General features: G+C 58.3%; 51 protein-coding genes and 1 tRNA gene (1 of these 52 cut by a window edge). 32 read left to right on the top strand and 20 right to left on the bottom strand.

Going from position 1 to position 55,471, the window contains the following annotated elements:
* The 3 genes in view from SynBMKMC1_RS06995 to SynBMKMC1_RS07005 are tightly spaced (at most 21 nt apart) and all read right to left on the bottom strand, a layout consistent with a single transcriptional unit that may run on beyond the window.
* A protein-coding gene (locus SynBMKMC1_RS06995; protein ID WP_186473204.1) for an ATP phosphoribosyltransferase regulatory subunit crosses the window boundary here: on the bottom strand, nucleotides 1-814 show its 5' portion. 365 nt of this gene lie to the left of the window's left edge; the window shows 814 of its 1,179 coding nt (coding positions 1-814); the start codon lies at nucleotides 812-814; its stop codon lies off the left edge, out of view.
* A 21-nt stretch (nucleotides 815-835) separates the two neighbouring features.
* On the bottom strand, nucleotides 836-1,720 hold the full coding sequence (locus SynBMKMC1_RS07000) for an inositol monophosphatase family protein (protein WP_186473205.1): 885 nt from the start codon (nucleotides 1,718-1,720) through the stop codon (nucleotides 836-838).
* Nucleotides 1,720-2,088: a 2Fe-2S iron-sulfur cluster-binding protein gene (locus tag SynBMKMC1_RS07005; protein ID WP_186473206.1), complete on the bottom strand. Its 369-nt coding sequence runs from the start codon at nucleotides 2,086-2,088 to the stop codon at nucleotides 1,720-1,722. The genes SynBMKMC1_RS07000 and SynBMKMC1_RS07005 overlap by 1 nt, the downstream gene beginning before the upstream one ends.
* Nucleotides 2,089-2,141: 53 nt before the next feature.
* On the opposite strand from SynBMKMC1_RS07005, the gene SynBMKMC1_RS07010 reads away from it, so the two are divergent.
* Nucleotides 2,142-2,228, top strand: a tRNA-Ser gene (locus SynBMKMC1_RS07010).
* Nucleotides 2,229-2,314: 86 nt separating this feature from the next.
* Here SynBMKMC1_RS07010 and pstB read toward each other — a convergent pair.
* From pstB to pstC, 3 genes are read right to left on the bottom strand one after another with little or no spacing between them, the layout of a single operon-like run.
* Complete coding sequence (pstB, locus tag SynBMKMC1_RS07015) at nucleotides 2,315-3,130, bottom strand: phosphate ABC transporter ATP-binding protein PstB (protein ID WP_186473207.1); 816 nt, start codon at nucleotides 3,128-3,130, stop codon at nucleotides 2,315-2,317.
* Between the two features lie 38 nt (nucleotides 3,131-3,168).
* Complete coding sequence (gene pstA / locus SynBMKMC1_RS07020; protein ID WP_186473208.1) at nucleotides 3,169-4,080, bottom strand: phosphate ABC transporter permease PstA; 912 nt, start codon at nucleotides 4,078-4,080, stop codon at nucleotides 3,169-3,171.
* A 2-nt stretch (nucleotides 4,081-4,082) separates the two neighbouring features.
* Nucleotides 4,083-5,030 (bottom strand): phosphate ABC transporter permease subunit PstC, encoded by a 948-nt coding sequence (gene pstC, locus SynBMKMC1_RS07025; protein ID WP_186473209.1) that lies wholly within the window; start codon nucleotides 5,028-5,030, stop codon nucleotides 4,083-4,085.
* A gap of 145 nt (nucleotides 5,031-5,175) precedes the next feature.
* On the opposite strand from pstC, the gene dnaK reads away from it, so the two are divergent.
* The 4 genes from dnaK to murQ are packed head-to-tail and all read left to right on the top strand — an operon-like array spanning nucleotide 5,176 to nucleotide 9,469.
* On the top strand, nucleotides 5,176-7,176 hold the full coding sequence (gene dnaK / locus SynBMKMC1_RS07030) for a molecular chaperone DnaK (RefSeq protein ID WP_186473210.1): 2,001 nt from the start codon (nucleotides 5,176-5,178) through the stop codon (nucleotides 7,174-7,176).
* Nucleotides 7,160-8,080: a DnaJ C-terminal domain-containing protein gene (locus SynBMKMC1_RS07035; protein WP_186473211.1), complete on the top strand. Its 921-nt coding sequence runs from the start codon at nucleotides 7,160-7,162 to the stop codon at nucleotides 8,078-8,080. The genes dnaK and SynBMKMC1_RS07035 overlap by 17 nt, the downstream gene beginning before the upstream one ends.
* Nucleotides 8,081-8,120: 40 nt before the next feature.
* Nucleotides 8,121-8,522, top strand: coding sequence for a DUF3110 domain-containing protein (locus tag SynBMKMC1_RS07040; protein ID WP_186473212.1), 402 nt, complete (start codon nucleotides 8,121-8,123; stop codon nucleotides 8,520-8,522).
* Nucleotides 8,519-9,469, top strand: coding sequence for an N-acetylmuramic acid 6-phosphate etherase (gene murQ, locus SynBMKMC1_RS07045; RefSeq protein WP_186473213.1), 951 nt, complete (start codon nucleotides 8,519-8,521; stop codon nucleotides 9,467-9,469). The genes SynBMKMC1_RS07040 and murQ overlap by 4 nt, the downstream gene beginning before the upstream one ends.
* Here the strand turns inward: murQ and mtnP are convergent.
* The gene (gene mtnP / locus SynBMKMC1_RS07050) at nucleotides 9,442-10,359 is read right to left on the bottom strand and encodes an S-methyl-5'-thioadenosine phosphorylase (protein ID WP_186473214.1); all 918 of its coding nucleotides are present in this window, start codon (nucleotides 10,357-10,359) and stop codon (nucleotides 9,442-9,444) included. The two genes, murQ and mtnP, sit on opposite strands and share 28 nt — an antisense overlap.
* A gap of 75 nt (nucleotides 10,360-10,434) precedes the next feature.
* On the opposite strand from mtnP, the gene SynBMKMC1_RS07055 reads away from it, so the two are divergent.
* On the top strand, nucleotides 10,435-10,863 hold the full coding sequence (locus SynBMKMC1_RS07055) for a peptidylprolyl isomerase (protein WP_011933157.1): 429 nt from the start codon (nucleotides 10,435-10,437) through the stop codon (nucleotides 10,861-10,863).
* Here SynBMKMC1_RS07055 and ribBA read toward each other — a convergent pair.
* Nucleotides 10,851-12,533: a bifunctional 3,4-dihydroxy-2-butanone-4-phosphate synthase/GTP cyclohydrolase II gene (ribBA, locus tag SynBMKMC1_RS07060; protein ID WP_255486353.1), complete on the bottom strand. Its 1,683-nt coding sequence runs from the start codon at nucleotides 12,531-12,533 to the stop codon at nucleotides 10,851-10,853. The genes SynBMKMC1_RS07055 and ribBA overlap by 13 nt on opposite strands.
* Before the next feature lie 40 nt (nucleotides 12,534-12,573).
* On the opposite strand from ribBA, the gene argC reads away from it, so the two are divergent.
* Complete coding sequence (gene argC, locus SynBMKMC1_RS07065; protein WP_186473215.1) at nucleotides 12,574-13,638, top strand: N-acetyl-gamma-glutamyl-phosphate reductase; 1,065 nt, start codon at nucleotides 12,574-12,576, stop codon at nucleotides 13,636-13,638.
* Here the strand turns inward: argC and purN are convergent.
* Nucleotides 13,629-14,321 carry a phosphoribosylglycinamide formyltransferase gene (gene purN / locus SynBMKMC1_RS07070; RefSeq protein WP_186473216.1) on the bottom strand — a complete coding sequence of 231 codons (693 nt, stop codon included), beginning with the start codon at nucleotides 14,319-14,321 and terminating at the stop codon, nucleotides 13,629-13,631. The two genes, argC and purN, sit on opposite strands and share 10 nt — an antisense overlap.
* 9 nt (nucleotides 14,322-14,330) lie before the next feature.
* On the opposite strand from purN, the gene SynBMKMC1_RS07075 reads away from it, so the two are divergent.
* From SynBMKMC1_RS07075 to SynBMKMC1_RS07085, 3 genes are read left to right on the top strand one after another with little or no spacing between them, the layout of a single operon-like run.
* Entirely contained in the window at nucleotides 14,331-14,705 is a 375-nt protein-coding gene (locus SynBMKMC1_RS07075) for a DUF1257 domain-containing protein (RefSeq protein ID WP_186473217.1), read from the top strand.
* Nucleotides 14,705-16,411 carry a M61 family metallopeptidase gene (locus SynBMKMC1_RS07080; RefSeq protein WP_186473218.1) on the top strand — a complete coding sequence of 569 codons (1,707 nt, stop codon included), beginning with the start codon at nucleotides 14,705-14,707 and terminating at the stop codon, nucleotides 16,409-16,411. Before SynBMKMC1_RS07075 ends, SynBMKMC1_RS07080 begins: the two co-directional genes overlap by 1 nt.
* Nucleotides 16,393-17,301 (top strand): N-acetylmuramoyl-L-alanine amidase, encoded by a 909-nt coding sequence (locus tag SynBMKMC1_RS07085; RefSeq protein ID WP_186473219.1) that lies wholly within the window; start codon nucleotides 16,393-16,395, stop codon nucleotides 17,299-17,301. The genes SynBMKMC1_RS07080 and SynBMKMC1_RS07085 overlap by 19 nt, the downstream gene beginning before the upstream one ends.
* 24 nt (nucleotides 17,302-17,325) lie before the next feature.
* Here the strand turns inward: SynBMKMC1_RS07085 and SynBMKMC1_RS07090 are convergent, their stop codons facing one another.
* On the bottom strand, nucleotides 17,326-18,150 hold the full coding sequence (locus SynBMKMC1_RS07090; RefSeq protein WP_255486355.1) for a helicase DnaB: 825 nt from the start codon (nucleotides 18,148-18,150) through the stop codon (nucleotides 17,326-17,328).
* 82 nt (nucleotides 18,151-18,232) lie between these two features.
* Here SynBMKMC1_RS07090 and SynBMKMC1_RS07095 point away from each other — a divergent pair, with 82 nt between their 5' ends.
* The gene (locus SynBMKMC1_RS07095) at nucleotides 18,233-19,831 is read left to right on the top strand and encodes a glucose-6-phosphate isomerase (RefSeq protein WP_186473220.1); all 1,599 of its coding nucleotides are present in this window, start codon (nucleotides 18,233-18,235) and stop codon (nucleotides 19,829-19,831) included.
* A 6-nt stretch (nucleotides 19,832-19,837) separates the two neighbouring features.
* On the opposite strand, the gene leuS is transcribed toward SynBMKMC1_RS07095, so the two are convergent.
* Both leuS and SynBMKMC1_RS07105 read right to left on the bottom strand, forming a co-directional pair.
* Nucleotides 19,838-22,474 (bottom strand): leucine--tRNA ligase, encoded by a 2,637-nt coding sequence (gene leuS / locus SynBMKMC1_RS07100; RefSeq protein ID WP_186473221.1) that lies wholly within the window; start codon nucleotides 22,472-22,474, stop codon nucleotides 19,838-19,840.
* Nucleotides 22,475-22,528: 54 nt separating this feature from the next.
* On the bottom strand, nucleotides 22,529-22,750 hold the full coding sequence (locus tag SynBMKMC1_RS07105; protein ID WP_186473222.1) for a hypothetical protein: 222 nt from the start codon (nucleotides 22,748-22,750) through the stop codon (nucleotides 22,529-22,531).
* Nucleotides 22,751-22,776: 26 nt separating this feature from the next.
* Between SynBMKMC1_RS07105 and dapF the strand changes: the two genes are divergently transcribed.
* The 5 genes from dapF to SynBMKMC1_RS07130 are packed head-to-tail and all read left to right on the top strand — an operon-like array spanning nucleotide 22,777 to nucleotide 27,659.
* Nucleotides 22,777-23,883: a diaminopimelate epimerase gene (dapF, locus tag SynBMKMC1_RS07110; protein WP_186473223.1), complete on the top strand. Its 1,107-nt coding sequence runs from the start codon at nucleotides 22,777-22,779 to the stop codon at nucleotides 23,881-23,883.
* Nucleotides 23,870-25,051, top strand: a complete 1,182-nt coding sequence (locus tag SynBMKMC1_RS07115) for a cysteine desulfurase family protein (protein ID WP_186473224.1) — start codon at nucleotides 23,870-23,872, stop codon at nucleotides 25,049-25,051. Before dapF ends, SynBMKMC1_RS07115 begins: the two co-directional genes overlap by 14 nt.
* A 44-nt stretch (nucleotides 25,052-25,095) precedes the next feature.
* Complete coding sequence (locus tag SynBMKMC1_RS07120; protein ID WP_186473225.1) at nucleotides 25,096-25,791, top strand: DUF1995 family protein; 696 nt, start codon at nucleotides 25,096-25,098, stop codon at nucleotides 25,789-25,791.
* A 45-nt stretch (nucleotides 25,792-25,836) separates the two neighbouring features.
* Complete coding sequence (locus SynBMKMC1_RS07125) at nucleotides 25,837-26,352, top strand: DUF4330 domain-containing protein (RefSeq protein WP_186473226.1); 516 nt, start codon at nucleotides 25,837-25,839, stop codon at nucleotides 26,350-26,352.
* Nucleotides 26,349-27,659: a D-alanyl-D-alanine carboxypeptidase/D-alanyl-D-alanine-endopeptidase gene (locus tag SynBMKMC1_RS07130; protein ID WP_186473227.1), complete on the top strand. Its 1,311-nt coding sequence runs from the start codon at nucleotides 26,349-26,351 to the stop codon at nucleotides 27,657-27,659. The genes SynBMKMC1_RS07125 and SynBMKMC1_RS07130 overlap by 4 nt, the downstream gene beginning before the upstream one ends.
* Here SynBMKMC1_RS07130 and SynBMKMC1_RS07135 read toward each other — a convergent pair.
* Together SynBMKMC1_RS07135 and coaD are read right to left on the bottom strand one after the other, a co-directional pair.
* A complete protein-coding gene (locus SynBMKMC1_RS07135; RefSeq protein WP_186473228.1) occupies nucleotides 27,604-28,533 on the bottom strand; it encodes a hypothetical protein in 930 nt (309 codons plus the stop codon). The genes SynBMKMC1_RS07130 and SynBMKMC1_RS07135 overlap by 56 nt on opposite strands.
* On the bottom strand, nucleotides 28,530-29,027 hold the full coding sequence (gene coaD, locus SynBMKMC1_RS07140; protein ID WP_186473229.1) for a pantetheine-phosphate adenylyltransferase: 498 nt from the start codon (nucleotides 29,025-29,027) through the stop codon (nucleotides 28,530-28,532). Before coaD ends, SynBMKMC1_RS07135 begins: the two co-directional genes overlap by 4 nt.
* Before the next feature lie 58 nt (nucleotides 29,028-29,085).
* Between coaD and uvrC the strand changes: the two genes are divergently transcribed.
* From uvrC to SynBMKMC1_RS07170, 6 genes are read left to right on the top strand one after another with little or no spacing between them, the layout of a single operon-like run.
* Nucleotides 29,086-31,044, top strand: a complete 1,959-nt coding sequence (uvrC, locus tag SynBMKMC1_RS07145) for an excinuclease ABC subunit UvrC (protein WP_186473230.1) — start codon at nucleotides 29,086-29,088, stop codon at nucleotides 31,042-31,044.
* Between the two features lie 35 nt (nucleotides 31,045-31,079).
* Nucleotides 31,080-31,343: a hypothetical protein gene (locus SynBMKMC1_RS07150; protein ID WP_370593952.1), complete on the top strand. Its 264-nt coding sequence runs from the start codon at nucleotides 31,080-31,082 to the stop codon at nucleotides 31,341-31,343.
* Nucleotides 31,344-31,345: 2 nt separating this feature from the next.
* Nucleotides 31,346-32,833 (top strand): cryptochrome/photolyase family protein, encoded by a 1,488-nt coding sequence (locus SynBMKMC1_RS07155; RefSeq protein ID WP_186473231.1) that lies wholly within the window; start codon nucleotides 31,346-31,348, stop codon nucleotides 32,831-32,833.
* Nucleotides 32,834-32,869: 36 nt separating this feature from the next.
* On the top strand, nucleotides 32,870-33,457 hold the full coding sequence (hemJ, locus tag SynBMKMC1_RS07160; RefSeq protein WP_186473232.1) for a protoporphyrinogen oxidase HemJ: 588 nt from the start codon (nucleotides 32,870-32,872) through the stop codon (nucleotides 33,455-33,457).
* Complete coding sequence (locus tag SynBMKMC1_RS07165) at nucleotides 33,447-34,103, top strand: PHP domain-containing protein (RefSeq protein WP_186473233.1); 657 nt, start codon at nucleotides 33,447-33,449, stop codon at nucleotides 34,101-34,103. Before hemJ ends, SynBMKMC1_RS07165 begins: the two co-directional genes overlap by 11 nt.
* Before the next feature lie 27 nt (nucleotides 34,104-34,130).
* Nucleotides 34,131-34,703: a hypothetical protein gene (locus tag SynBMKMC1_RS07170; RefSeq protein ID WP_186473234.1), complete on the top strand. Its 573-nt coding sequence runs from the start codon at nucleotides 34,131-34,133 to the stop codon at nucleotides 34,701-34,703.
* A gap of 8 nt (nucleotides 34,704-34,711) precedes the next feature.
* On the opposite strand, the gene cobN is transcribed toward SynBMKMC1_RS07170, so the two are convergent.
* The gene (gene cobN, locus SynBMKMC1_RS07175; RefSeq protein ID WP_186473235.1) at nucleotides 34,712-38,488 is read right to left on the bottom strand and encodes a cobaltochelatase subunit CobN; all 3,777 of its coding nucleotides are present in this window, start codon (nucleotides 38,486-38,488) and stop codon (nucleotides 34,712-34,714) included.
* A gap of 72 nt (nucleotides 38,489-38,560) precedes the next feature.
* Between cobN and SynBMKMC1_RS07180 the strand changes: the two genes are divergently transcribed.
* The 3 genes from SynBMKMC1_RS07180 (at nucleotide 38,561) to SynBMKMC1_RS07190 (ending at nucleotide 43,496) form a co-directional block, all read left to right on the top strand.
* Nucleotides 38,561-39,478 carry a branched-chain amino acid transaminase gene (locus SynBMKMC1_RS07180; RefSeq protein WP_186473236.1) on the top strand — a complete coding sequence of 306 codons (918 nt, stop codon included), beginning with the start codon at nucleotides 38,561-38,563 and terminating at the stop codon, nucleotides 39,476-39,478.
* Nucleotides 39,479-39,560: 82 nt separating this feature from the next.
* A complete protein-coding gene (gene metH / locus SynBMKMC1_RS07185; protein WP_186473237.1) occupies nucleotides 39,561-43,178 on the top strand; it encodes a methionine synthase in 3,618 nt (1,205 codons plus the stop codon).
* A gap of 45 nt (nucleotides 43,179-43,223) precedes the next feature.
* Nucleotides 43,224-43,496, top strand: coding sequence for a DUF4090 family protein (locus tag SynBMKMC1_RS07190; RefSeq protein ID WP_186473238.1), 273 nt, complete (start codon nucleotides 43,224-43,226; stop codon nucleotides 43,494-43,496).
* 27 nt (nucleotides 43,497-43,523) lie between these two features.
* Here the strand turns inward: SynBMKMC1_RS07190 and SynBMKMC1_RS07195 are convergent, their stop codons facing one another.
* Nucleotides 43,524-43,754, bottom strand: coding sequence for a hypothetical protein (locus tag SynBMKMC1_RS07195; RefSeq protein ID WP_011933185.1), 231 nt, complete (start codon nucleotides 43,752-43,754; stop codon nucleotides 43,524-43,526).
* A gap of 111 nt (nucleotides 43,755-43,865) precedes the next feature.
* Between SynBMKMC1_RS07195 and SynBMKMC1_RS07200 the strand changes: the two genes are divergently transcribed.
* A complete protein-coding gene (locus SynBMKMC1_RS07200) occupies nucleotides 43,866-44,273 on the top strand; it encodes a DUF2237 family protein (RefSeq protein ID WP_186473239.1) in 408 nt (135 codons plus the stop codon).
* Here the strand turns inward: SynBMKMC1_RS07200 and SynBMKMC1_RS07205 are convergent.
* Nucleotides 44,255-44,983 (bottom strand): SDR family NAD(P)-dependent oxidoreductase, encoded by a 729-nt coding sequence (locus SynBMKMC1_RS07205; protein WP_186473240.1) that lies wholly within the window; start codon nucleotides 44,981-44,983, stop codon nucleotides 44,255-44,257. The genes SynBMKMC1_RS07200 and SynBMKMC1_RS07205 overlap by 19 nt on opposite strands.
* Before the next feature lie 24 nt (nucleotides 44,984-45,007).
* On the opposite strand from SynBMKMC1_RS07205, the gene SynBMKMC1_RS07210 reads away from it, so the two are divergent.
* The 3 genes from SynBMKMC1_RS07210 to SynBMKMC1_RS07220 are packed head-to-tail and all read left to right on the top strand — an operon-like array spanning nucleotide 45,008 to nucleotide 47,484.
* Entirely contained in the window at nucleotides 45,008-45,949 is a 942-nt protein-coding gene (locus SynBMKMC1_RS07210) for a SpoIID/LytB domain-containing protein (RefSeq protein WP_186473241.1), read from the top strand.
* Entirely contained in the window at nucleotides 45,939-46,850 is a 912-nt protein-coding gene (locus SynBMKMC1_RS07215) for a DUF4922 domain-containing protein (RefSeq protein WP_186473242.1), read from the top strand. Before SynBMKMC1_RS07210 ends, SynBMKMC1_RS07215 begins: the two co-directional genes overlap by 11 nt.
* A 40-nt stretch (nucleotides 46,851-46,890) precedes the next feature.
* On the top strand, nucleotides 46,891-47,484 hold the full coding sequence (locus SynBMKMC1_RS07220; protein WP_041428497.1) for a sigma-70 family RNA polymerase sigma factor: 594 nt from the start codon (nucleotides 46,891-46,893) through the stop codon (nucleotides 47,482-47,484).
* On the opposite strand, the gene SynBMKMC1_RS07225 is transcribed toward SynBMKMC1_RS07220, so the two are convergent.
* Nucleotides 47,466-47,648: a hypothetical protein gene (locus SynBMKMC1_RS07225; RefSeq protein ID WP_186473512.1), complete on the bottom strand. Its 183-nt coding sequence runs from the start codon at nucleotides 47,646-47,648 to the stop codon at nucleotides 47,466-47,468. The two genes, SynBMKMC1_RS07220 and SynBMKMC1_RS07225, sit on opposite strands and share 19 nt — an antisense overlap.
* A gap of 106 nt (nucleotides 47,649-47,754) precedes the next feature.
* Here SynBMKMC1_RS07225 and SynBMKMC1_RS07230 point away from each other — a divergent pair, with 106 nt between their 5' ends.
* Both SynBMKMC1_RS07230 and SynBMKMC1_RS07235 read left to right on the top strand, forming a co-directional pair.
* Nucleotides 47,755-49,410: a DUF3370 domain-containing protein gene (locus SynBMKMC1_RS07230; protein ID WP_186473367.1), complete on the top strand. Its 1,656-nt coding sequence runs from the start codon at nucleotides 47,755-47,757 to the stop codon at nucleotides 49,408-49,410.
* 35 nt (nucleotides 49,411-49,445) lie between these two features.
* A complete protein-coding gene (locus SynBMKMC1_RS07235) occupies nucleotides 49,446-50,471 on the top strand; it encodes a ribbon-helix-helix protein, CopG family (protein WP_186473243.1) in 1,026 nt (341 codons plus the stop codon).
* Nucleotides 50,472-50,972: 501 nt separating this feature from the next.
* On the opposite strand, the gene SynBMKMC1_RS07240 is transcribed toward SynBMKMC1_RS07235, so the two are convergent.
* Nucleotides 50,973-51,467: an allophycocyanin subunit alpha-B gene (locus SynBMKMC1_RS07240; protein WP_011933194.1), complete on the bottom strand. Its 495-nt coding sequence runs from the start codon at nucleotides 51,465-51,467 to the stop codon at nucleotides 50,973-50,975.
* 80 nt (nucleotides 51,468-51,547) lie between these two features.
* Between SynBMKMC1_RS07240 and rlmD the strand changes: the two genes are divergently transcribed.
* Nucleotides 51,548-52,948, top strand: a complete 1,401-nt coding sequence (rlmD, locus tag SynBMKMC1_RS07245; protein WP_186473244.1) for a 23S rRNA (uracil(1939)-C(5))-methyltransferase RlmD — start codon at nucleotides 51,548-51,550, stop codon at nucleotides 52,946-52,948.
* Here rlmD and pheT read toward each other — a convergent pair.
* Nucleotides 52,917-55,373 (bottom strand): phenylalanine--tRNA ligase subunit beta, encoded by a 2,457-nt coding sequence (pheT, locus tag SynBMKMC1_RS07250; protein WP_186473245.1) that lies wholly within the window; start codon nucleotides 55,371-55,373, stop codon nucleotides 52,917-52,919. The genes rlmD and pheT overlap by 32 nt on opposite strands.
* Between the last annotated feature and the right edge of the window lie 98 nt (nucleotides 55,374-55,471).

Genomic DNA, 55,471 nt, shown 5'->3' on the forward strand with positions numbered 1-55,471 from the left:
CGATGCCGTCATACAAGGCATACATCGGTTGAAACGTTGGATCGAGCTGCAGGCTGATACCTGTCGTTTCGGCCAGTGGGCTGAGATGGTTGATCAGCCTTGTGAGTTGCTGGAGTACGGGTGCGTCTGGGAATGCGCCTTTGAGCTGGCTGATCACAGCGTCCGGAGCCCCCCGACGATCCAGCCACTGCTGCAGGTGAGCATGTTGGGGTTGGGTGTTGATCAGTTCGCGTAGTGCGAGACGATCCAGTTGGGTCAGGCAGTTCCTGTAGGCCGGATGGTCTTGCTCGTCAACGTTCTTCAGAAGCAATTGCATCAAGCCTGTGTGGCCGATCAGCAGTTGCGGCGGCTCACTTAGCGGGAGTGCCAGGGCTTTGAACGATGCCATCAACAGTGACAGCAGTTCCAGCTCTGCTTCTACCCCACGGGCTCCGAACAGCTCCACCCCGCAATGCAGTTTTTCCTCAATGCAGAGTCCGCCCTCGTCAGCCTGACGCCCCTCAAACACGGTGCCATGGCTCCAGAGTCTCAACGGCCGTCGACGATCCTGGAATCGTGTGCAGGCCGCCCGAGCAATGGATGCTGTCATCTCAGGGCGCAAGCCCAAGGGTTCGTCCGCGACGAGTCGAACAATGTCGCGACTGTCGATGGCCCCCCCTGCTTTGAGCGTGTCCATGCGCTCAATCCTTGGGGGAGCGACTTCTTCATAGCCCCAGAGCCTGTAGACCGCTGCCAGTGCTTCCCTTAATTCATGGTTGCGTTGAACCTGCTGAGGGTTCAGATCCCTCACACCGGAGGCAGGCTGAAGGGCCATCACGATGAATCGTCGATCAGATCAGGATCCCACGTCTTGATGCACTCCATAGCCCTCACCTGGCATGGGTGACACCTTGGCGAGCTCCTGTTTCAGCGGATGGTGGAGCGCCGTGCCTGTAGCCAAGATTCGTCCGGAATGGAGCTGGAAGCTTTCTCCGCGGTAATCGTTCACCACGCCGCCAGCCAGTTGCACCAGTGCGGCACCAGCGGCCAAGTCCCAGGGCGCCAAACCCCTCTCCCAGTAGCCATCCAGGCGACCCGCGGCCACAAAGGCCAGGTCGACGGCAGCGGCACCACCGCGGCGCACTCCCCTTGTGCGGTGCGTCATCCATGCAAATTCGGCATAGTTGTTGTCCAGCACTTCACGGCGGTCATAGGCAAACCCCGTCACCAGAAGACTCTCTTCAAGGCTTGAGCAGTCGGAGACGCTGATTTTCTGGTCGTTCAGAAACGATCCCTCTCCGGGGCAACACCAGTACATCTCATTGAGAAACGGGACGGAGATGGCTCCCAGTACTGGCTGATCACGCCAGACCAGGCCGATTGACGTGGCAAAGAGTGGGTAGCTGTGGGCAAAGTTGGTGGTTCCATCGAGTGGGTCGACGCACCAGCAGAGATCCGCCACATGGTCGCTGGCGCCAGACTCCTCCGCGAGAACAGCAATCTCAGGGGTTAAACGGGACAGTAGTCCCAGCACTTCAGCCTCAGCTGCGTGATCCGCTGCTGTAACCAGGTCACCTGACCTGCCCTTTTCTTGAATTGAGTTCAGCTTGCCAAAGTGCTTCATCAACGTGTCGCCGCCTCGCTTGGCTGCCTGGAGCGCAACGGCAGACAGTGATTTGAGCCGTTCAGCAGATAATCCAGCTTCTGCGGCCACGGCGTAGCAATCAAGACCTCTTGGCATTACTCCTCATCCAATGGCAGACCACGGGTCACAACCCCCTTGCCGAAGTTTCGGCCGAACTGAAGCTCGTAGACCTCATCCTCATCCTGGGTTTCCGCCTCCAATGGACTTATGGCGCGTGCCACACAAAGAAGGCCATACCCTTTGGCCCGCAGCTCCCGGGACAAGCCCATCGCTTCACGTTGGTCGAGCTCACCGTCTAACACCCTGACCGCACAGGACGTACAGCACCCATTTCGACAGGAAAACGGCAGGGGATCTCCCTGGCGTTCAAAGCTCTGCAGGATGTACTCGCCTTCCTGCACGTCATGACTGATCACCCGTCCCTCTTGACGCCAGTGGATGGTGATGCGGTGACTCGGTATCAATGCGACTCCTCAGGGACTGCCCTGCTACATTCTCACTTGCCCCATCAGCCGCTGGAGAGGTGGCCGAGTGGTCGAAGGCGCAGCACTGGAAATGCTGTATAGGGGCAACTCTATCGAGGGTTCGAATCCCTCCCTCTCCGCTTCCACACCGGCCCTAAGGCCGGTTTTTTTTGCCAATGGTGGGAACTGAGGCAGTCCCCACGGGTTCATGCCGCAAGACGACGGCTCAACCGAATCGGCCGGACACGTAGTCCTGAGTGGCCTGTTGGGTGGGTGCGTTGAAGATTTTTTCAGTCTCGTTGAATTCAACGAGATAACCGACCTTGCCGGAGCCTCCCTCGACCGCTTCAGCGTTGTAAAAGGCGGTCATGTCACTCACCCGCACAGCCTGTTGCATGTTGTGGGTGACGATCACGATGGTGAAGCTCTTCTTGAGCTCATGCATGGTTTCTTCGATCTTCAGTGTTGAGATCGGGTCCAGAGCTGAACAGGGCTCATCCATCAGGATGACTTCGGGCTGGATGGCAATGGTTCGTGCGATGCAGAGCCGCTGCTGCTGGCCTCCAGAGAGGGAATATCCACTCTCATTGAGTTTGTCCTTGCATTCGTCCCAAACGGCCGCCTGTCGCAAGGAGCGTTCAACCAGCTCATCCATATCCCCTGTAAAGCCATTGATACGGGCGCCGAAGGCGATGTTTTCGTAGATCGACTTCGGGAATGGGTTGGGTTGCTGGAACACCATGCCAATTCGTCGCCTGACCTCAACAGGATCGACTGATGGGTCGTAGAGATCGGCACCATCAAAGAGGACGCGTCCCCGCAATGAGCAACCTTCGATGAGATCGTTCATGCGGTTGAGAGCTCGCAAAACTGTTGACTTACCACAACCTGATGGTCCGATGAAGGCTGTGACTTTTCCGCGAGGGATGTCGCAGTAAACGTTTTTGACGGCCTCATAGCTGCCGTAGCTGATGGTGGCGTTTTGGATCGAGATGCAGGTGTTTTCGGAAACAGGCTGAGGAGTCAATGTGGAATCAGACATGGTTAGGGAGAAAAGACAGGTCGGCGGACTTGAGTGAATTATTTAGACGCGAACTGGCCCAGCCAGCGCGCGAAAAGGTTCAGGCCAAGGATGAACAGAACCAGTACAAAGGAGGCAGCCCATGCAAGCTCGTTCTGCGCCTTGTAAGGCATGATTGCGAAGTTGTAAATCAGAACAGACAAGGTCGCGATGGGATTGAAGACTCCATCGATCCCTTCCGACCAAAAGGGTGAAAAGAGTGCTGTAAAAATCAGTGGAGCGGTTTCACCAGCCGCTCTTGCAATCGACAACACCACGCCGGTGGCGATTGGAGTAAATGCTGTAGGAAGCGTGATTCTTACGACCGTGACGAATTTGGAGGCGCCAACGCCGAGAGCGCCGCGACGAAGATCGTCTGAAACAAGCTTTAGGCCTTCATCTGTGGTTTTAATCACAGTTGGAAGCATGAGGATTGACAATGCCATGCCTCCAGCAGCCGCGCTGTAGGCATTGCCAAACAAAATCCTGCTGGTGACGATTGTTCCATAGATGAACACACCGGCAATGATTGAAGGAACGCCAGACAAAACATTGGTTCCAAATCGGATAAATTGCGCGAATTTTCCACCTCGTGAGTATTCGGCAAGAAAGATTCCGCCGCCAACACCCACAGGAATGGCGATGACAGCTGCAATCAAGGTGACAACGATGCTGCCGATAATGGCATTGGCGATGCCACCGCCTTCCAAGCCTGGTGGTGGCGGCAATTCAGTTAACAACGTGAGGCTGATTTTTTGCCCGCCTTTGATCAGGACATAAATCAACACTGCAATCAGAGGAAGCACAGCAATGGCGGCGAATAAGCCGGCAATCACCGTGAACAGTCGCGAAATCAGGTTTCTACGTAATCCCTGCTTGTAGGCAAGGTCGGGAACGCCATTGGCGAGGCGATGGGAAGAGGAGAAGGTCATGATCAGTACTTAAGGCTCAAGCGCTTAACCAGCCATTGTGCGAAAACATTCACCGCAAGGCTAAGGATCATCAAGATGAATGCTGCATACATCAGTGATGAAACCTGGCCTCCATCGGCTTCCCCAAACTGATTGGCGAGCATGGCAGCAATCGTGTTTCCAGGGGCCAGAAGCGAGGGACTGAAATTATTTGAATTTCCGATGATCATCGTGACCGCCATCGTTTCCCCCATGGCTCTTCCAAGGGCAAGCATCACACCACCAACAATTCCAGAAATAGCTGCTGGAAGTAACACATTGAGAATTGCTCCCCAACGGGTGGTGCCAACGCCATAAGCGGCTTGGCGAAGTTTGTCGGGAACCTGATTCAATGAGTCTCTGGAAATCGATGTGATGATGGGCAGGATCATCACCACGAGAATCAAAATTGCTGGCGCTGTGCCTGGACCAATGGGCGGTGATGAGAAAATTGGTAACCACTTGAACGTTGCATAGAGAAATTCGAGAAAGGGTCTGATGAAGGGCTCCATCACAAAAATGGCCCAAAGCCCGAGCACCACCGATGGAATCGCTGCTAGCAGCTCCACCATCACGCCGATCACGTTGCGTATCCGCAAAGGAATGATGTTTTCGGTGATGAACACTGCGGTTCCCACGCCGAGAGGCACGGCGATCAACAACGACAGCAGCGAGGTGACGATCGTTCCGTAAATGGCTGTGAAAGCGCCGTACTCGTCATCGACCGGATTCCAGTTGGACGTGACCAAAAATTCCAAGCCGTAACGGCCCATCGATTCCAGTGACCCCCAGAAGACGACGATGAGGATGGCGAACAACACCACGGCCACCATCGAGGCGAGGGTGACGGCTACGTATTTGAAGCTCACATCCACCACCTTTTCCGATGGTGGACGGCGCCTCAGGAGGTACAGCTCCTTGGACTCGGACATCCCGCTCTGGCAAAGACGACTGAAACGTAACGGTCGAACCCCATGGAATTCACTAAGGACGCTTTAACGCAAGCTGCTTCAGACCTTGTCACGGACTGGGAGGCAGCGGTTTGGACCGTTAACTTGGAAGACCCCACAGGCGTCTATGGGACGGATCGTCGGAATCGACCTGGGTACGACCAACTCCGTTGTTGCTGTTCTCGAGGCAGGTCGCCCTGTGGTGATAGCGAACGCCGAGGGGACCAGAACCACCCCCTCTGTTGTTGGCTACACCAAAGACAACGAGCTGCTGGTGGGTCAGCCTGCCCGCAGGCAGCTGGTGCTGAACCCACGCAACACCTTCTCGAACCTCAAACGTTTCGTTGGTCGGAGCTGGGATGAACTCGATGACAGCTCCCTCACCGTGCCTTACACCGTGAGGGCCAATCCTCAGGGCAATGTGCGCGTCGCTTGCCCGCAAACCGAACGGGAATATGCCGCTGAGGAGCTGGTTGCCAGCATCCTGCGCAAGCTTGTGGACGATGCTTCGACCTACCTCGGTGAAGAGGTGGAAGCCGCTGTGATTACGGTTCCCGCTTACTTCAACGATGCCCAACGCCAAGCCACACGCGATGCGGGTCGACTAGCCGGGCTGACGGTTGAACGCATCCTGAACGAGCCGACCGCAGCCGCTCTGGCCTATGGATTCGACCGTAGTGCCGTGCGCCGTGCCCTGGTTTTCGACCTAGGCGGAGGCACCTTCGACGTGTCCTTGCTGAGGATCGCCAATGGTGTGTTTGATGTGAAAGCCACCAATGGCGATACCCAGCTGGGCGGGAACGATTTTGATCAACGCATTGTTGACTGGCTCGCCGAAGCGTTTCTCAAAGAGCACAACCTTGATCTCCGCCGTGACCGCCAGGCCCTGCAACGCCTGACCGAAGCTGCCGAGAAGGCCAAACAAGAGCTTTCAGGTGTGAGCACAACACCGGTGTCGCTCCCTTTCATTGCCACTGGGCCTGACGGGCCCTTGCATATCGAAACCACACTGGATCGTGAAACATTTGAGGGGCTGTGCCCCGATCTGCTCGATCGCCTGATGTTGCCTGTGCAGTCGGCTCTGAGGGATTCGGGCTGGAGTGCTGAGGACATTGACGATGTGGTGCTGGTTGGTGGAAGCACGCGGATGCCGATGGTGCAGCAACTGGTGAGAACGCTTGTTCCCAACGACCCTTGCCAATCCGTGAACCCCGATGAGGTGGTGGCCATCGGTGCCGCGGTTCAGGCCGGAATCATCACCGGGGATCTGAGAGATCTTCTTCTCAACGACGTCACGCCCCTGTCCCTCGGTCTGGAAACCATTGGCGGCTTGATGAAGGTTCTGATTCCAAGGAATACGGCGATTCCCGTGCGTCAGTCCGATGTGTTCAGCACTTCGGAACCCAACCAGTCTTCCGTCGAGATTCACGTTTGGCAGGGGGAGCGTCAGATGGCCACTGACAACAAATCCCTGGGGCGTTTCCGTCTCTCCGGTATCCCTCCAGCCCCGAGGGGTGTTCCTCAAATTCAGGTTGCTTTCGATATTGATGCCAACGGCATTCTTCAGGTGAATGCCACCGATCGAACCACTGGCCGCAAACAGTCGGTGACGATCCAGGGTGGATCCACCCTCAGCGAAGACGAGATTCAGACCCTTCTCGCCGAAGCCGAGGCCAAGGCCGATGAAGACCGTCGCCGTCGCGCCACCATTGAGCGGCGCAATTCGGCCCTGACCCTTGTGGCGCAGGCGGAACGACGTTTGAGAGATGCGGCACTGGAGTTCGGACCGTATGGAGCAGAGCGCCAGCAACGTGCCGTTGAAATGGCCATGCGCGATGTGCAGGACCTACTCGAGCAAGAGGATCTCCAGGAACTGGAGCTGGCCGTAAGCGGACTGCAGGAAGCCCTGTTCGGACTGAATCGCCGGCTCACGGCCGAGCGCCGCACGGAATCGGGTCCACTCCAGGGCTTGAAAAGCACGCTCGGAACCTTGAAAGATGAGCTGTTTGCAGAGGATGACTGGGATGATGACCCCTGGTCATCTCCTCAGGACCGCTACGGCTACGACTCCCGTCCGCGCAATGGACGCCGAGGTCTAGACCCCTGGGACGATGACAACTTCCGCTGAAACCGACTACTGGTCTCTCCTCGGTCTGACTCCTGATGCGGATCAGGAGACTCTGAAGCGCGCGTTCCGACGGGAAGCCCGCCGTTGGCATCCCGACCTCAATGGCAATGACCTGCAGGCAGAGGAGCGTTTCAAGCTCGTCAACGAGGCCTATGCCGTCCTCAGTAACCCCGATCGCAAAACGGAATGGATCCGTTCGCGGCAGGGACAGGCGGAAGGAAGCGATCCTTTCAGCACTGGTTTTCCCGATTTCGAGGATTACCTGGATGTGGTGTTTGGCTCTGGGCGGCGGCGGCGATCAGTCCCTGACGTTGACACTCCCGAGGAGCCAGCGCGCGGCGCCGAACAGGACCCACCTCACTGGCCCGAACCGGCTCCCCAACCATCGCCACCGATTCGATCACAGGATGATCTGGAAACGGTGGTTGAGCTCTCACCAGACCAGGCACTGCTTGGCACGTTGGTGGAACTCGAACTGGGGGACGGAACGGTCGTAGAGGTGAGCACGCCCCCCCAGGCTGGTGACGGATGGCGCTTGCGGCTGGAAGGGGTGGCGCCGGGCGGAAAGGATCACTTCCTGCACTTGCGCGTGGTCACCGAGGAGGGATTGCGGATCGATGGACTCCGGGTGCACTACCGACTGGAACTGCTTCCACCAGATGCCGCCTTGGGATGTGCCGTCGACGTCCCCACCCTGACGGGCACCGTGACGCTTCAGGTCCCTCCTGCATCGTCCAGTGGACGGTTGTTGAGATTGCGAGGGAGAGGTCTTGAGCTCGGAACCCAGAGGGGAGATCAACTCGTTGAGATCGTGATCGTGATCCCCTCGTCGTTAGAGGACGATGAGCGTGCGCTTTACCAGCGATTGCAGGAGATCAGTCTCGAACGGTCTGGCCTGGCCTGAGCGGGAAACGATGAGAGACTCGCATGGGCGATTCATTGGCATGTTGGTTCACGTTCTGCTGTTCGACGCAGGTCAGGACAGCGAAGGCATTCACTCCCTTGAGCTTTCAGGTCACACCGTGGTGCTCATGTTCGAAGACAGCGACGACGCTGAGCGTTACGCCGGACTTCTTGAAGCGCAGGATTTCCCCACACCCACTGTTGAAGCACTGGAGCTCGAGGAGGTTGAGCTGTTCTGCCGTGAGGCTGGCTACGAGGCGCGTCTGGTTGCAGCAGGGTTCGTACCCCAAACAGAGGAAGATCGTCTGATGCTTGCGCCCCCTGCCGCGAATCAGGATGTGAGCAACTGGCAGGAGAGCGAGCTGGAGAGCAGCCCGGATTCAGTGAATGGTGACAGCGCTGATCTCGATGCAGTGCGTCGACGTCTCGAGGGATTGTTGTGATCGAACCGTCCGCCGATCGAGGCCATCTGCTGACCGAGCAGACCAATCCATCCAGTGAAAACCTGGATCTGCTCTCCACCGATGCACTCATCAGCCTCTTCGTGGAAGAGGACCGACGCCCCCAGATGGCTGTGCAAGGTGCCATCAGCGCTCTGTCTGAAGCAGTGGACGCCATCGCGAAACGCCTGAAAGCTGGCGGGCGCTTGTTTTATCTGGGTGCTGGGACATCTGGACGACTCGGTGTTTTGGATGCGGCCGAATGTCCGCCGACGTTCTGCAGCCCGCCGGAGCTGGTTCAAGGTGTGCTGGCTGGGGGGCCTGCAGCCCTTCTGCGCAGCTCCGAAGGACTGGAAGATCTTGAATCGGCGGGAGCGTCCGATCTCAAGGATCGGGACTTCACGGGCAAAGACTGCCTCGTGGGCATCGCTGCAGGGGGGACGACGCCCTACGTGAAAGGTGGATTGCGCTACGCCCGTGAGCTTGGTGCGCTCGCGATTGCCATGGCCTGTGTTCCCTCCGATCAGGCTCCCTTGCCGTGCGATATCGATATCCGGCTCCTAACAGGTCCTGAACTGCTAACGGGCTCCACCCGACTCAAGGCAGGCACAGCCACCAAGATGGCCCTGAACATTCTGTCCACTGGGGTCATGGTCAGGTTGGGAAAGGTGTACGGCAATCGGATGGTGGATGTCGCCGCGAGCAACAGCAAGCTGGTAGACCGATCCATGCGGATTCTGCGTGACCTGCTGGGGCTCGATCGTGGCGCCTCCCAGGCTCTGCTTGGTTCGGCGGGAGGTTCCGTGAAGCGCGCCCTTGTGATGGGCAGCTGCCAACTGGATGCCGCTGCAGCCGATGCCCTGCTGAAGGCCCATGGTTCGGACCTTCGTCAGGCACTGCTCAGCCGCGGGGTGAGTCTTCCTCAGGAGGCTGTCACGCTTCCCCAGTAGGGAGAGGTGAAGAGATCAAGGCGTTGGCGTGTGGCTTCAGGCACAACCTCTGCAGGCGTCATCAAGGCATCGGCCAGGGCGCGATGGGCCTTGGACGCCGGAGGGTCTTGGCGCATGCTCTCCATCAGGCGGCTGAGGATGGGGCCGGTGGCCAGGGCGTTGGCTTTCAGGTTGCCCACCACCATCTCCACCGTGACCGCATCGTGATCGTTGTGCCAGCAATCGAAGTCGGTCACCATGCTCAGGGAGGCGTAGGCGATTTCGGCTTCCCTCGCCAGGCGAGCTTCCGTGTGATTGGTCATGCCAATCACATCGCAACCCCAACTGCGATATAGCTCACTTTCCGCGCGGGTGGAAAACGCCGGACCTTCCATGCACAGGTAGGTTCCGCCTCGGTGCAGATGGTGTCCGGTTGGCATCTCCATCGATGCAGCTGTCGCCAGGAGGTCACTGAGTCGTGAACAGAAGGGATCGGCAAGGCTGACGTGTGCGACGCAGCCGTCGCCAAAAAACGACTGCGGGCGCTGCATCGTGCGATCGATGAATTGATCAGGAACCACCATGTCGCGGGGGCGGAGATGCTCTCGCAATGACCCGACGGCTGAAACCGAGACCAGCCAGCGCACGCCAAGGGATCGCAAAGCCCAGACGTTGGCCCGGTAGGGAACTTCACTGGGAAGCAGATGGTGATGCCGTCCGTGGCGTGCCAGAAAGACGATGTCCACGCCATTGAGTCGCCCAATCCTGAAGGCGTCGGATGGTGGGCCGAACGGGGTCTCCAGCTCAACCTCACGGACATCCTCGAGGGCATCGATGGCATAAAGACCGCTGCCACCGATCACGCCCACCTTGGCTGAGTCGAGCGAGGGCGAGGCGGAAATGTTGCTCATGGCTTGCGTGAGTCGCTCGATTGATCCACTTGCCTAGCATGGTGTTTTGGTGTTGAAGCCTTGACCACGGTTCTCATGACCACGGACGCCGGCCAGATCAAGCTGGAGATGTTCGACAACGATGCCCCGAACACCGTGGCCAACTTCGTCAAGCTGGCAAAGGATGGGTTTTATGACGGGCTCGCTTTCCATCGCGTGATCGACGGTTTCATGGCCCAGGGTGGTTGCCCCAACAGCCGCGAAGGATCCCGAGGCATGCCTGGAACGGGTGGCCCCGGCTACACGATCGACTGCGAAATCAACAGCAAAAAGCACGTCCCGGGTGCGTTATCGATGGCGCATGCCGGCAAGAATACCGGTGGCAGCCAATTCTTCATCGTGCATGAAGCCCAACCCCATCTCGATGGTGTGCACACCGTTTTCGGTCAGACCGGTGACATGGATGTGGTGCTGGCCCTCAAAAACGGCTCCAAGATTCAATCGGTCACGGTTCAGGACCAGTGAATCAAGGCGGGCTGGTCTCCAGCGGGGAACCAGCCCCAGCCCTGTTGGGAGCTCCCCAGCGATGCAAGGCTGAGCTCTTTGCGTTCCAGGGTTTGCGGTGGATGGGAGATCTGTTCTGGATTGACCGCATGGAGCAGACCCATCCGAGACGTTGCCGCCCAGCTGGCCATCGTCGTCAGCAGGGTTTTGAGTGTGGCAGCCTCTGGTTCCGTCCCCTGCAGTGACCAGACAAATCTGGGCCGCTCCCACAGCGCCAGCAGACGCGGCGCTTGTTCTGCCTGCAGTTGAAGGCCGTGCTCTTGGCTCAGTGTTTCGACACGGTGCAAGAGCACCGATAACTCCCCCTCATCGGTGGAGGAACTGTCGAGACAGATCACCCAATGAGACCGTTGCTGGTGATCATCCATTAAATGCCCCAGCTTCTCCCTTTTGGTGGCGAGGTACTCGGCATTGAAGTCGCCGAGGGCTGGTTTCATCGGCACCCGCTTCACCACCTCAAGGCCATAGCCGCCTAAACCGGCAATTTTTCTTGGATTATTGGTCAACAGATTCAAGCGATGGATGCCGAGATCGCTGAGAATCTGCGCTCCAACGCCATAGTTGCGCAAATCCGGTGCGAATCCGAGCTTTTCATTGGCCTCGACGGTGTCAAGACCTCCCTCCTGCAGGCTGTAGGCCTTGAACTTGTTGATGAGGCCGATTCCACGGCCTTCTTGGCGCAGGTACACGACCACACCTTCCCCCTCGGCTTCGATGCGCTTTAGGGCGCTGTGCAACTGGTCACGGCAGTCACAACGCAGCGAGCCAAACGCATCTCCGGTGAGGCATTCGGAGTGCATCCGCACTAAAACCGGTTCTTGCAGATGGCTCGGGTCCCCTTTGACCAGAGCCACGTGCTCACTGCCATCGAGCTCGTTGCGGTAGCCGATCGCCAGAAATGAACCGAATTCAGTGGGAAGCGAGCATTGGGCAGAACGTACAACAAAGCGTTCGTTCTCCAGCCGGTAGCGGATCAGATCTTCAATGCTGATCAGTTTCAGCCCTTTCTCTCTGGCGTAAACCTGAAGTTCCGGAAGCCGGGCCATGGAGCCGTCTGGATTCTGGATTTCGCAAATCACACCCGAGGGGTACAGACCCGACATTTGGGCAAGATCAACAGCGGCTTCGGTATGTCCGGCGCGTTTGAGGACGCCCCCGGGACGAGCACGCAGCGGAAAAATATGACCTGGTCGGCGCAGATCCGCAGGTTTGGCGTCCGGTTGGATGGCGATTTGGATCGTGCGTGATCGGTCATCAGCCGAAATTCCCGTTGAAACACCGTGCTCGGGTCCGGCGTCGATGCTGACCGTGAAGGCCGTCTGGTTGGCATCGGTGTTGCGATCAACCATCAAAGGAAGATCCAGGGCATCGAGGCGATCCCCCTGCATCGCCAAACAGATCAATCCCCTGGCTTCTGTGGCCATGAAATTGATCTGTTCCGGGGTGGCGAACTGGGCCGCGCAGATCAGGTCGCCTTCGTTCTCCCGTCGCTCATCGTCGACGACAACAACGCATTCACCGTTGCGAATGGCCTTGAGCGCATCAGGAATGGTGTCAAACAGAGTTTGAGATTGCGTTGATTGATCGACAGAATCGGGCAGAGCTCTCGATGTCCTGAGTTCAGACACCATTATCGACGCCGGTACGATCGGTTGATGTGTTGGCGCAGGGATGGTGAATCAACGGGTTGCCGTGGTGGGTGCCTCGGGATACGGAGGGCTCCAAACCTTGCGCCTCCTCAAAGAGCACCCCTCCTTCCAGGTGAGCTTTCTGGCGGGCGAGCGGTCAGCAGGACGTTCCTGGAGTGAGATCTGCCCCTTTCTCCCTCTCGAGGGTGATCGCGTTGTTGAAGCTGCCGATCCGGATCGCATCGCTGCAACGTCGGACTTCGCCGTTCTGAGCTTGCCGAACGGCTTGGCCAGCAAGTTGGTGCCTCCTCTGCTCGAGCGGGGCGTGAGGGTCGTCGATCTCTCGGCGGACTATCGCTACAAATCGCTGGATCAATGGTCTTCTGTCTACGTGCAGGAGGCCAGGAGCTCTGCGAGAACAGATCACGATCTCTGTCGGGAAGCCATTTACGGCCTGCCCGAATGGCATCAGCAGGACATTGCCGACGCGCGATTGGTTGCAGCACCTGGCTGTTTCCCAACAGCAAGTCTCCTGCCCTTGCTCCCCTTCCTCAAACAGGGATTGATCGAGAGTGATGGCTTGATTATTGATGCCAAAACGGGCACGTCCGGTGGAGGGCGCGCAGCGAAGGAGCACCTGCTGCTTGCTGAGGCCTCCGAATCGATTGCCCCTTACGGCGTGATCGGGCACCGTCACACCTCTGAAATCGAACAGTTGGCCAGCAACGTCGCCGGCTGCCCCATCCAACTTCAGTTCACGCCCCACCTTGTGCCGATGGTGCGTGGACTTCTCTCGACTGTGTACGCCAGGCTGAGGGATCCCGGACTGACTGCAGAAGACTGCACCACAGTGCTGCAGACCGTTTATCAGGCCCATCCCTGCGTTGAGGTTCTGCCAGTGGGCACCTATCCAGCGACGAAATGGGCCAAGCACACGAACCGCGCCATGCTTTCGGTGCAAGTTGATACACGCACCGGTCGACTCGTACTGATGAGCGCCGTGGACAACCTGCTCAAAGGCCAGGCTGGACAGGGTGTTCAGTGCCTCAACCTGATGGCGGGACTCAAGCCCACTGAGGGGTTGCCCCTGACGCCGTTCTACCCCTGAACAAAGGCCTGTCCCTCGCGTCTCCACTCCACGCCTGCAAGGGCTGTGGCCCAGGGAAGGAGCCGATGCTCCTGACGTTGAATCCTCCTGGCGAGTGTTGCTGCGTCATCGCTTGCCAGCACGGGAACGGCCGCCTGGGCGATGACCGCGCCTGAATCCACATCGGCTTGAACGTGATGGACGCTGCAGCCGGCGATCCTGACTCCTGCGGCGAGCGCTTGACCAACGGCATCCAGCCCTTTGAAGGCAGGAAGGAGGGAGGGATGGAGGTTGATCAGCCTGCCGGCGTAAGCGTCGATCAGAACCGGTGTGACGATTCGCATCCAACCCGCCATGACGACCGCTTCGACATCAGCCGCGCGGAATGCAGACACCAACGCATGATCCAGGGATTCACGGGTGTTGTGTTCTCTGTGATCAATGAGCTGGCAGGGAATCCGGAGGCGTTCAGCCCGCTCCCGGGCTCCACAGCCTGGGTTGTTCACAATCAGCAATTGCAAAGAGGCCTCGAGGCATCCCTTAGCAGTGGCCTCGTACAGAGCTTCGAGATTGCTGCCAGAGCCAGAGGCCATGACGCCGATGCGCAGCGGCGGCGAGAACTGCGGCCAGGCTCCGATTGCCGGAACAATCAATTCAGGAGGATCTTGTTCAAGGATCTGGCTAGTGTCTGAACACGCGGGCATCTGGATTTCATGTCCCATCTCTCCATCCTGCCCACTCTGGTCAACGATCTCGACCTGCTGGCTTCTGCCTTGCGTGCCGAAGGTTTTGCAGTGGCCATTGACGGGCAACTCTGTTCCTTCGGAACGCAACACAACGTGGCTCTCGCGGCCACCCATGCCAAGGGGATTGCCCTTGGCTGGTCTTGGAACCGCCACCATGACTCCCTCAATGTGGTGGTGGATCTCGGCAGGCCGTCGCAGGCCGTCTCAGTGGAGAAGGCCCTCAGCCGGGTTCTGCGTCGCTATGCCTTGCAGAAAGCCCTGAGCGACGCCAGCCAACAGAACCTTGCTGTGGCGGGTGTTGACACCCAGCTCACCATTCCGTCGCCAGCATCCGTACGGTGATGTCGGGAGGCGTCAGCACTCATCTGGATCTCAGCAATCCAGCTGCCCAGACCGTTGGTGTTGTTCTGCAGTGGACGCCAAGGCAGTCGGTTCAGACCATTTCGCTGCCCGTCTGGACCCCTGGCTCCTACACGGTTCGCGATCCCTCTCAGCATCTGCACAGCCTTTCAGCCGTTCAGGGTGAGAGCACGCTGCTGTTGGAACGTCGTTCCCCGGAGCGCTGGCAGTTCACGTGTGAACCTGGCGAACCGTTGTGCATTCGCTACCGGCTTGAGGCCAGGCAGCTCACGGTGCGTACCAATCACCTAGACCCTGAGTTCGCCTCTCTCAGCCTTCCCGCCGTGGTGATGTTGGTGGATGGTGAACGCTGGAATGAACATCGCCTTCAGATTTCCGTACCAGAGCATTGGTCTCTGGCGGTTCCCCTTGAACAGGACGGGAGCGGCTCGGTGTTTGTGGCCGAGGATTTTGATCATCTCGTGGATGCTCCAGTCCATGCCGGCAGCTTTGTTCGGGAGCCTTTGTGTGTGCGCGGGCAGACGCATTCGTTAATTCTGCTCGGGTCTCCGCCCTGCGGTTGGCCGTCTGGTTTCATGCACGATCTCGAAGCAGTTTGCACAGCTGTTTGTGATCTGGTGCAGTCCGATCCATCCGCCGATCAGGAGTATCAGCTCGTGATCCAGATCCTGGAGCAGGGGTATGGAGGCTTGGAGCATGACAACGCCTCCGTGATGCAGTTTCCCTGGCCAACGCTTCAAGAGCCAGGCGGGTATCGCAAGCTTCTTCAACTGGTGGGCCATGAATATCTGCACCAGTGGAACGTGCGCAGACTCCGTCCCAGCGAGTTCATTCCTTACCGCTACGACAGGCCTGTCATCAGTGACGGCCTCTGGTTTGCAGAAGGAGTCACGAGTTACTTCGATCTTGCCCTTCCTTTGCTTGCGGGACTTTCCTCTCGCCTGGATCTGCTCAAAGACTTAGGAGCAGACCTGTCCCATGTGCTGTTGAACCCGGGGGTCGCCATTCAATCGCTGGCCGACAGTTCGAGGGAAGCGTGGGTGAGGCTCTACAAACAGACACCAGCCAATGCTCACAGTCAGATCAGCTATTACCGGTTAGGCACAGCGTTGGCGTTTTGCCTTGATGTTCACCTGCGTCAATCGCAACACTCTCTGGCAGAGGTGTTGCGTTGTCTGTGGAAGCGCTTCGGAGTGCATGGACGGGGTTATCGACGTTCTGATTTGCTTGCCTGTTTCAGCGAGTATTCCAAGGATCTTGAAACACTCTTGCCGGATTGGTTAGACGGTCGATCGGCACTGCCGATTGAGGCCAGCCTTCAACGGATCGGATTGTCACTGAATCCAGTGCATGACAAAACACCCTCGGCAGGCTGGCTCATCCGAGAGCGACAGGGCCGGGTCTGGATTGATCGCACCGATGTTGATGGCCCTGCGCAACGGGGAGGGTTGGTGGCTGGAGATGAAGTGGTGGCTCTGCGCGACTGGCGCTGCCACTCTGTTCAACGCTGTTCAGAGCTCCTGCAAGGCGATTCCAATCTCAAGGTGACGTACAGCCGGAGGGGAGTGCTCAAAACCACGGACCTCCTTCTCCAGGATCCAGGGGTGGACCGACATGAACTGGCCTGGGATCCTGGGGCAACCCAGGCTGAACGTGCCCTACGCGATCAATGGTTCGGCTTCCTCTGAAACAGAACCTGTCCGCACTGCTGAAGCGGTTGCAGCGCCCAGGGGTGGGCATCGTCCTGGTCAGCACGGCCTCACTGCTGGTGGTTGTTTCCCTCGTGGGTGTCACCGCAGAAAAAGACAGCGGGGCGAGGCGCCCCTCGCTGCTTGATCTTCTCAATGATGTGGGCAAGGACAAGGATTCCGGCCGAACGATCGAGGGTGAGCCACCCGTTCCTCCCAAGGCGTTGTCCTGGTCATCCCCCTTGGCACGCCAGTGTTCCGGAATCGATCCGAGCGTTCGCAAGCGCTTGTTGCAACGCAAGCGCACCCTGTCCGAGCAACGCAAGACCATCCCTGCCGATCCAACCAACTTCGGAACCCGCTATCGACGCAATCCATGGGGACAACCCCTCAACCCTGATCCGAGGGTGGTGGTGCTGCATGAAACCGTGTATTCCCTTGGTTCGGCCCTGAACACCTTCCAGACGCCCCATCCCCGTGATGAGGATCAAGTGAGTTACCACACCCTGATTGGTTTGGATGGGACGATTGTGGATCTTGTCGATCCCCTTCAGCGCGCCTTCGGCGCTGGTTATTCGGCTTTCCTGGGCGAATGGGCTGTGACCAACGCCAAATTCAAAGGTTCAGTGAATAACTTCGCGCTTCATTTGAGTTTGGAGACTCCCAAGGACGGACATGACAACGACAAGCGTCACAGCGGGTACACGCCAGCGCAATATGACGCGATGGCCCTTGTTCTCGACAATTGGATCGAGCGATTTGGCTTTCAGCCTGCAGCCATCACAACCCATCAACATGTCGACCTTGGTGGCGTGCGAGCTGATCCACGCAGCTTCTCATGGGCTGATCTGCAAAGTCGTTTGGCGGCCCTCGGAAAGCTTTGCTTCTAGCAAGCAATCTCCACAGGGCGTGACTTAGATGAGGTAGGCCTTCGCCGGTTGTCGCGCGCTGTAGATCAGGCCATGGAGGGCGGGATCCTGCATGTAACGCAAAATCCTCGCGGGATAATCGAGCTTGCCGTTGTGCAGGTAGGACAAAGTGGCAATGGCCTTCGCATCCACATAGGAACGGCTGGCGATCAGGATTGCTCCCTGATCGAGACCGAGTTCACTCTTCAGCCTTGATAACTTCGCTGCGAGCAACTCGATGTTGGCCTCTGGGTTCATCAGCAAGTCACGGGCTGCGCTGATCTGCTCGCTGGTGGGCTCTGCTGGAAGACGACCCTGGTGGATCAGTTCACTGATCCCGAGTTGCGCCGGTCCATGGGTCTCAACCAAGCCGGAATGCACCACAAATGGAAGGTCCTCTCCAGGCTTGGAGTGCTGGATCTCATCGAAAAGAATCGCCGTGATCAGCATCGGGTTGATGCGATGGCGAAAGGCCTCACGCTGGATCACCGGTTTCAGATCGCGCAACCGGGAAAGTGTGTTGGCGCGAAGCGGCTGCAATTGATCCATCCCTCGGGTGAAGAGCTGGGCGAGCGGGGTCTGGGGACCATGCACCCCGAATCGACGCTGCAGAAGTTCCAACTCCTCGGCACTGAAATCAGTCGGATCCGGATTGGATTCATTGGTGCTCGAGTCCGCCTGATCCTCTGTTGAAGAACGCGTTGCGATGTCGTTGATGGACAGCGGCTGCAAAGACGCTTGGAAAGCCAGGGAGGTGGCTGCCAGTGCAGCGGCAGCGCAGAGCATTCCGCGCATGGAGACAACTCGGACTGGAAAGCTGTTCAGAGCCATGGACGGAGATTAGCCGCGGTGTTCCAGTTGATGGGCAGAGAGCCGGATTGTCGATACCTTCAGTGCGTGCATGCACCTCGTGATGAGTTTCCCGGATTTCAGCGCCACTGACACCCAGATTCAATGGCAACGCTTCTGCGATCTCCTTTGGTATCACGACGATCTCGGTGTCTGGCTTGATGTCAGCCGCATGCATCTCAACGCCGCAGCATTGGCCGAACTCACGCCTCCTCTCGAGCAGGCGTTCGAAGCGATGAGCAAGCTCGAGGCCGGTGCCATCGCCAATGCCGATGAAAACCGACAGGTGGGGCATTACTGGCTTCGTGATCCGCAGTTGGCGCCCGATCAGAGCGCGGGCCAACACATTGCCGCCGAAATCAACGATATCGAGCAATTCGGACAGGCTGTCGTTAATGGTGAGATCAAGTCCCCCACGGGCGAGCCGTTCACGGACGTGCTCTGGATCGGCATCGGCGGTAGCGGTCTTGGTCCTCTGTTAATGGTTCGCGCCCTGCAGGACACAGGCAAAGGTCTGCCCTTCCATTTCTTCGACAATGTCGATCCGAATGGCATGAGCCGTGTTCTCGGTGAACTAGGCGACGCCTTGCGGACGACGCTCGTGGTCACCGTCAGCAAGTCAGGAGGGACGCCTGAGCCCCACCTGGGCATGGAGCAAGCCCGTCACCGAGTGGAGTCTCTGGGGGGCAATTGGCCGGGTCAGGCGGTCGCCATCACCATGGCCAACAGTCATCTGGATCAGCAGGCCAAGGAAGAGACGTGGCTGAAAATGTTCGACATGTTCGATTGGGTGGGTGGGCGCACCAGCATCACCAGTGCCGTGGGCCTGTTGCCCGGAGCCCTGATCGGCAGCGATATCCGCGATTTCCTGGCTGGTGCTGCTCAGATGGATCAGGCCACCCGCGTCGCCGATGTGCGGCGCAATCCTGCCGCTCTGATGGCAGCTGCCTGGTACACCGCAGGAGAAGGGAAGGGGAAGCGCGACATGGTGGTGCTGCCTTACCGCGATCGGCTGGAAGTCTTCAGCCGTTATTTGCAGCAGCTGGTGATGGAGTCCCTCGGCAAGCGGCTTGATCGCAGCGGAGCCGTTGCCCATCAGGGCATCGCTGTCTACGGCAACAAGGGTTCAACCGATCAGCATGCCTATGTGCAGCAGCTCCGTGATGGCGTCGATAACTTCTTCGTCACCTTCATCGAAGTTCTGCAGGATGTGGACGATATTCCCGAGATCAACGGCGAGCGTCCTGGAGACTTCCTCGATGGATTCGTGCAGGGCACCCGATCGGCGCTCACCGAAGGAGGGCGGCAAAGCCTGAGCATCAGCATGCGCACGTTCGATTCCCGCAGACTCGGGGCATTGATCGCCCTGTTTGAACGTGCTGTGGGCTTCTACGGCGAGCTTGTGAACATCAATGCCTACCACCAGCCGGGTGTTGAAGCTGGGAAGAAGGCTGCTGCAGCGATCCTGAAACTTCAAAAGCAGGTGGAAGAGGTGCTCAGTGATGGCACCTCTCGGTCAGTTCTGGAGATTCAGCAGGCCATCGGTGAGGGTTCCGTTGAAGCCATCTTCTGGATCCTGCGTCATCTCACCGGAAACAACCGTGGATACCAGGCCCAGGGATCCTGGGACAGCCCTGCGTCCTTGCGCTTCGCCAAGGGTTGAGCAGGGTCAGGATGGCACCAGATTGACAAGCTTTCCCGGAACCACGATCACGCGCCGGGGAGGCTTGCCCTCAAGCCATCGCTCTGCGACGTCACTGGCCAAAGCCAATTCCTCCAACGTCTCCTTGCTGCAATCCGCTGGAACAGTGATCGTTCCGCGCACCTTGCCCTTCACCTGAATCACCAAATCAACGGTGTCACGCACCAATGCAGCGGGGTCATGCAAAGGCCATGGTTGCTTGTGAACGCTGTCTTGGCCGCCGAGGCTGAACCAGAATTCCTCGGCCAGATGGGGCGCAAACGGAGCGAGCAAGCGGATCAGCGCTGAAACTGCTTCAGCTTGTACAGCCCGTGACGCTTCAGGGAGAGCACCCGAGAGGATATTGGAGAGTTTCATCAACTCTGAAATCGCCGTGTTGAATTGGAAATCGCCCTTCAGATCGTCACTGACTGCTTCGATGGCGGTGTGTACAGCGCGGCGGATTTCCCCCTCTTTGTCAGACAGGCCAGAGCCCTCAGGAGGATCAACGGGGTCGCCGAGCAGCTGATCCTGGTCATCCGAGCGCACGCTCTCGATCAGGCGCCAGAGTCGTTGCAGGAATCGGAACTGACCTTCAACATCTGCGTCGTCCCATTCGAGATCTTTTTCAGGCGGTGCCTTGAACAGGATGAACATCCGTGCCGTGTCAGCTCCGTAGCGGTCGATCACGGCCGCTGGATCCACACCGTTGTACTTCGACTTCGACATTTTCTCGAACAGCACCTCAAGCTCGCCGCCGTCCACCGGATCTTTAGGTGCGTTCTCGTCACTGACCTCAGAAGGCGCCACGTAACGACCCGTGCGGGGATTGCGGTAGGTCACGCCCTGAACCATCCCCTGGGTGAGTAGACGCTCGAACGGCTCTCGGATGTTCAGTAATCCACGATCACGCAGCGCTTTGGTGAAGAAACGGGAATACAGAAGATGAAGGATGGCGTGTTCGATGCCGCCCACGTATTGCTGCACGGGCAGCCAGCGTTCCACTGCATCCGCGTCAAACGCCCGTTCCGTGTTGTGCGGATCGGCAAAACGCAGGAAGTACCACGATGAGCACATGAAGGTGTCCATGGTGTCCGTTTCCCGGCGTGCGTCTCGTCCGCAGCTGGGGCATTTCACGTTCACCCAGGACTGCAAAGAAGCCAGAGGAGATCCGCCTTTGCCTTGAAGATCCACATCCTTGGGCAAGGTCACCGGAAGCTGATCCGCCGGCACGGGCACAGCGCCGCAGTGATCACAGTGAATGACCGGAATCGGGCAACCCCAGTAGCGCTGACGGGAAATCAGCCAGTCCCTCAGCCTGTACTGGCGTTTGGGCCGCGCCCAGCCCAACTCCTGACCGTGAGCTGTGATCTCCTGTCTGGCTTCCTCGCTCGATTGACCATCGAAGCGGCCGCTGTTCAACAGAATCCCCGGGCCTGTCCAGGCCTCGCCATCACTGAGATGGTCACTGGTGCCGGCAGCCTGGATCACCCGTTTCACCGGAAGCTCGTAGGTGCGGGCAAACAGAAAGTCGCGCTCATCGTGGGCTGGAACTCCCATCACAGCCCCGGTGCCGTAGCCGGCGAGAACGTAGTCAGCGATCCAGATCGGGATTGATTCGCCGTTGGCCGGGTTCACTGCAGTGGCCCCGATGGGCACACCACGCTTGGGTCGATCATCCGCTGTGCGTTCATCTGAACTGAGCTCTCCCACGAGATCCCTGAAGGCGGCAACGGATTCGCGCTGGTGCTCCGCGGTGAGCGTTGCGACCAGGGGATGCTCAGGAGCCAGCACCACGTAGCTCACACCATGCAGGGTGTCTGCCCGAGTGGTGAAAACCGTGATCACCGCATCGTCGTGATCGCTGACGCGGAAATCAATCTCCGCTCCGATGGAACGACCGATCCAGTTGGCCTGCATCGTGCGCACCCGCTCGGGCCATCCCTTCAGCAGGTCAAGGTCGTCGAGCAGTGCGTCGGCGTAGTTGGTGATGCGCAGGAACCACTGCCTGAGATTTTTCTGTTCAACCAGGGCCCCGGATCGCCAGGAGCGCCCTTCACTGTCAACCTGCTCATTGGCCAGCACGGTTTGGTCGACAGGATCCCAGTTGACCGTGGCGTCTTTCTGGTACGCCAGTCCCTGGTCCATGAGCTCCAGAAAGAGCCACTGGGTCCAGCGGTAGTAGTCCGCGTGACAGGTGGCTTGCTCCCTTGACCAATCGATGGACAGACCCAGACGTGCCAGCTGGGCTTTCATCTGTTCGATGTTGCGATCGGTCCAGACCCCTGGATCCACCTGACGTTCAATCGCTGCATTCTCAGCGGGGAGTCCGAACGCATCCCAGCCCATGGGGTGCAGAACCGAATCTCCGCGCATGCGTTGAGCTCTGGCAATCACATCGGTGATCACGTAATTGCGCACATGGCCCATGTGCAGGCTTCCCGATGGATAGGGAAACATCGAGAGGGCATAAAACGCGTTCTGACCGGGCTCCGGTGAACGGGTTGCATAGAGATCGTCTTGTTGCCACTGGCTTTGCCAGCGCTGCTCGAGCGCAATGGGGTCGTACCGATCCGGGCGGTCAGAGGCCGATGCGGTGGCGGAGGAAGACTTGGAGGCCGTCACGGCACGAAAACACCTGGGGGGATCGTGACATAACCAGGGAACGGATTCGCTGGGTCAGATCAAGGTGCGAATGGTGAGCACTAACTGACGATTGACCAAAATCGGGTCGGACGCGTCATCACGCTGAACGGCCAGGTAAAGCGGGTCTTGCCACGTGAGGCGGCCGTCGATGCGTTTCCCGTCACGCAGCTCAACACTGAGCGTGCGCTGATCGCGGATCCAGGATTGCAGAAGTCGGATTCCGGGAAGACTCGGATCAAAGCTTGTCGGCTCCATAGGATCACTCAGGGAAACGAATCGCCATGCTGCAATTCAGTAAATATCAAGGTCTCGGCAACGACTTCATCTTGGTGGAGGGTCGTGATGGCCGGCTTTCGGAGAGCATCGTCTCTCCCGATTCTGACTGGGTCCGAAAAATTTGCGATCGCCGTTTCGGCCTTGGCGGCGATGGCTTGATTCTGGCGCTGCCTCCTCAGGGCCAGGGCGAACTGCGCATGCGCATTTTTAACGCCGATGGTTCGGAAGCTGAGATGTGCGGAAACGGAATCCGCTGCCTCGCCCGTTTCCTCGCCGACAGTGATGGCGATAGCCCCGGACGCAGTTGGAGCATTGAAACGCCAGCCGGGATGATCATTCCCGAACTTCAACAGGACGGACAAATCCGCGTCGATATGGGAGCGCCGTTCTTGAAGCCTGAGATGGTTCCGACGCTCTTGAGCCCGGACGCCAAGGGCTTGCCCCGCGGTGAAGTGTCCCGAGAAGGACTCAAACTTTCATTGGCAGCAGTGGGTATGGGGAACCCCCATGTGGTGGTTCCCGTGGACGATCTGGAGGCGATTCCGTTTGAAGCACTGGGTGCTCAGCTCGAATGCGACCCGCTCTTCCCTGCGAAAACCAACGTTCACTTTCTCAAGGTGCATAGCCGTCAGCATCTGGAGATTCGCGTCTGGGAACGGGGAGCAGGTCCAACCCTGGCTTGTGGGACCGGGGCCTGCGCCACTTTGGTGGCGGCCGTTCTGATGGGATTCAGCGACAGCGAGGCAACCGTGGTCCTTCCCGGCGGTCCCCTCAGCATCCGTTGGGCTGATCAGCAGGGGTCGGTCTTCATGACCGGTCCAGCTGTGGCTGTCTTCGACGGCGTCATGAATCCAGACCTGATGCCTGAGGGGCGTCCTGATGGGTTGGCAGCCGAACCCAAGCCCTTGGAGTCTTCAACGCCTCCAGGGTTTGACTGCGCCAAAGACTGCAAAGAGGGCTGCAGGCAACCTGATCGTTGTCTGCGCGAGGAGGCCCAGGCCAAGGTTCAAGCGTTTCTGGCATCCACGTCCCTGGATTCCATGATCAATCTCGCCGGAGAGTCCCTCGAGCAGCGCACGCTGTCCCGCCTCCAGCGTGATGGACAAGGCTGACGCGAGGCCGATTTACCTCGATGCCTGTGCCACCACACCCCTGCGACCGGGAGTGCAGCAGAGGATGGTTGCGGTTCAGAATCAAGCCTGGGGCAATCCCTCCAGCCTCCACTGTTTTGGGATCGCCGCAGCGGAAGCCCTGGAACGCACAAGGGTTGAAATCGCTTCACTGCTCGGCGCTGAAGCCAACGAGGTTCTGATTACTTCAGGAGCCACTGAATCCATTCATCTCGGACTCCGAGGCTTGGCGTCGTCCCTCCCGCCTGGTCGGATCGTGATCTCCGCTGTTGAGCATCCTGCTGTTACGGCGGCGGCGCAGGCCCTGACCCCATTGGGGTGGCAGGTGTGCATGGCCCCTGTGGATGCCCAGGGCACCATCCAGCTGGATCGTTTCGCCGAGCTGCTGCAGCCCCCCACGCGCCTGGTGTCTGTGATCTGGGGACAGAGCGAGGTGGGCACGCTTCAACCGATCCAGACGATCGGCGCACTCTGCCGCCAGCACGGCATTCCTTTTCACACCGATGCCACCCAGGTGATCAGCCAGGCCCTTCCAGACTGGAGCACCTTGCCGGTGGATTTACTCACCGCGTCAGCTCACAAATGTGGTGGACCCAGGGGCGTAGGCCTGCTGTTGGTACGCGGAGCCTGGAAACAGCAACTCACTGCGCTGTTGACCGGTGGTGGGCAGGAGAGCAACTTGCGCAGTGGAACCGAATCCGCCGTTTTGCTCGCTGGCATGGCTGAGGCGCTCTCGCAGATCCAACCCTGTGGCGTGGATGCCCTATCCAACAGTGGCAATGGCATCCGGCGGCTCAGGGATGCACTGGAGCTGCAGCTCGGTCAACGATTCGGTGTCGCAACGATCGGCCAGCCTGACCAGCGTCTTCCGCATCACTTGGCTTTGCTGCTTCGCGACCATTCAGGCCAACCGTTGTCTGGTCGGCGCATGGTGCGTGTTCTCGATCGGGAAGGATTGGCCGTGAGCAGTGGCAGTGCCTGCTCGTCGGGGCGGGACACCGACAGCAGCGTGCTGACAGCGATGGGTCTCCCAAGGGAGATGAGACGCTCGGGCTTGCGGCTCAGCCTCGGGTTCTGGAACAGCGAGCATCAGATCGAGAGCATCGTTGAGCGTTTCGAACGCGCATTGCTGGCCTGCAGTGAGGCTTGAAGGCTCGATCGCAGTACGCTCCGGCGCAGTTGCATGGATGCACCGTGAGTGCTGTTCTCCCCGCTGATCTTCTCGAGGCTGAGCAGCGCACCGTGTCGGCGTTGGACGCCGTCTTTGGCGGGAGCCGCCGTGGACGCTGGATGGTGACCTGGCGTTTTGAAGGCCTGCGGGTCATGGGTCCTGCATTGCGCTTGGCGAGAACGCTGCTGGACAGCAGCCGCCCTCTGCTGGTGGCTTTTCCCGATGCAGGTGCAGCAGCACTCGCCAAACGTGATGCGCCTGATCTCGCTGACAGTTGCGTTGATTTCATGCAGCTGCAGCGGGACCCGGCCTGGGCTGATCGAGGCCAACTGCTCCTGCTCGTTGGTGCTCAGCCCAGTGATTACGAGACTGTTGAAGCGATCTGCAACCTCTGGAAAGAGCCAGTGGTGCTCGTGAACGGCCGGCTTGAGGATGCGGGAGTCGGCATCGGCAGTGTGGCCCGTTCAAGGCGACGCGGTTTTCTGTCCACCTGGTCGACGGCATTCCTTCTGGAGCCGCTTGCCCAGGGAGCTTTGATGCTGGAACGCCAGAAGGAATGGGAGCTGTTCCGCTGTGATCCCGATGGATACCGCTGGATCCAGCGGTTCGAGCAACGCCCTGATCCTGAGCAGATCGATGCGGCTCTGAGCCCATCAGCAGATGGTTTGCGCCAGACATTGGGTGCTGTGGATCGGTTAATTGACGATCTCAGAGGTTGATCACAGGCCGTAACACTTTTAGTGTGCGGTTTCCTTCTGAGTCACATGGGCATCAAGGAACGTTTTCGCTCCCTGTCGGTCATTGATGCCGCTGCCGTCGTTGTGGCCGTTGCCGCCGTCGCTGGAGTGCTCTGGAGCCCAAAACTCAGCAACGCGGTTGCCAAGGCAACAGGCTCCGTGAAGCCTGTTCTGGTGAGTGTGGATGTGCGCAATTCCAGCGCGGCAGACCCAGATCGTCTGATCAAGCAGGCCCTTGATCGCGGTCGCACCAACCTTGTGATCCGCAATCAGCCTGCTGGCAGTGCGGAACTCATCCGTGTGGATGACATCAGCAGGAAACTCGTCGCGGTGCAACCCGACGGCCGGGTCGTCTCTGCCGTTGATCCCAACCGCCAAGTGCAAGGAATTCTCAACGCCCGCTTTGTTCTGCGAAGCGATGCCAGCGTGACCGCCTCAGGGGTGGTGATGGCAGGCACCAAGCTCAAGGTGGGAACGCCTGTTGAACTGGATGGGCCTTTGTATCGACTCAACGGAATTGTTAGCGGGATCGACGTGCAATGAAGACGCTCATCCTTCCATTCGCTCTCCTTGCCGGAACGCTGCAGGCCGGAGCCATGGCCGAAGAGGTCATTCCCTTGATCTCCCCGCCAGCTCCTGAGACCCAGCAACCACTCCCTGAGCTTCAAAAGGCTCGCTCCTGCCCATCGCTGCAATCAGCTGTTCAGGCCAATCTCGGCGCCGAGACGCGGGTTTGGTCCGTCACGGTGCTGAACAGTGATGGCGATGTCCTCACCGACATCAATGGTTCCATCGCACGGATTCCCGCTTCTAATCAGAAACTGATCAGCACGGCGTACGCGCTGGATCGTCTGGGTCCGGATTTCCGCTTGAAGACGCGCTTGATTCAGCGTTCGGATGGCTCGATGGAACTCAATGGAGAGGGGGATCCAGACCTTGGCATCGCTGGACTCCAGCGCTTTGCACTCGCTGCTCTGCGCCAGGGTGGATCCCTGGGTGCAACGTCCGCACCGGTCAATCTGATGGTGCGCGAAGAGCCGCGGCGGAACTGGTGGCCGAGTGACTGGCACCCGGCTGATCGTGGTTACGCCTACGGGGCTCCCATCACGCGCTTGGCCCTTACCAGCAACGCTGTTGGTGGAGCTGTCAGCGATCCTTACAACCGATTGCAGCGGCTCTTTCAAAAAGAGGTGCAACGCAGGGGTGGAGCCGTGAGCATTCAGCAGGCGAAACCTCTGACCATGGCTGAAATCTCAGAGATGGGAGACCGCGACGACACGGTGGTCCTGCATGAAGAGACGTCAGCTCCCATGCACTCCCTGCTCAGTCTTGCCAACACCGAAAGCCACAACTTCACAGCGGAGGTGTTGATGCGTCAGGCCGCCGATCTCTGGGATGTGAAGGCTGCCTCAAGAGCGACAGAGCGTTGGATGTGGGAACAGGGTCTCCCCATTCAAGGGCTGCGGGTTGCTGACGGAAGTGGTCTATCAAGGAACAACAGGGTGACCAGCCAGACCATTGCCGCCTTGCTGATGCGCATGGATCAGCATCCTTACGCCCCCTACTACCAAGCCTCCATGGCCATCGCCGGTCGACGGGGCACCCTCAAAAATCTCTACAGGGGCACGCCGATCGATGGACGTTTCCGCGGCAAGACGGGAACCATCCGAGGGGTTCGCAGCATCTCAGGGATCCTGCAAACCAGCGACGGACCGCGTTACGTGAGCATGATTTCCAATGGTTCAGTCCGACCGAACACGGTGATCGGTCAGATCCTGCGTTCCGTGCTGAAATTCAGCCCGTGCCCTTCATTTGACGCACCCGTGAGGCCACGCGGCGTGCTCGGCTGATCGGGACAGCCTTCGACTCGCTTGATTCGGTGACAGGAGCGTCAACACGGCCGGTCTGAATTTTCACCAGTTCCTGCCGACCGGCCAGCACCACCTGAGCCATCTCCTTCAGGCGCTGCTCCAATTCACCGAGGGTCTGCTCGGCATAACGGTTGGCACCGTCTTGCACACTTGACGCCTCCTGGCGACTGCGCTGAATCAAGGACTCACACTGTTGCTGGGTCTGCTGCCGGAATTGCAGTGCATCCTGATGCAAACGTTCGGCTTCGCTCTGAGCCTCTTTCTGAAGTCTCAGCCCCTCCTGACGAATCTGATCCAGCTCCTGCATGGATTGGAGGCGATTGCGCTCATGTTGTTCGCTGAGCTGACGCTTCAACTCATTGGCTTCCTGATCAAGCTGTTGACGGCGTTGCAGGGCCTCCTGTTCCAGCTGCTGTCGACGGGTGGCGTACTGCTGCTCCAGCTGGGCTTGCTTGGTTTGCATCTCCTGTTCCATCTGCGCGGATTGATGGCGCGCCGTTTGCAGAAGCTGCTCACACTGCTGGCGAACTTGTTCCCGCATCTCATTCACCTGCCGCTCAGCTTCCTGACGAATCGAGGCCTGCGACACCAGCTGTTCGCGTTGCTGCTGCGCAGTCGCGACGATTTCGTCTGCTTGGGAACGAGCCGTGGCGATGAACTCGTGACGCTTCTCCAGCAACTGATCAGCTTGCGCCACCTGGGAAGGCATGGCCTCGCGAACCGCGTCCAGCAGCTCAACGGCATCCTGCTCATTCACAAGCCTGCCACCGCTGAAGGGAATTCGGCTTCCCTCGAGCATGATCTCCTCAAGCTGATCGAGCTGGTCGAGTACGGAGAACCGGATCTCGCTCATCGCGACGGGGGGGCGAAAGCCGAATTAAAGAACCTTGCAAGGTCTTCCGCCACCACCCGGGGCACCATGTGATCAATTGCACCACCAAATCGGGCCACCTCTTTCACCACTGAGCTGCTCAGAAAGCTGTAGTGGGCTGATGTCGTAAGGAAAACGGTTTCGAATTCCGGGGCGAGCGATCGATTGGTGTGAGCGATCTGCAGTTCATATTCGAAATCGCTCATGGCCCGAAGTCCTCGCAGAATCAGACGCGTGCCTTGTTCTTTGGCACAGGCCACTGTCAGCCCGTCGAAACTGATCACAGACACATTGCCGAGGTGTTCCGTCGAAGCAGTGATCTGTCGCAAGCGTTGTTCGAGGGAGAATGCCGGCGACTTCCCAGGGTTCTGCAGAACAGCGACCACCAGTTCATCCACAAGGGAAGCCCCCCTCTCAATCAGGTCGAGATGCCCGAGGGTGAGAGGGTCGAAGCTGCCTGGGTACAGCGCTTTCATCCGGTCGATGGTGCGGTCGGGCGGATCCTATGCACACCGGTCTCTTTAGATTGGATCCATGCCCACCCTGATTGAGCAACCGGACCGGCTTGAACAGCGCCTGAAGGAGATCCCCACCGAGCCCGGTTGTTATCTGATGCGGGACGGAGACGATCGGCTTCTCTACGTCGGTAAATCAAAAAGCCTGCGCAGTCGTGTGCGCAGCTATTTCCGCAGCAGACACGACCTCAGCCCGCGCATCCGTTTGATGGTGCGTCAGATTTGTGACATTGAGTTCATCGTCACTGACAGCGAGGCCGAAGCACTCGCGCTGGAGTCGAATCTGATCAAGAACCAGCAGCCACACTTCAATGTGCTGCTTAAAGATGACAAGAAATATCCCTATCTCTGCATCACCTGGAGCGAAGCTTATCCACGCATTTTTATTACCCGTCGGCGCCGCTTCCGCAGCCCCCTCGATCGTTTCTACGGCCCTTACGTGGATGTGGGACTGCTCAGGAGAACCCTCTTCCTAGTGAAGAGGGTCTTTCCGCTGCGCCAGCGTCCCCGCCCTTTGCATCCCGACAGAACCTGCCTGAATTACAGCATCGGACGTTGTCCCGGTGTTTGTCAGGAAAAAATCACCTCTGATGATTACCACCGCACCCTGCGCAAGGTGGCGATGGTGTTTCAGGGGCGTAGTGATGAACTGCAGACGTTGTTGCATGCGCAGATGGATCGCTACGCAGAACGGCTGGATTTTGAGGCTGCCGCCAAGATCAGAGATCAACTCCAGGGGCTCGATCAACTCACGGCCGATCAGAAGATGAGCCTGCCTGATTCCTCGGTCAGTCGTGATGTGATCGCCATGGCCGGAGATGATCGTTTGGCTGCGGTGCAGCTGTTCCAGATGCGTGCTGGAAAGCTTGTGGGCCGCTTGGGGTATCTCGCTGACGCATCCAATCAACCATCAGGACTCACACTGCAAAAGGTGATCGAAGAGCACTACAGCCAGGTGGATTCCGTTGAAATTCCTCCGGAACTCCTGGTGCAACATTCCCTGCCTCAGCAGACACTGATTGAGGAATGGCTCTCAGAACAACGCGAACGCAAGGTTCAAATCCACTGTCCAAAGCAGCGTCAGAAGGCTGATCTCATCGAACTGGTTCAGCGCAATGCCGACTACGAATTGCAGCGCGCCAAACAAGGTCAGGAACAGCAGGCTCTGGCCACTGAGGATCTGGCCCAACTCCTTGAGCTTCCCGTCCCGCCACGACGGATCGAGGGGTATGACATCAGTCATATCCAGGGCAGCGATGCCGTTGCTTCCCAGGTTGTGTTCATCGACGGACTTCCGGCCAAGCAGCATTACCGCAAATACAAGATCCGCAGCAGCAGTATTCGCGCTGGTCACAGCGATGACTTCATGGCCATGGCCGAGATCATGCGCAGGCGTTTCCGGCGTTGGGCTCGGGCGAAAAGAGACGGTGTGGATGTGGGAGCCCTGCGCCAGAAAGGAGGGAGTGCGCTGCAAACCGATGGCCTCAACGACTGGCCCGATGTGGTGATGATCGATGGAGGGAAAGGTCAGTTATCGGCGGTGATGGAGGCCTTAAGAGAGCTCGATCTCCACGAGGATCTCAACATCTGCTCTCTGGCCAAACAACGGGAGGAAATTTTTCTTCCGGGGGAAAGCCATCCGCTCGACACGGATCAAGACCAGCTGGGAGTGGCCCTGCTGCGCCGACTTCGTGATGAAGCCCACCGCTTTGCCGTCAGCTTCCATCGCCAGCAGCGTGGAGAACGCATGAAACGGTCGCGCCTTTCCGACATTCCGGGGGTGGGTCCGAAGCGGGTGAAGGATCTGCTCGCCCATTTCCATTCGATCGATGCCATTCAGCTGGCCTCGGTGGAGACCCTCGCCAAGGCCCCCGGCGTGGGCCTTGCCCTGGCACGCGATATTCGCCGTTTTTTCCACCCTGAGGAGGACACCCAGCAGGATGGTGCCGTTCTTGAGTCGGAGCCGGTCAGCCGATGATCCGCATTCTTCCGCTGATTCTTTGTCTGATCGGCATGGTGTCAGCTCTCTGGCTGCCGACCATGGCGCACGCTTCACCGGGGCTCTGTACTGGTCCTGTTTGCGCTGACGACATCACCCGCAGTGCGAAAAACCACTGGCAACTCGTGCTGAAGCTGAACGATCAACAAGGACATCGGGAAAAGGTGGTGATGAACTGCCTGGCGGGGCAACTGAGCCCGAGCGCCGGTCCCGTGGATCGGGCCTATGCCACTGCCCTGGGTCGCCGGGCCTGCCGCCTCGCTGGAGAGGGTCGCTGACGATGGACATCACCCTGGTCTTTCCTCATCAGCTGTTTGCGGACCATCCGGCCCTCCACATGGGGCGAGCCGTCGCTCTGATCGAGGACCCACTTCTCTTTGGCACCGATCCCCAGTGGCCGATCCAGGTTCACAGGCAGCGACTCCTCCTGCACAGAGCCTCGATGACGGCCTACGCCGAGACGTTGCGTGCGCAGGGATACACAGTTTTTTATCGACGCCATCACCAAGCAAGCAACACCGAGGAGCATCTCCAAGCTCTGCGGGCTTCAGGGTTCGTCAGTTTTTACCTGGCTGATCCAGTCGACGACCTGCTCGAAAAGCGCTTGCGTCAGTTTGTCGCTCGCAGCGGTGGAGACCTGCGAATCCTCGACTCACCCATGCTTCTCACCCCTGCGTCGATGGTCGAGGAGCATTTCGCCGGCGGGCGCAAACCCTTCATGGCCAAGTTCTATGAGCACCAGCGCCGGCGGATGGGTTTGCTCCTCGATGACAACGGAGGTCCGCTTGGAGGCCAATGGAGCTTCGATGCTGATAATCGCAAAAAGCTTCCGAAAGGGATCAGCGTTCCAAGCGAGCCCTGTCATCACGGCGACGCTGAAATTGATCAAGCCCGCAGAGAGCTTGAGACGGAGACGCTTCCCTTCATTGGCAACTGGGACTTCTTCAGTTATCCCATTCGCCATGACGACGCGGACCGATGGCTCCAGATCTTTCTCGACCAGCGTTTCCGTGACTTTGGTGCCTATGAGGATGCAATCAGCACCCAGCATCGCGTGATGTGGCACAGCGTTCTCACACCAATGCTCAATGTGGGTCTCTTAACGCCACAGCAGGTTATTGATCGCACCCTCGAACGTGCTGCGGACGGTGACATTCCTCTCAATTCCCTGGAGGGATTCATTCGTCAGATTGTGGGCTGGCGGGAATTCATGGCCGTGATGTACAGACGGCATGGTGTGGCCATGCGCAAGAGCAATTTCTGGGAGTTTGAAGACCGACCGATCCCAGATTCCTTCTACACCGGCGCAACGGGTCTGCCCCCGGTTGATGACGCCATTCACCACGCCTTAGCTCACGGCTACTGCCATCACATCGAACGGCTGATGCTGCTCGGCAACATCATGCTTCTCTGTGGATTTCATCCCCAACGGGTGTACCAGTGGTTCATGGAGCTGTTTGTCGATGCTTACGACTGGGTGATGGTTCCCAACGTTTTCGGAATGAGTCAGTTTGCTGATGGTGGACTCTTCACGACCAAGCCCTACCTGTCAGGGTCGAATTACGTCCGCAAGATGTCCGACTACAAGAAAGGTCCTTGGTGTGATGTCTGGGATGGCCTGTTCTGGAGCTTCATCAAACGGCACGAAGACTTTTTCCGAAAGCAGTACCGACTGGCAATGATGGCCAGAAATCTCGATCGCATGGATCCAGGCACTCTCCTGGGTCATCAACGCTGCGCTTCCGGGTTTCTTGACGGGCTTGCCTGAACCCTGTTTATCGTCTCTCCCACTGGCTCCCTGGCGATGACGCTTCCTCCTGAGGCCTATCTCTGGTTCAAGACCCTGCACATCGTGGGTGTGGTGGTCTGGTTTGCAGGCCTCTTTTATCTGGTTCGTCTCTTCATCTATCACGTGGAGGCCGAGGAGCTGGAACCCGAGGTGAGCTTGGCTTTCAAGAACCAGTACGGCCTGATGGAAAAGCGTCTGGCGAACATCATCACCACCCCTGGAATGGTTGTGGCCGTGACGATGGCCATCGGATTGCTGGTTGCCCAACCCTCATGGCTGCAGCAGGGATGGATGCACGCCAAGCTCGCCTTCGTCGCAGCATTGCTTGCTTATCACTGGTTTTGCTACAGGCTGATGGGACAGCTGCAAGCGGGTCGCTGTGCTTGGAGCGGAAAGCAGTTACGCGCCCTCAATGAGTTGCCAACGCTGCTCCTGGTGATCGTGGTGATGCTGGTGGTGTTCAAGTCGCAGTTTCCGACCAGTGCGGCAACCTGGTTCATCGTGGGTCTTGTGGTCTTCATGGCTGCATCCATTCAGTTCTATGCCCGATGGCGTCGGCTGAAAGCTGAATCCGATGCTTTGGAGTCTGGTCATGCCAGCTGAACACCATCCCCTGCGGGCGGTCCTGGAGACAGTCGGTCCTCAGAGCTGCCCTGGCGAGCTCAACTTCCACTGCCACACCATCTGCAGTGATGGAAGCCTTGAACCGAAGGATCTGATCCAACAGGCCAGCAGCAATGGGCTGCGTCACCTCGCGGTGACCGACCATCATTCCAGCGCTGCCTACCGACCCATGCAGGCCTGGCTTCGGGCCGAGCAGGAGCAAGGCCATCCAGTGCCGACGCTTTGGACCGGCATGGAAATCAGTTGCATCCTGCGCGGCTGCTTGGTGCACATGTTGGCCCTGGGCTTTGAAGCGGGACATCCAGCTTTGGCCGCTTACAACCGTGGCGATGCAGTGGTGGGAGAAGCACTCCGTGCCGACAGCGTGGTGAAGGCCATTCACGACGCTGGTGGACTCGCCGTTCTGGCGCATCCGGCCCGCTACAGGCTTGGATTTCGTGAATTGATCGATGCCGCGACCGAGCTGGGGATCGACGGTGGCGAAGCTTGGTACGACTACGACATGCAACCGCACTGGCAATGGACCCCGATGGTCTGTGAACAGATCGATGCGCAGTTGAAGAACCTTGGCCTTTTGCGTACGTGTGGAACCGACAGCCACGGAGTTGACCTAAAGGGCCGCTAAGTTCAACCAACGTCCCTCATTGCGGGTATGGGTTTCTTCGACCGTCTGCTCAATTCCGGTTCCTCCGATTCCGACCGCTCCCGTGAAGGTTCCGGGCCCAAGCAGGCAAAACCCAAGCCCGAGGCCTACTACCTCGATAGCGACAGTTCCTCGTCGCTCGGGAACAGGGATTACATGCGCGAAGCCAAAACCATCCGCAGAACCTTCCCCGGCACCCTTGATAACCCTGGCGGCAAGGAACTCATCACCGAAGTGGATGCGCTTGATCTCAAGGTGGACAAGCGCAGCGAAGGGCTTGGAGATCCCAAGGCTGAAAAGCCCATGGAAAGTCTGATCAAAGACGGAATCCCCAAACCGGTGAAGAAAACGTTCGCCGAAACCATGACCCAGTCGGAACTGGATCAGAAACTGAAAGGCAACGCCCTGAAAGCATCCGGTGTGAACACGCCAACAGCACCGGACGCTGCTCCCGTCGCTCGCAAGGAAGAGCTCAAGCCCGAGGAGGAGACTGTTGTGCCGTCGCGCGGAGGCAGTGCTCCCAGCGACAAACCCGGTTCAATCGATCCGTTCCGGGCCATGGTCCGTGACATGAAGAACTGAGCTGTCGCTCAGCGATTCAGGTCACCACCGCACTCCACTGTTCGCTCCGCTTCGAGCAGCAGGGCTCTGATCCTGTGGAGGAGTGACGCATCGGCGTCACTCCACAGTTGGCGATGAGCGGCCTCCAACAAGCGTTCCGCCATGTCTCTCAGAACCCAGGGATTCGCTGTCTGCAAGAACGTCCGGATGCTGTCGTCCAGAAGCCAGCGCTCGGCAATTCGGGCATAGCACCAGTTGGGGACTGTTCCCGTTGTGGCGTCGTAAGCGAAGAGATAGTCAAGGCTGGCACCCATTTCGAAGGCCCCTTTGTACCCATGCTGTTGCATCCCCTCGATCCATCGAGGGTTGAGCAGGCGACTGCGCACAACCTTGTCGATCTCCCGCTCAAGACCATGAATCCGTAGGCGTTCGCGGCGCGAATGGTCTGCAAACAGCAGTGTGGGTGCCTGACCTCCCGCCTCTTGAACGGCGGCGGCCATGCCCCCCTGAAACTGGTAGTAATCATCAGAGTCCAGGAGGTCGTGTTCGCGGTTGTCCTGGTTGTGAAGCACCACCTGCACGGAGCGAAGGGCCTGTTCCAAACCCTGTCGGTCCGCATGGGCGACGGCTTCGCCGTCGTAACGCCATGAGCTCCAGGCGAGATAGGCCTCGCCCAGGTCAGATCGCTGCTCCCACTGACCGGAATCGATGAGAGCTTGAAGACCGGCTCCATAAGCTCCGGGTGCGGAACCAAACAGCCTCGACTGTGGCCCCTCGCTTCGGGTGCGAGCCGCCAGGGGATTGTCGGCGTCTGGTTCGTCGCGTGCGGCAACCAGGGTGAGGGCGCGATGGACCCAACCCAGGAGCTGGGGAAACGCATCCCGAAACAACCCAGACATGCGCAGCGTCACATCAACCCGTGGTCGTCCCAGCAAGCTCAGGGGGATCAGCTCGAGGTCCACCATGCGACGGGTTGGCCCGTCCCAGACCGGTCGGACGCCCAGCAAGGCCAACATTTGGGCGATGTCTTCCCCTCCGTTGCGCATCGTGGCCGTCCCCCAGACCGATAACGCCAAATGGCGCAACGGTTCACCGTGCTCCAGTTCAAAGAGCTCCACCAGCTGTTCAGCACTGCGCCGCCCAAGATCCCAGGCCGCTTCCGTCGGCAATCCGCGTAGATCCACGGAGTAGAAATTGCGTCCTGTGGGCAGCACGTCATCCCGTCCCCGCGTGGGTGCTCCCGATGGACCGCTCGCAATGCGTCGCCCGGAAATCCCTGCGAGCAAAGCGTTCCGTTCCCGTGTTTCACATTGCTGCAGTCGAGGCCAGAGATCCGCCTTGATGAACGCCAGCACGGCGGGGAGCGGTGATTCCTCAAGACTGTGAATCAACGGATCTGCCAGTGGGCTCGAGGCGTCCTCGATCCCTTCGGCTTCAAGGCCGAGAAGGCGTTGCAACAGCTGTTGCGCCTGGCCTTCCATCCACTCCGCTGCATCACTGACCCGACGGCAGCCTGGAACACCCAGTGCGCTCAAAACGTTTTGGTCTTGGTTGGCGAGAAGCAGCCCATCTTCATCGCCCCATGGATCGACGCAGAGACCACACTGGAGAGCGATCCATTGGGTGAGACCCGGTCGGTCCGCAACAGGAGCTCTAGCGATTGCGATCAAGAGTTCGAGCAGAGAAGCCGATGAAGGCAATTCCCCGAGTCGATGCAGGCCTGTGCGGATCTGGGCTTCCTTCAGTTCGCAGAGGTAGGTCTCGACCTGCTCCAGGGTGGCGCTCCAGTGCGCCGACTCAGTGCCGCTCTCGAGGGTGTCAGGTCGACCCGGCCAGTCCAAATCAATAAGCAGTGCCCTGAGTTGTTGTTCCAGCGCGCGGCAACGGGATGCGCCCAGCTCACGGGCCTCGATGTATTCATCGAGCAGCGATTCAAGAGACAGCAGGTTGCCGTGCAACCCAGCCCTGCCAAGCGGAGGAGTCAGGTGATCAAGGATCACGGCATGTCCGCGACGTTTGGCCTGGGATCCTTCCCCCGGGTCGTTGACGATGAAGGGATAGAGGTGCGGGATTGCGCCGAGCGCCAGGGCCGGGCCACAGCACGCGCTGAGTCCGACGGATTTACCTGGCAACCATTCGGCACTTCCATGCTTGCCCACATGGATCATCAGTTGACAGCGCTCTTCATGGCGCAACCAGAGGTACTGGGCCAGGTAGCGATGGGGAGGCGGAAGATCTGGTGAGTGGAGATCGCTGAGCTGCTCAGGGTTGTAACCACGACTTGGTTGCACCAGCACGCTGACCTTTCCGAAACGGATTCCATGGATCGCAAATCCTTCAGCCTCCAGGTCTTCAGCCTTTTGGGGCTGACCCCAACGGTTTTCAATCAACTCCCTGGCCGAAGGCGAAAGCGTTGACCACCACGTCAGGTAGGTCTCGAGCGGGAGATGGGTCAGGGGCGGCCTGAGCTCACTCTCAGGGTCGTTGGTCCTCCCAGCAAGAATCATCGCCATCAGGGCGTCGGAATCCTGGGGCAAGGGCTGCGTTCCAAGGTCGTAACCGTCGTCTTGCAGCCAACGAAGAATGTTCAGACAACTCGCTGGGGTATCGAGCCCGACACCGTTCGCGAGACGTCCATTGCGAACGGGATAGTTCGCCAACAGCAGCGTCAGTCGCCGTTCACTGGCTGCGGTCGTCTGAAGATCAGTCCAGGCGAGGGCATGGTTAGCGATCCAGTCGATTCCAGCACTGTCGGGTTCGAGACGCTTTACCGCCGTGCAGAGCTGTTCGTCCGCTTTCAGAACCTCGCGGAACGCGCCGATTCTTGTGGTGATTCGTCCATCCAGTTCGGGGAGGACAACCTGCAGCGAGAGGTCGATGGGATCCAGGCCCTGAAACGACGATGTCCAGGCGCTGCGTGGACGCGATGAGCTCAGGAGCTGGAGGACCGGACAGTCGAGACCATCCCAAAGCGGAGCTCCCAGACCGGCTTCTGAAAATTGAACCGATGCGAAGGAGGTGGTCGTGATCACCAGGGCGACCTCTTGTTGGCGGAACAGCCGTTGAACGGCCTCCTGCACAGCCGCGTCACGGAGACTGCTGACCCAGAGAGCCCTCGGAGCGAGTCCGTGCTGGCGAAGAACGCTCAGCAGGGCATCACACCAAAGCCAATCACCGGACTGGCGGTGCGCTCTGTAAAGGATCACGCCGACCCGTGAACCCGACTCCTCCTGCCAGTCGTAAGGATCTGGATCTGGAGAGGGAATCGCCTGGAGCAGAGGCTCTGTCAGAGACTCCGATCGTTCCTGATCGCTGGCGAGTATCCAGCTCAGGCCTGACAACCAGGTTTGAAGATTGTCGGTTCCACCCTCACGCAGCAGCAGGGCCATGGCATCACCGATGCCCTCAGGCAGTGAGCCAAGGCTGTGCAGCTCGCGATCCTGATCAGAGGTTCCGGCAAGGACGAGGAGAGTGCGGCCAGGTTCGGCGGATTCCCAGAGCGAGCACTGTTCCAACCCGTACGACCAATGCCCGCGTCCTCCGAGCAGACGCACCACGATCAAGCGCGTGCGTGAGGTGCAATTGGAGAGATAGTGATCAATCTGTGCGGGATGACTGAGCGCATCGAGGGGGAGTGCGCGGATTCGGCCATCCCAGTTCTTCGAAGCAGACGTCTCCAAAACCCGTGCCAGAGCGGATAAATCCGTACTGGCGCTGCTGAGAAACAGCACTTCAGCGCTCGGTTGCTCCACAAAAGCAACTGGATCGTCGGTATCGCCTCCGGGGAGACTGGTTAAACGATGCATCAGCCCATTGTCTCCAGTGACAGGCGCGGCGGTGGGTACAAGTGAGAAGATCTGATCATCGGATCGTCATCGATGCATCAGTTCCTTCCCTATGCCTGGTTCCAGGGACGCTGCGTTCCGTTTGAGGACGCCAAGGTTTCGGTGGCGACCCATGCCTTGCATTACGGGACGGGTGCCTTTGGCGGGATGCGCGCGATCCCAGATCCTTCGAAACCCGGAGGCATGCTTCTGTTTCGAGCCGAACGGCATGCACGACGCCTGTCTCAAAGCGCTCGCCTGCTGCTTGCGGAGCTGAGTGAGGCCACGGTGATGGACGCGCTCGTCACGATGTTGCGAGCGAATCGACCGACAACACCGATTTATCTCCGCCCTTTTGTGTACACAAGTGATCTTGGGATCGCACCCAGGCTTCACAACATCGAGACCGATTTCCTGATCTACGGATTGGAACTCGGCGACTACCTCTCCCCTGAGGGTGTGAGTTGCAGGATCAGCAGCTGGACCCGGCAGGAAGATCGCTCCCTGCCCCTGAGGGGCAAGATCAGCGGCGCCTACATCACCAGTTCGCTGGCCAAGACGGAAGCCGTGAGCAGTGGTTTCGACGAGGCACTGCTCATGAACACCCGTGGCAAGGTGAGTGAAGCCAGCGGCATGAATCTGTTCATCGTCCGCGATGGTGATCTCATTACCCCTGGAGTGGATCAAGACATCCTCGAGGGGATCACCCGCGCCAGCGTGATTGAACTGGCGAAATCGATGGGCCTGAACGTGATCGAACGACCGGTCGACAAGACGGAACTGTTCATCGCTGATGAGGTGTTCCTGACTGGAACGGCTGCCAAGATCACGCCGATTCGCCTGCTTGAATCCACGGTTCTCTCCAATCAACGTCCAGTGATGGACGCCCTGCGACAGCGACTGATCGCCATCACCGAAGGTCGGGATGAGCAGTTTCGTCACTGGGTGACCCGCGTCGAGCTGGATCGCTGACCCTTGACTTGGCCGACGGCGATGCCGGCTGACCGAGGTGGCTCGGTGCAGTTCTTAGGATGGGCCCAGTGGTTTTGGTGAGATGCAGGCAGTTCAGAGCAAATCCGGTTCTGCAACCTCCCGTTTTCTGGCGCGTCTCCACGATCCTTGCAAGCCTGTTCTGGTGTTTGACGGCGCGACTGGTACGTCGCTGCAGCAGATGGATCTCACCGCTGAGGATTTCGGCGGAGAAGCGTTAGAGGGTTGCAATGAAAATCTCGTTGTCACCCGTCCAGATGCGGTTCAGGCCGTTCACCGCCTGTTCCTGGACGCAGGCTGTGACGTCATCGAGACCGACACGTTTGGAGCCGCCTCCGTGGTGCTCGCCGAATACGGCCTGGAAGATCAGGCCTTCGAGCTGAATCGACGGGCCGCGGAGCTGGCCCGGGAGATGGCCGATCACTACAGCAACGACACCAAGCCCCGGTTTGTCGCTGGGTCGATGGGACCGACGACAAAACTGCCGACGTTGGGGCACATCGACTTCGACACGCTGCGCGATTCGTTCCAAGAACAGGCCGCAGGTTTGCTGGCAGGTGATGTCGATCTGTTCATCATCGAGACCTGTCAGGACGTTTTGCAGATCAAAGCGGCCCTGCAGGGGGTGGAAGCAGCGTTTGAGGCCAGTGGCCAGCGCCGCCCCCTGATGGTGTCTGTGACCATGGAGACCACCGGCACCATGCTGGTGGGCTCCGATATCGCGGCTGTGGTATCGATTCTCGAACCCTTCCCGATCGATGTTCTGGGGCTGAACTGCGCCACTGGCCCGGAACAGATGAAAGAACACATCAAATATCTTTCCGAGTACTCCCCATTCGTGGTCAGCTGCATTCCCAATGCAGGACTACCAGAAAATATCGGTGGTGTTGCCCATTACAGGCTCACACCTCTTGAGCTGAAAATGCAGTTGATGCATTTTGTCGAAGACCTCGGGGTTCAGGTGATCGGTGGTTGCTGTGGCACAACACCGGCTCATATCCAGGCACTCTCTGAGATTTCAGAAGAACTCACGCCCGCGACGCGTGATGTGCGCACCCTCCATCTGGAGCGTCAGCAACTGAGTTATGAACCGTCGGCGTCCTCGATTTACGGGTCAACGCCATACTTCCAAGACAACTCGTTCCTGATCATCGGTGAGCGCCTGAATGCAAGTGGATCGAAGAAGGTCCGTGAGCTTCTCAACGAGGAAGATTGGGATGGTCTTGTTGCAGTCGCTCGTGGCCAGGTGAAAGAGAACGCCCACGTTCTTGATGTGAACGTGGACTACGTGGGACGGGACGGAGAAAAAGACATGCATGAGCTGGTGACGCGAGTCGTCACCAACGTGAATCTTCCATTGATGCTCGACTCAACAGAGTGGCAAAAGATGGAGGCCGGCTTGAAGGTGGCTGGTGGAAAGTGCATTCTTAACTCAACGAATTACGAAGATGGCGATGAACGCTTCTTCAAGGTTCTTGAGTTGGCTCGGCGGTATGGAGCCGGCGTGGTGATTGGCACGATTGATGAAGATGGAATGGCTCGAACCGCTGAAAAGAAGCTGGCAATCGCAAAGCGTGCTTATCGCGATGCCGTTGAATTTGGTATTCCAGCAAGAGAGATTTTTTACGACCCACTAGCACTCCCCATCTCGACTGGAATTGAGGAGGACCGGCGCAATGGTGCGGAGACCATCGAGGCCATCCGGCGCATTCGCAGTGAACTCCCCGGTGTTCATGTTGTTTTAGGGGTCTCCAATGTGAGTTTCGGGTTGTCACCAGCAGCACGGATCACGTTGAACTCGGTGTTTCTTCACGACTGCTGCGAAGCGGGGATGGATGCAGCCATTGTTTCACCGGCAAAAATTCTCCCTCTCATCAAAATTGATGACGACCATCAGCAGGTTTGCCGTGACTTGATCAATGATGCGCGCCGATTCGAAGGTGATGCTTGTGTTTACGACCCCCTAACCGAGCTCACGACATTGTTCGAGGGTGTCAGCACAAAAGACGCCAGAGCGTCGGGCCCCTCCCTCGCCGATCTTCCGGTTGAAGAAAGGCTGAAGCAACACATCATCGATGGAGAACGGATTGGCCTTGAGGACGCACTCAATGAAGGGCTTCAAAGCTATCCGCCTCTCGATATTGTGAATACGTTCCTGCTCGACGGGATGAAAGTGGTTGGGGAGCTCTTTGGTTCAGGTCAAATGCAGCTTCCTTTTGTGCTTCAGTCGGCTGAAACGATGAAGGCCGCTGTTGCTTTCCTCGAGCCTCACATGGAGAAAAGCGATGGCAAACGCAGTGCCAAAGCGAAATTTCTCATCGCGACAGTGAAAGGTGATGTTCATGATATCGGCAAAAATCTTGTAGACATCATTCTTACGAACAACGGCTATGAGGTCATCAACCTAGGGATCAAGCAAGACGTTGGGGCAATCATCGCAGCTCAACAAGAGCATGAGGCTGACTGCATTGCAATGAGTGGTCTTCTTGTGAAGTCAACTGCTTTTATGAAGGATAATCTGCAGGCCTTCAATGAAGCCGGAATCGACGTTCCTGTGGTCCTCGGTGGCGCTGCACTGACACCTCGATTCGTCAATAAAGATTGCAGCGACGTCTACAACGGGAAAGTGATTTACGGCCGAGACGCGTTCACCGATCTCCGCTTCATGGACGCGTTCGTGGAGGCGCGCAAGGACGGAAGTTGGGACAACCTCAAGGGCTTCATCAACGGCAGTCCCGAGGGAGTCAGCGTCGGCGGAGACTTTGAATCAGCGTCTGAGGAGACGACAGACGTTGGGGCATCGACACCGGAGAGTGAACAACACGCCAACCTTCAAGTCACTGAGGAACGCTCGGACGCTGTTCCGGAAGAAGCCGCTCTACGCCCCGATTTTCTCGGTTCCAAAGTGCTGCAAGGCGTTGAACAAATCCCTCTGAACGAGGTCATTGCCTATTTGGATCGTCAGGCCCTGTTTGCAGGCCAGTGGCAAATGCGCAAAGCCAAGGACCAGACCCGGGAGGACTACGAAGCTGATCTCAAAACCAAGGCGGAGCCGATCCTGCAGACCTGGCTGGAGCGTTCACTGAACGAGGATCTGCTGCAACCGGCTGTTGCTTATGGCTACTTCCCTTGTGGCCGGGACGGCAATGCCGTCGCTGTCTTTGACCCCGACTCAAACCAAGAGCTTGGGCGCTTCGCGCTTCCGCGTCAGCGCAGCGGCAACCGCTATTGCATCGCAGATTTCTATCGCGATCTCTCCAGTGGGCAACCCACGGATGTGTTGCCCATGCAGGCCGTCACGATGGGGGTGAAGGCTTCTGTCTTCGCTCAGAAGCTTTTTGAGGCCGATTCCTACAGCGATTATCTGTTCTTCCACGGTTTGGCCGTGCAAATGGCTGAGGCTCTCGCCGAGTGGACCCATGCCCGGATCCGCCGCGAATGTGGCTTCGCGGATCCTGATGGCATGCCATTGAGGGATGTGTTGGCGCAGCGCTACCGCGGCAGCCGTTATTCCTTCGGCTATCCCGCCTGCCCGAATGTGGCTGATTCTCGGCAACAACTGCTCTGGCTTGGAGCGGAACGCATCGGCTTGAGCATGGATGAAAGCGATCAACTCCATCCCGAGCAGAGCACCACGGCTTTGGTGGCTCTGCACAGCGCTGCGCGCTACTTCAGCGCTTGACGCTGCGGCGTCCTGCAGACTGCAGCGGCCTCGTATCACCAGACCATGGATCTCAGCGGGCCTGACGCCATCGACAAGGCCATCGATGCAGGGGTTGATCTTGATGGGTCACCTCTGCCCGAATCAATGCTTGTGCTCTATCGCGAGGTGATGACCCTCGAAGGGCAGCGCAAGCGCAGCGGTGTCTTGAAGTCGATGCGCAATCGCGTTGTGCGAACTGGAGCGAAGCACTTCGACCAAGAAACCCTCAACGAGCGCTTGTTGCAAGCGGGATGGGAGGGTCTGAAGGCCAAGGAGATCGCCTTCTTCTTCGGTTGACCCGAACCGCGAACGAAGCTCTGCCGCTCAGTCCTGGCAGAGCTTTTCCATCGTGTCGATCACTTCCTGCTGAAACTCGTCGAGAGCACTCGACTCACTCAGATCAATCCCTTCGCCTGCCGCATTCTGTGCAAGGTCTTGAAAGTGGAACGCACCCTCACCATTGGCCAAGAACTCAATGGCCGAGGACTCGCCGCTTTCGCGAAAGGCATCGCAGAGGGCGAGGAACGCCGCGTCTTCAGTGAACTCCCAATCCATCGAGGAGGCATAACTGAATGACCTTTAACGCCTCGCCCCCGGGATCCGTCAACCACCTGTTCGCGCAATGTGGCACTCCTTCGTCAGAATCCAAAGGGTTGATTGGCCTGAATGACCAGCCTGAGCAATGCTCAAATCCAAGACCAGAGCAAGGATCTCAATGTTTTTGGCTCTGCGCTCGAGCTTTGTAGCTGTAACCCTTTAACGGGTTGGTTTCGTGATGGTCATTGCAAAAGCGATCCCTCCGATCACGGCCAGCACACCGTGTGTTGCGTGATGACGGAGAGCTTTCTCCGCTACAGCAAGGCACAGGGAAATGATCTGAGCACCCCGATGCCCGCCTATGGGTTTCCAGGGCTCAAGCCTGGCGATCACTGGTGCGTCTGCGCTCCGCGATGGAGACAGGCCATGGAGGACGGGATGGCACCCCCTGTGCGTTTGGAAGCAACGGAGCAGGGGGCCCTGGCGATCATTCCTCTGGGAACCCTGCGTGAACACGCCTACCAGGGGATGGACTGACCATCCCACGCCAGAAAAGCACCGGATTGCTCGGGCGTCTGCTGCAGCAAGACATCGAGCAAATAATCAGCGGTTCGCTTTGAACTGAACAGCTTCTCAGGCGGGACAAAGCTTTGAAACGGTTCCGATAAAGGGGTATCCGTCGTTCCTGGGTGAAGCACCGTCACGGTGGCTTCGGGGTAACGTCGCGCCCACTCAACACTGAGTGTGCGAAGCATCATGTTCTGTGCTGCTTTGGCTGAGCGATAGGCGTACCAACCGCCACTGCGGTTGTCCCCGATGCTGCCGACCCTTGCACTGAGACTGGCGAAATGAAACGGTTGATCGCGGCGGATTGCCGGTTCGACGGCCTTGGCCAAGAGCAGAGGTCCGGCCGCATTGATTCTGAACGATTCGATCAGAGCGTCTTGCTGAACATGCTGAAGACGTTTCTCCGGCTGCAGAGAGGGACCGTGCAGGCGGCCAGTGGCGTTGAAGACCAGGCGTAGGGGTAATGGGTCATCAGCAACCATTTCGGTGAGCCTGGAGAGGCTCTCGGATTTCTCCAAATCGAGAGGCCAGTCGGATGGGTCCTTCGGGGTGCGTCGGCAGAGCGTGACCGTGAGTTGCGGGCAGCGATCCGCAAGCCTGGTGGCCAGTTCTGAACCGATGCCACCACCGCCCACAATCAGTGCGCGACCCAACCAGCAGTCCTGGCTTGATTCAGGCATGATTCAGCCGCCGCGTTCGCGGATATGAAGGTTCCGGCTCCACTGTTGCTGACCATCCTCACCAGTGTGCTTGCAGTGGCTCTCTGGGATGGACTCACGTCCCGCTCTCCGATGCAGGACCCAACCGCGTCTGAAACCTTGCTGCAAACTCTCCTGGATGGGACGGATGGGGAGAAACCATTGTCCGAATCCATCCCCGCCGAGCCTTCTCGCACGGAGGTCTCAAGCCAGAACGCTGTCGCGGTTCCCGAAATTCCAGCAGCCGGTCCCTCCCCTGATCCCGATCTCAGGGTGGCGCTTCTGAGTCAATCGCCTCCTCGCAGCATTTCGCTTCAACAAGGCGCTCGTTGCCGTCGCTCCAATGGTGAAGTGATCTCCAGGACGACACTGATGGATCTTCTGGCCCATCAGAAGCAGGGATTGATCAGTTGCGGTGGAGCACGCGGCCGGGTGTTGGTGAATGACAGGGCCTATGAAGGAACCATTCATCTCCTCAACAGAGGGCAAGGGTGGACGGCCATCAATCAGATCAACCTCGAACGCTATGTGGCCTCCGTGGTTGGCGCTGAAATGCCCTCGCATTGGAACAGCGAAGCGCTGAAAGCGCAAGCTGTGGCGGCACGCTCCTACGCCCTTGTGCATGTGATCCGTCCGGCTACGGACGACTGGAACCTGGGTGACACGACACGGTGGCAGGCGTACGCCGGCTTGATGAGTAACACGGCCTCCACGCGCAACGCAGCCTCCGCGACCAAGGGAATCGTTCTGAGTTTCCAGGGTGGTCTCGTGGAAACCCTCTATGCGGCAACCCAGGAGATCTCTGCGGAAGCCCATGGTCATCTGGGCGCCAGCATGAGCCAGCATGGAGCGCAGAAACTGGCCGAGAAAGGCTTGCCCTTCAACGAAATCCTCGGCAGTTACTACGTCGGAGCATCACTGGCACGGATCAGAACCGATGGGGAATGAACACTTCTGGTCAGCAGCGCTGAGCCGGTCCAGTGAGGCCCTTGAGCATGGTGCTCTGATTCCACTGACAACCTCTCGATTGCAGTGTCCTGGCCCTGGTGGTGAACACTTCGAGCTCCGTCAACTCAATGCCCAGCTGCCGCGACATCACCGGCTGGAAGGGCCCAAGCCCAACCCGTTCAGGCCTTGGGATTCAGAACTCGAGATCGAGGCGATCGGACTCGAGCATGTGCTGATCCTCAACAAATATCCCGTTCAATTAGGGCACATGCTCTTGATCACCAGGCAGTGGGCGCCCCAGGTGCACTGGCTGACCTTCGCCGACTGGAACGCCCTGGTGCAGGTTGACCGTGACACGAGCGGATTGTGGTTCTTCAACAGTGGGCCGAAGGCTGGCGCAAGCCAACCGCACCGCCATTTGCAGTTGCTGCGTCGCCCGAACGGTGAAACAACCTGCCCGCGGGAAGGCTGGTTTCGCAGCCTGCTCGAGAAACGCTCCGCACAACAGTCAGGTGGAACTGACGACGTATTGATGAACAGCTGCGTCGTGGCGCAGCGTCCGAATCACGCTGACCCAGTCCAGGAAGCTCGCGTGCTGCATGGCCTCTATCGATCCCTGGCCATGGGCCTTGCTCTTGGTGATGCCGAGACAGAGCGAGCTCCTCTCGCTCCCTACAACCTCCTGCTCACTCCCGATTGGATGGCCTTAATCCGACGGAGACAGGAGCGCTCTTCAGGATTCAGCCTGAACGCCCTCGGTTTTGCTGGTTATCTGTTGGCCACCGAGAACTCCGACCTTGACTGGTTAGAGCGCAACGGTGGTGAACGTCTGCTCCAGAAGGTTGTGAGTCAGATCAGTGATGCCACGGATGACAGCGAATCTTCGATGACGTCTGGATGAAGTGAGTCCCTGCCAAGACAGGGGATCAAGAGACCAGACCATGAAAAGGCAAATCAGACGGCGCAACCAGAGGGTCAATGACCACTTGCAACTGGTCAGTCCGATCGCGAGGCACTACGCCAATCGCTGCGGGGTCGAATGTGATGACCTCAATCAGGTGGGGTTGATGGGTCTGCTTCGTGCAGCGGAGAACTTCAATGCTGACCGCTGCATTCCCTTCCATGCATTCGCCAGGCCTCACATCAGAGGCGCCATCCTTCATTACCTAAGGGACAACGCATCGATGGTGCGCATGCCGAGACGATGGCAGGAGAGCAAGGAGAATGAAGAGGGGGCCCAGAACAGTGGAGCTCCGCTTCGGCGGGTGTACTGCTGCGCCGAGGCGGTTGCAGATCCGAATCACGAACTCACCGTTGCGATCGAGCAGATCGAACGATCGAAGCTTGTTCAAACGACATTGAGCGGGTTAGGCGGACCTGAACGCACAGCCATTGAAGAGGTTGTCTTACACGGCCTAAGCCTCCGCGCCGCAGGAAAGGCGTCAGGCGTCAGTGCCATGACCATGCAACGACGCGTGAAGCGCGGTCTTGAACAGCTCCGCTCGGCCCTTGAACCTCAGCTCTGTGCTGACTGATCGCGCTCGATCTGTTGTTCAAGAGTGGAGATCGCGGCAGACACGGCTGCAAGCTGACGCTCGAGACCATCGCGCCAGAAGCGCAGCATGCGCAATTTGCGGGACTTTTGCTTTTGCTGCCATTCAGCATCGGCGCAGGACATGCAATCGAAGGGAGGGAACATGGTGAAACGTCTGATGACACCATCCTGCCCAGAGAAAATCTTCGCTGCGGGCTTCTCGGCGACTTGGCGGTTTTTGATCTGACGATTAAGTTTGGAACTTGCGCTCATGCGCTCCCCCAGGAACCAGTCTCGCGTGTCTCACCGAATCCCAAAACTGGTCCTGGTGAGCGTCTCAGTTGCGATCATTGCGTCTGTTGAAGTTCGACCTGCGTTGGCGTATGTGCCTCTGATGGCCGGACAACGCGCCAAGCCCTTGAATGGCGCGTTCAACAACGTTCCAGTGCTGCATTCCAACCAGCCTGAAATTGTTAAAGGTCCAGGAATATTGGTGAATACCGCACCGGGACAAGCCGTCGCTGCAGAAACGAATCAACCCCTCAAAAACGCCACTTACACGTTTAACGGTGAATTTGGTGTTCACATGCACCATAAATACTATCCGAACGATTCCACCAAATTGGGAGGACGCAGGGCGAGAGGACTTTTAACTGTTGCCGCCATTGCTATCAATCCAGGCGCAACACCTGTCACCCTTCAATTTAAGCGGGGTTCTGTCAAAAATAGCTTCGAAGCTCCCTATCAAGCCAATCGTTTGATGGGCGTCAAGCCCTTGGGCCGAAGACCCTGGAACACGGGGCCGGGTGATGCTACGGCCGTACAAATTCTCCGTGGAGAACTCGACCGCCGTCTGCCCGACACCGTGGTCATTCCGCCTAAAAGCAAAAAGGTGATCGTGAGTAGCGTTCTTCCTGCTCGCGGAATTATGAATGGCCTGTTGCGCGGGCAGAGCGATGGGCCTTTTCATATGGCCGTGATTGCTGCTGAAGAGACGAAAAATGAAAACGATTTGATTGCTGTTCTGAACAGTGGTCGCCTTGCTCCGGGGCGGATTTACCTCGATCGTGTGAGGGAAATTCAAGCAGGGACAATCTTTTCTCGAGTCGCTGGTGTTGCCCTCGGTGATGAATACAAAGCATCCATCAGGCACGATCTGAACCAGGGACCTTTGCATGTGCCGCTCACAAGCACGCGCAAGCATCACTTCGGAACGCGCGACATTCAAGTCAATCAGTTAGCCACCAAGATGGTGGATTCTGCCGTTAATAATGTGGGCACCTACGGTGTTCGTTTTGATGTTGAATTGAATCTCTCCGGTGAGGGACCACACGATCTCGTGTTAAGCCATCCCGTGGCATCGGGGCGCCCACCATTCACAGCGTTTCGAGGTTCGATTGGTATCAAAACTGACGAGGGATATCAGGAAGTTCATGTTGGAATGCGCTCTGGACAGAGTCTTTCGCTCGCCCAGTTGAATCTCAAGGGACAGGCCCCCAATCAGGTCACCGTGAGTGTTGTTTACCCAGCGGATGCCACCCCGGGACATTTGCTGAGCGTGGTTCCCAACACTCAGCTCGCCATGCTCAAGCAACGGCAAGAGAGGCTCCAAGCAGCACGTAAGGCCGAGGCCGCAGCCAAGGCGCGCAAAGTCCGACCGGCCACACCCCCTCCAGCCGTCACAACAAAACCTCAACCGACCAAGGAGACTCCGGCTCCGAAGCCAGCAACGACGCAAGCACCTCTCAAACCGAAAGTGATCACAGCACCACCACCGCCACCTGTCTTGGTGGCGCCGCGCGGTGGACTGAATCCGATGCCACCGGCCATGATCATGCCCCAACGAGTGAACAGCACTCTGGAGCAACGCTATCGCGAGGCCATCAAAGCCCAGCAAGAGTGGCTGCGGCGTCTTCAGGGTCGATAGCCTTCGAGTGCGAAGGGCCAGATCGTTTCGTCGATATGTCAGGTAAACGCATCAGCGTCGAACTACCCGAACATCTTGTTGATCGGCTTGATCAGCTGCGCAAGGAATGGCATGCCCGCTCCAGGGGGGCCTGCCTGGAACGGTTGTTAGAGGAGATCTTCGAATCCGACGCTGAGACCATCTCCCCTGAACCAGCCGTCGATGGTGCCGCAACCCCAATTCAAGTCACCGGTTCAGATGGCAACGATCCCGTTTACGACGAGGACAGGGCCATCGTGTTGGTGGGATCGCACCATCACCGAAGCGGATCCCCGCTTGAAGAGCCTGTTCCCACGCCGTCACCTCCACCACGCCGATCGTCAGGATCCAATGGCGGTGGCATTGATCTTCCCGGATTTGTCAGAAATCGCACCGCAGCGATTCGATCCAGCCTGGAGGCGACGGAAGCGTCTGTTGATGCTCCAGTGGTTCCATCAATCAGTGCAAGCCAGCTTCAGGCATGGTCTGATTCGGCGCTGCAGCACTGGATGAGCCTTTACGGTTCATCCCCAGGTGACACTGTGATGGACGCTGTGATGCTTTGGATGGCCAGGGACATCTGGCCGCAGATCGATGGCAGCGAGGGCCGTGCGTTCACTTGGTCTCAGGTCAAGAATGCGATGGATCAGATTTGCGGCAACTGGCCTGTGCAGAGCCCTCGCTTTGAACACGTCATTGTTGCTGCTGCGGTGTTGGAAGATCCCTTCGCCACAGCAACCGTGATCGACCGGATCCCAACGTTGATTCGTCGCTTTGTGAACCGTTTCAAACGCAGCCGCAAGGTCACCTCGTTTGAAACTCTCGAATCCACCATGACTTTGCATGGTGCATTGCGACAACTTGAATTACCAACCCAGGCAGGCCATTCGTTGACGCTTCGCACCATTCGCGATGCCTACAAGCGCAAGGCTGTGGAAGTGCATCCCGACTCTGGTGGATCCACGGAAGCGATGCGTCGATTGAATGAGGCTTATCAGATGCTCAAAGAGCTGTATCGGCAAAAGGATCAGAGCCAGGAGTAGACAGGCGCCAGACAGACCAACAAGCCTGTATCGAGAGAGCCAGACAAGACTCTATTTAAGACTCAAAATGCAACTCAGATGAGATGGTCAAGCTATTTCTATCAACATTGATTTTTCTGCATTTTTAAATGCTCGTGATTGGTTTTTAACGTCGCAATGCCCTTGGCGACTTGATGTGCTGTTGAGTGGCGCGTCAGCGCGTCCATGCCAGAACAGCCGGAGTCCAATGAATACAAAGCCCTTCAAATCCATTGCGAACACAAGGTTGTCTTTCTTGCGTACCTGCTGTAGACACAGTGACGCAGCTTTAAAACGCTGCACTGACCCCCGACAACCTGGTTCTCTGCCGTTCTTGCTGCTCTCGCATGGGAATCGCGCTGAGTCTACAAATAAGTCTCATAAGGGATCTCTGATGCGCTTGATTGGCCTGCTCCCAAGGCAGCAATCCAACAAAAAAGGCCCTCGTTCGAGGGCCTCAGGGGAGCTCGGGAGCTGCAGGCGTCAGGTGCTGGTTTGCATCCCTTGGATCAGAAAATCGAAATAAGGGCCAGCGAGCCGTTGTTGGTCGTCGGAGAGAAGAACCAAAGAGGCTTCCCGCATCGCACGCATCGCATCCACCATTCCGGGCATGGGGACGCCAAGGCTGTTGTACATCTCACGGGCACCGATCAAGCCGATCTGCTCAATCATTTCGGTGCTGCCGGCCAGAACGCCATAGGTGACAAGCCGCAAATACCAGCTGTAATCCCTCAAGCATTGAGCACGCTGCTTCTGCCCGTATGCATTGCCACCGGGTGCGACGTACTCAGGACGAAGACTGAACAACTGGCGAGCCGATTCATCAACGATCTTCTTTTCGTTGTCGGAGAGGATCCGCACCACAGAGAGACGAAGGGAGCCTTGACCGAGAAACTCGACGATCGAGTTGAGCTCACCGCTGCTGGGGTAGCGCAAATCGTCATCGGCTTTGAGGATCAGATCCCTTACAACGCTCATGACGGCTGGCATGCTTGGGAAAGTTTAAAGCTCCTGAACCCCAGCCATGGATGTGAGGTGGGGGGTGTTACGCCTTTGCAATGACATCAAGCTCTGATTCACCCAGGCCAGGCCTGACCATCGCCGTTCACGGAGAGGATCTAGACCAGCAGGGGCGAGGCATTGCGCGCTGGAACGGCTGGGTGATCACGGTGCCGGAACTGCTTCCTGGTGAGCTCGCCAGCGTCCAGCTGCTGCAGCGACAGCGTCGCCAATGGCATGGGAAAAAAATCCAGAGCATCGAGCCCTCAGCCGATGCCAGGCGACCACCTTGCATCCTTGCCCATGCCTGTGGTGGATGCACGCTCCAGCACCTCAGCGTGGAGGCACAGAACCGCTGGAAGCAGGATCATCTCCATGCAACCCTCCATCGAATCGGAGGATTGACGGATCTGGCTGCGCCTCTGGTCAGCCCTGAAGCTCAATCCCTTGGGTACCGCAATCGTGCCCTGATCCCGCTTCAACGGCTTGAGGGAGAACTTCGGCTTGGCTATTACCGCCGCGGCAGTCACCGCATCGTGAATCTGAATCACTGTCCGGTGCTTGACCCACGGCTGGATGCCTTGATCGAGCCCATCAAACGGGATCTGAGCGACACCAACTGGCCGATGGACTCCGATTTGCGAGGCAAACCGGGGCTGAGACACCTCGGGCTACGGATCGGCGTGAGAACAGGAGAGTTGCTGATTTCACTGGTATCAGCGACGGAGCATCTCCCCGGGCTGGAGCAACTGGCTGGGCAATGGATGCAGCGTTGGCCTGCGCTGAAGGGGGTCACTCTGAATGTGCAACCCAAGCGCAGCAACACCGTGCTCGGTGCGCAGACGCTCTGCCTACAGGGACAGGACGTGATCGAGGAGTCCTTCTGCGGCTTGACGCTTCAGCTTGGAACCACGACGTTCTTTCAAGTGAACACCGAACGGGCGGAGCAGGTGGTGACGCTGATCCGTGACTGGATTGTGGGTGTCGCACCGTCGGCGAATGTGATTGATGCGTACTGCGGCATCGGGACCATCGCCCTGCCGTTGGCAGCTGCTGGATTGAACGTGATCGGATTGGAAATCAATCGCGCGTCAGTGATTCAGGCGCAGGAGAATGCGCGACGTAATGCACTCAGAACGGCAACCTTCCTCGATGGGGATGTCGTGGATCACTTACGCCAACTTCTGCCGATCCATCAAGTTTTGGTTGTCGACCCTCCCCGAAAAGGTCTTGCTCCTGACGTGTTGCAGATGATTCTGGCGATTCCGCCAGCATTCTTGATCTATCAGAGCTGTGATCCCGCAACTCTGGCCAGAGATCTGCAGCAGCTAGCAGGTCCTGATGGCCCGTATCGGATTGAAACGATCAGCCCCGTTGATTTCTTTCCCCAAACCTCCCATCTAGAATGCCTGGTGATGATGGTTCGGGTCAGCTCCGAAGTTCGACCTCGAACTGCTTGATCAGTGCCTGACGCACCTTCTCATGCACGCGCTGGATTTGGTCATCGGTGAGGGTGCTGTCTTTGCCGCGGTAGCGCAGACGGAACGCTTGACTGCAGCGGTCGGCTCCCAACTGGTCGGATTCAAAGCGGTCAATGAGTTCAACAGATTCCAGCAAGGGTTTACCAGCCTTGCGAATGGCCTGGAGCAAATCACCGGATGGGAGAGACTTTGAAACCACCATGGCTAAATCCCGCTCCGATGCTGGCAGGGTTGAATAGGTCTTGAACTGCGGAATCCAGCGGTTGTTTCTTGTGGCGGCATTGAGAAGCAGTGCTGTGTCGAAATCGAAGAGATAGGTCTCAGGAGGCAACTCAAAGTCATCGCAAAGTGATGGATGCAGCTGTCCGAAACATCCAAGGGGTTTCCCTTCCACGACAACTGTGGCGGCACGCCCTGGATGAAGACGCACGTCATCGCTGAGACGCCGATCCATGCTGTCGATACCCAAAGATGACAAGAGAGCCGTGAAGATTCCCCGTGCTTCGAAGTAACTCAGTGGCGCCGTCTTTCCGCTCGTGCGCCAGCGGGAGAGGCGGCGCTCGCCACAGATCACGCCACCGAGGCGAGATTGCTGATGCACTCCGCTGGAATCGGGTGAAAAGACGTTGCCAATTTCAAACAACCAGCAACCAGGTTGAGAGGCTTGCAGATTGCGCTGGCAGATTTCGAGATGCTCTTGCCAAAGTGCCGTGCGCAAATGGCTTGTTTCGGCAAGCAGAGGATTGCTGATGGCAATCCGATTCGCATCCGAGTCGTCCGCACGGGTGAGGGAAAGCGTTGTGACTTCCTGAAGACCGAATGCACACAGGCGCTGGCGCAAGCGACGTTCTGCTTGCTGCGCCGTGGACAACTGACCAGGCCGTAGTGGGTCAGGCAGATGGGACTCAAAGTGATCGAATCCAACAAGACGGGCCACTTCCTCGATGAGGTCAACTTCCCGCAGCAAATCGAGGCGACGGGACGGGGGCACGATGACTTCCCATCCGTCGTCTGTTGCCGTGAGCGAACAGCCGAGCGACTTCAGGCAAGCTTCGACGCGACCATCGTCGAGGTCTTGAGCCTCAGCATCAGGGGCTGTGGGAGCCAGTGGTCCCAACAATTGGTGCAGAGCGTTGCGACGAAGCTCCACAACCGGTGCTGGAGCAGGTTCGGCAGCGCATTGCCATGTCTGTCCGATTTCGGCCCCCAGCATCGTTTTCAGGAGTGAGAGCGCCCGTCCTGCAGCCAGCAGAGTGATTTCCCTGGGCAAACCCTTCTCGTAACGGCTGCTGGAATCCGTGCGCTGGCCAGTGGCACGGCTACTGCTGCGCACGGACGTGGGCGTGAAGAGCGCTGATTCCAGCCAAATCCGCTGGGTTGTGTCGTTGACTGCAGTGTTTGCACTGCCCATCACGCCAGCAATGGCAACGGCTCGATCGCAGCACGTCACCACCTGAACTCTGGAATCAAGCACCAAGTCACGGCCATCCAAGCCACGGAAGGGTTCCTGGTCGTGCGCCTGACGCAAGCCGAAATCCGCTGCCTTGATGGGCTGCCCGCAGAGCGCTTCGAGGGCGTCGGCGTCGAACGCATGCAGGGGTTGTCCCTGTTCCAACATCACCAGATTGCCGATATCCACGACGGCATTCACAGGATTCACTCCAGCGCGTTGAAGACGCTGCTGCATCCATTGAGGCGAGCGCTTGGCGCCGTCGAGCTGCATGACCTCGGTGACGGCGTAGATCCCACCTCTCTGCATGGCCTCGGCGAATCCGGCGCTGGGAGTCAAGGCCTCGCAAGAGGTTGGTGCTGGTGTATCTGGGAGAGAGAGATCAGATCCGGTCAGGGCTGCCACTTCACGGGCGATGCCTGTCATCGACAGTCCATCAGGGCGATTGGCCGTAATCGCGAGTTCGAGAACGGTGTCGTCGAGTCCCAACACCGGTGCGATTGACACACCAGGTGCCGGTACTTCAGACACCAGATCCTCAAGAATGGCAATGCCGTCGACAGCACTTGTTTGCCCCAGCTCTGCGAGGGAACAGATCATGCCCTGACTGCTCACTCCTCGCAGTTCCCCGGCTTTGATGGTGAGTTTCACCGCAGGAAGCACAGCACCCACCATGGCCACAGGTACATGGATGCCTGCTCGCACATTGGGTGCACCACAAACGATCTGAAGCGGAGCCTCAGCCCCCACATCCACCGTGCACACACTCAACTTGTCGGCATTGGGATGCTTGGTCTTCTCAAGAACATGGCCCACCACAACCCCCTGGGCCAGAAGGCTGAGATCCTCGAGTTCCTCAACCTCAAAGCCCGCCATCGACAGCCGATCCCCCAGCTGATCGGCAGGTTCATTCACTTGAACCAGATCCTTCAGCCAGGAGAGGGAAACCCGCATGGGGAAACATGACGTCGGTGGGGGATCCTACGGACTCTTTCGTGCTGGGAGAGTGATGAAGAAGAGGAAGGCTGCCCTGTAGAGTTGTTGTTTCTCAT

The organism is Synechococcus sp. BMK-MC-1, assembly GCF_014279955.1.
In the GTDB taxonomy this organism is placed as follows: domain Bacteria; phylum Cyanobacteriota; class Cyanobacteriia; order PCC-6307; family Cyanobiaceae; genus Synechococcus_C.

Coding starts and splice junctions, on each gene's coding strand:
- cobN (WP_186473235.1), bottom strand. CDS start 38,488: ATGCATCGTTTAACCAGTCTCCCCGGAGGCGATACCGACGATCCAGTT.
- SynBMKMC1_RS07230 (WP_186473367.1), top strand. CDS start 47,755: ATGCGCTCCCCCAGGAACCAGTCTCGCGTGTCTCACCGAATCCCAAAA.
- pheT (WP_186473245.1), bottom strand. CDS start 55,373: ATGCGGGTTTCCCTCTCCTGGCTGAAGGATCTGGTTCAAGTGAATGAA.
- SynBMKMC1_RS07180 (WP_186473236.1), top strand. CDS start 38,561: ATGCATCAGTTCCTTCCCTATGCCTGGTTCCAGGGACGCTGCGTTCCG.
- SynBMKMC1_RS07225 (WP_186473512.1), bottom strand. CDS start 47,648: ATGTTCCCTCCCTTCGATTGCATGTCCTGCGCCGATGCTGAATGGCAG.
- SynBMKMC1_RS07240 (WP_011933194.1), bottom strand. CDS start 51,467: ATGAGCGTTGTAAGGGATCTGATCCTCAAAGCCGATGACGATTTGCGC.
- SynBMKMC1_RS07210 (WP_186473241.1), top strand. CDS start 45,008: ATGAAGGTTCCGGCTCCACTGTTGCTGACCATCCTCACCAGTGTGCTT.
- pstC (WP_186473209.1), bottom strand. CDS start 5,030: ATGTCCGAGTCCAAGGAGCTGTACCTCCTGAGGCGCCGTCCACCATCG.
- SynBMKMC1_RS07200 (WP_186473239.1), top strand. CDS start 43,866: ATGACCAGCCTGAGCAATGCTCAAATCCAAGACCAGAGCAAGGATCTC.
- SynBMKMC1_RS07080 (WP_186473218.1), top strand. CDS start 14,705: ATGTCGGGAGGCGTCAGCACTCATCTGGATCTCAGCAATCCAGCTGCC.
- SynBMKMC1_RS07135 (WP_186473228.1), bottom strand. CDS start 28,533: ATGAGCGAGATCCGGTTCTCCGTACTCGACCAGCTCGATCAGCTTGAG.
- mtnP (WP_186473214.1), bottom strand. CDS start 10,359: ATGAGCAACATTTCCGCCTCGCCCTCGCTCGACTCAGCCAAGGTGGGC.
- uvrC (WP_186473230.1), top strand. CDS start 29,086: ATGCCCACCCTGATTGAGCAACCGGACCGGCTTGAACAGCGCCTGAAG.
- SynBMKMC1_RS07130 (WP_186473227.1), top strand. CDS start 26,349: ATGAAGACGCTCATCCTTCCATTCGCTCTCCTTGCCGGAACGCTGCAG.
- SynBMKMC1_RS07035 (WP_186473211.1), top strand. CDS start 7,160: ATGACAACTTCCGCTGAAACCGACTACTGGTCTCTCCTCGGTCTGACT.
- argC (WP_186473215.1), top strand. CDS start 12,574: ATGGTGAATCAACGGGTTGCCGTGGTGGGTGCCTCGGGATACGGAGGG.
- SynBMKMC1_RS07235 (WP_186473243.1), top strand. CDS start 49,446: ATGTCAGGTAAACGCATCAGCGTCGAACTACCCGAACATCTTGTTGAT.
- pstB (WP_186473207.1), bottom strand. CDS start 3,130: ATGTCTGATTCCACATTGACTCCTCAGCCTGTTTCCGAAAACACCTGC.
- SynBMKMC1_RS07195 (WP_011933185.1), bottom strand. CDS start 43,754: ATGGATTGGGAGTTCACTGAAGACGCGGCGTTCCTCGCCCTCTGCGAT.
- pstA (WP_186473208.1), bottom strand. CDS start 4,080: ATGACCTTCTCCTCTTCCCATCGCCTCGCCAATGGCGTTCCCGACCTT.
- hemJ (WP_186473232.1), top strand. CDS start 32,870: ATGACGCTTCCTCCTGAGGCCTATCTCTGGTTCAAGACCCTGCACATC.
- rlmD (WP_186473244.1), top strand. CDS start 51,548: ATGACATCAAGCTCTGATTCACCCAGGCCAGGCCTGACCATCGCCGTT.
- SynBMKMC1_RS07125 (WP_186473226.1), top strand. CDS start 25,837: ATGGGCATCAAGGAACGTTTTCGCTCCCTGTCGGTCATTGATGCCGCT.
- SynBMKMC1_RS07155 (WP_186473231.1), top strand. CDS start 31,346: ATGGACATCACCCTGGTCTTTCCTCATCAGCTGTTTGCGGACCATCCG.
- SynBMKMC1_RS07205 (WP_186473240.1), bottom strand. CDS start 44,983: ATGCCTGAATCAAGCCAGGACTGCTGGTTGGGTCGCGCACTGATTGTG.
- SynBMKMC1_RS07190 (WP_186473238.1), top strand. CDS start 43,224: ATGGATCTCAGCGGGCCTGACGCCATCGACAAGGCCATCGATGCAGGG.
- SynBMKMC1_RS07170 (WP_186473234.1), top strand. CDS start 34,131: ATGGGTTTCTTCGACCGTCTGCTCAATTCCGGTTCCTCCGATTCCGAC.
- SynBMKMC1_RS07085 (WP_186473219.1), top strand. CDS start 16,393: ATGGTTCGGCTTCCTCTGAAACAGAACCTGTCCGCACTGCTGAAGCGG.
- SynBMKMC1_RS07115 (WP_186473224.1), top strand. CDS start 23,870: ATGGACAAGGCTGACGCGAGGCCGATTTACCTCGATGCCTGTGCCACC.
- SynBMKMC1_RS07215 (WP_186473242.1), top strand. CDS start 45,939: ATGGGGAATGAACACTTCTGGTCAGCAGCGCTGAGCCGGTCCAGTGAG.
- metH (WP_186473237.1), top strand. CDS start 39,561: ATGCAGGCAGTTCAGAGCAAATCCGGTTCTGCAACCTCCCGTTTTCTG.
- SynBMKMC1_RS07090 (WP_255486355.1), bottom strand. CDS start 18,150: ATGGCTCTGAACAGCTTTCCAGTCCGAGTTGTCTCCATGCGCGGAATG.
- SynBMKMC1_RS07165 (WP_186473233.1), top strand. CDS start 33,447: ATGCCAGCTGAACACCATCCCCTGCGGGCGGTCCTGGAGACAGTCGGT.
- SynBMKMC1_RS07075 (WP_186473217.1), top strand. CDS start 14,331: ATGTCCCATCTCTCCATCCTGCCCACTCTGGTCAACGATCTCGACCTG.
- SynBMKMC1_RS07095 (WP_186473220.1), top strand. CDS start 18,233: ATGAGTTTCCCGGATTTCAGCGCCACTGACACCCAGATTCAATGGCAA.
- SynBMKMC1_RS07220 (WP_041428497.1), top strand. CDS start 46,891: ATGAAAAGGCAAATCAGACGGCGCAACCAGAGGGTCAATGACCACTTG.
- SynBMKMC1_RS07000 (WP_186473205.1), bottom strand. CDS start 1,720: ATGCCAAGAGGTCTTGATTGCTACGCCGTGGCCGCAGAAGCTGGATTA.
- SynBMKMC1_RS07055 (WP_011933157.1), top strand. CDS start 10,435: ATGACCACGGACGCCGGCCAGATCAAGCTGGAGATGTTCGACAACGAT.
- dnaK (WP_186473210.1), top strand. CDS start 5,176: ATGGGACGGATCGTCGGAATCGACCTGGGTACGACCAACTCCGTTGTT.
- SynBMKMC1_RS07150 (WP_370593952.1), top strand. CDS start 31,080: ATGGTGTCAGCTCTCTGGCTGCCGACCATGGCGCACGCTTCACCGGGG.
- ribBA (WP_255486353.1), bottom strand. CDS start 12,533: ATGGTGTCTGAACTCAGGACATCGAGAGCTCTGCCCGATTCTGTCGAT.
- coaD (WP_186473229.1), bottom strand. CDS start 29,027: ATGAAAGCGCTGTACCCAGGCAGCTTCGACCCTCTCACCCTCGGGCAT.
- SynBMKMC1_RS07040 (WP_186473212.1), top strand. CDS start 8,121: ATGTTGGTTCACGTTCTGCTGTTCGACGCAGGTCAGGACAGCGAAGGC.
- SynBMKMC1_RS07105 (WP_186473222.1), bottom strand. CDS start 22,750: ATGGAGCCGACAAGCTTTGATCCGAGTCTTCCCGGAATCCGACTTCTG.
- dapF (WP_186473223.1), top strand. CDS start 22,777: ATGCTGCAATTCAGTAAATATCAAGGTCTCGGCAACGACTTCATCTTG.
- purN (WP_186473216.1), bottom strand. CDS start 14,321: ATGCCCGCGTGTTCAGACACTAGCCAGATCCTTGAACAAGATCCTCCT.